The 57,671-nt window shown below is 56.5% G+C and carries 47 protein-coding genes, 2 tRNA genes and 1 other RNA gene (2 of these 50 cut by a window edge); 29 read left to right on the top strand and 21 right to left on the bottom strand.

Annotated elements, in window-relative coordinates; all coding sequences use genetic code 11:
• The 3 genes from VPX56_RS13210 to pth form a co-directional block, all read right to left on the bottom strand.
• Positions 1–647 carry the 5' portion of an FdhF/YdeP family oxidoreductase gene (locus tag VPX56_RS13210; protein WP_326466856.1) on the bottom strand. 1,642 nt of this gene lie to the left of the window's left edge, so only the first 647 of its 2,289 coding nucleotides appear in the window; it begins with the start codon at positions 645–647; its stop codon lies beyond the left edge, outside the window.
• Positions 648–802: 155 nt separating this feature from the next.
• Positions 803–1,897, bottom strand: coding sequence for a redox-regulated ATPase YchF (ychF, locus tag VPX56_RS13205; protein ID WP_326466854.1), 1,095 nt, complete (start codon positions 1,895–1,897; stop codon positions 803–805).
• 126 nt (positions 1,898–2,023) lie between these two features.
• On the bottom strand, positions 2,024–2,608 hold the full coding sequence (gene pth, locus VPX56_RS13200; RefSeq protein ID WP_326466852.1) for an aminoacyl-tRNA hydrolase: 585 nt from the start codon (positions 2,606–2,608) through the stop codon (positions 2,024–2,026).
• 272 nt (positions 2,609–2,880) lie between these two features.
• Between pth and ychH the strand changes: the two genes are divergently transcribed.
• Positions 2,881–3,156 carry a stress-induced protein YchH gene (ychH, locus tag VPX56_RS13195; RefSeq protein WP_131632354.1) on the top strand — a complete coding sequence of 92 codons (276 nt, stop codon included), beginning with the start codon at positions 2,881–2,883 and terminating at the stop codon, positions 3,154–3,156.
• Between the two features lie 75 nt (positions 3,157–3,231).
• On the opposite strand, the gene dauA is transcribed toward ychH, so the two are convergent.
• The 4 genes from dauA to lolB all read right to left on the bottom strand — a co-directional run bounded on the left by dauA (position 3,232) and on the right by lolB (position 7,586).
• On the bottom strand, positions 3,232–4,911 hold the full coding sequence (gene dauA / locus VPX56_RS13190; protein ID WP_326466848.1) for a C4-dicarboxylic acid transporter DauA: 1,680 nt from the start codon (positions 4,909–4,911) through the stop codon (positions 3,232–3,234).
• 124 nt (positions 4,912–5,035) lie between these two features.
• On the bottom strand, positions 5,036–5,983 hold the full coding sequence (gene prs, locus VPX56_RS13185) for a ribose-phosphate diphosphokinase (RefSeq protein WP_003856663.1): 948 nt from the start codon (positions 5,981–5,983) through the stop codon (positions 5,036–5,038).
• Between the two features lie 125 nt (positions 5,984–6,108).
• Entirely contained in the window at positions 6,109–6,978 is an 870-nt protein-coding gene (gene ispE, locus VPX56_RS13180; protein ID WP_326466846.1) for a 4-(cytidine 5'-diphospho)-2-C-methyl-D-erythritol kinase, read from the bottom strand.
• Positions 6,975–7,586: a lipoprotein insertase outer membrane protein LolB gene (gene lolB / locus VPX56_RS13175; protein ID WP_131632357.1), complete on the bottom strand. Its 612-nt coding sequence runs from the start codon at positions 7,584–7,586 to the stop codon at positions 6,975–6,977. The genes ispE and lolB overlap by 4 nt, the downstream gene beginning before the upstream one ends.
• Positions 7,587–7,787: 201 nt before the next feature.
• On the opposite strand from lolB, the gene hemA reads away from it, so the two are divergent.
• Genes hemA through kdsA form a run of 6 tightly spaced genes read left to right on the top strand, consistent with a single transcriptional unit; the run spans position 7,788 to position 13,091 of the window.
• Positions 7,788–9,044, top strand: a complete 1,257-nt coding sequence (hemA, locus tag VPX56_RS13170; protein WP_326466843.1) for a glutamyl-tRNA reductase — start codon at positions 7,788–7,790, stop codon at positions 9,042–9,044.
• Positions 9,045–9,085: 41 nt separating this feature from the next.
• The gene (prfA, locus tag VPX56_RS13165) at positions 9,086–10,168 is read left to right on the top strand and encodes a peptide chain release factor 1 (RefSeq protein ID WP_131632359.1); all 1,083 of its coding nucleotides are present in this window, start codon (positions 9,086–9,088) and stop codon (positions 10,166–10,168) included.
• On the top strand, positions 10,168–10,998 hold the full coding sequence (gene prmC, locus VPX56_RS13160; RefSeq protein WP_326466840.1) for a peptide chain release factor N(5)-glutamine methyltransferase: 831 nt from the start codon (positions 10,168–10,170) through the stop codon (positions 10,996–10,998). The genes prfA and prmC overlap by 1 nt, the downstream gene beginning before the upstream one ends.
• On the top strand, positions 10,995–11,387 hold the full coding sequence (gene sirB2 / locus VPX56_RS13155) for an invasion regulator SirB2 (protein ID WP_131632361.1): 393 nt from the start codon (positions 10,995–10,997) through the stop codon (positions 11,385–11,387). The genes prmC and sirB2 overlap by 4 nt, the downstream gene beginning before the upstream one ends.
• A gap of 3 nt (positions 11,388–11,390) precedes the next feature.
• The gene (sirB1, locus tag VPX56_RS13150) at positions 11,391–12,200 is read left to right on the top strand and encodes an invasion regulator SirB1 (RefSeq protein WP_131632362.1); all 810 of its coding nucleotides are present in this window, start codon (positions 11,391–11,393) and stop codon (positions 12,198–12,200) included.
• Between the two features lie 36 nt (positions 12,201–12,236).
• Positions 12,237–13,091, top strand: a complete 855-nt coding sequence (kdsA, locus tag VPX56_RS13145) for a 3-deoxy-8-phosphooctulonate synthase (protein ID WP_131632363.1) — start codon at positions 12,237–12,239, stop codon at positions 13,089–13,091.
• A gap of 115 nt (positions 13,092–13,206) precedes the next feature.
• Here the strand turns inward: kdsA and chaA are convergent, their stop codons facing one another.
• Positions 13,207–14,307, bottom strand: coding sequence for a sodium-potassium/proton antiporter ChaA (chaA, locus tag VPX56_RS13140; RefSeq protein ID WP_131632364.1), 1,101 nt, complete (start codon positions 14,305–14,307; stop codon positions 13,207–13,209).
• Positions 14,308–14,577: 270 nt separating this feature from the next.
• Here chaA and chaB point away from each other — a divergent pair, with 270 nt between their 5' ends.
• Positions 14,578–14,808 (top strand): putative cation transport regulator ChaB, encoded by a 231-nt coding sequence (chaB, locus tag VPX56_RS13135; protein WP_131632365.1) that lies wholly within the window; start codon positions 14,578–14,580, stop codon positions 14,806–14,808.
• A gap of 177 nt (positions 14,809–14,985) precedes the next feature.
• The gene (locus VPX56_RS13130; protein ID WP_131632366.1) at positions 14,986–15,669 is read left to right on the top strand and encodes a gamma-glutamylcyclotransferase; all 684 of its coding nucleotides are present in this window, start codon (positions 14,986–14,988) and stop codon (positions 15,667–15,669) included.
• A gap of 38 nt (positions 15,670–15,707) precedes the next feature.
• On the opposite strand, the gene VPX56_RS13125 is transcribed toward VPX56_RS13130, so the two are convergent.
• From VPX56_RS13125 to VPX56_RS13115, 3 genes are all read right to left on the bottom strand, one after another.
• Positions 15,708–15,947 carry a DUF1883 domain-containing protein gene (locus VPX56_RS13125; RefSeq protein WP_131632367.1) on the bottom strand — a complete coding sequence of 80 codons (240 nt, stop codon included), beginning with the start codon at positions 15,945–15,947 and terminating at the stop codon, positions 15,708–15,710.
• Between the two features lie 194 nt (positions 15,948–16,141).
• A complete protein-coding gene (locus tag VPX56_RS13120; protein WP_326466829.1) occupies positions 16,142–17,926 on the bottom strand; it encodes a methyl-accepting chemotaxis protein in 1,785 nt (594 codons plus the stop codon).
• A gap of 106 nt (positions 17,927–18,032) precedes the next feature.
• Positions 18,033–18,386: a DsrE/DsrF/TusD sulfur relay family protein gene (locus tag VPX56_RS13115; protein ID WP_326466827.1), complete on the bottom strand. Its 354-nt coding sequence runs from the start codon at positions 18,384–18,386 to the stop codon at positions 18,033–18,035.
• 71 nt (positions 18,387–18,457) lie between these two features.
• Between VPX56_RS13115 and nasR the strand changes: the two genes are divergently transcribed.
• The 7 genes from nasR to VPX56_RS13080 all read left to right on the top strand — a co-directional run bounded on the left by nasR (position 18,458) and on the right by VPX56_RS13080 (position 30,819).
• Positions 18,458–19,624, top strand: a complete 1,167-nt coding sequence (gene nasR, locus VPX56_RS13110) for a nitrate regulatory protein NasR (RefSeq protein ID WP_326466825.1) — start codon at positions 18,458–18,460, stop codon at positions 19,622–19,624.
• A 230-nt stretch (positions 19,625–19,854) separates the two neighbouring features.
• The gene (locus VPX56_RS13105; protein WP_326466823.1) at positions 19,855–21,102 is read left to right on the top strand and encodes a CmpA/NrtA family ABC transporter substrate-binding protein; all 1,248 of its coding nucleotides are present in this window, start codon (positions 19,855–19,857) and stop codon (positions 21,100–21,102) included.
• 2 nt (positions 21,103–21,104) lie between these two features.
• Positions 21,105–21,986: a nitrate ABC transporter permease gene (gene ntrB / locus VPX56_RS13100; protein ID WP_326466821.1), complete on the top strand. Its 882-nt coding sequence runs from the start codon at positions 21,105–21,107 to the stop codon at positions 21,984–21,986.
• Positions 21,987–21,995: 9 nt separating this feature from the next.
• Positions 21,996–22,784 carry an ABC transporter ATP-binding protein gene (locus VPX56_RS13095; protein ID WP_326466819.1) on the top strand — a complete coding sequence of 263 codons (789 nt, stop codon included), beginning with the start codon at positions 21,996–21,998 and terminating at the stop codon, positions 22,782–22,784.
• Between the two features lie 13 nt (positions 22,785–22,797).
• Positions 22,798–26,787: a nitrite reductase large subunit NirB gene (nirB, locus tag VPX56_RS13090; protein ID WP_326466817.1), complete on the top strand. Its 3,990-nt coding sequence runs from the start codon at positions 22,798–22,800 to the stop codon at positions 26,785–26,787.
• Positions 26,784–29,270: a nitrate reductase gene (locus tag VPX56_RS13085; protein ID WP_326466815.1), complete on the top strand. Its 2,487-nt coding sequence runs from the start codon at positions 26,784–26,786 to the stop codon at positions 29,268–29,270. The genes nirB and VPX56_RS13085 overlap by 4 nt, the downstream gene beginning before the upstream one ends.
• A gap of 130 nt (positions 29,271–29,400) precedes the next feature.
• Positions 29,401–30,819 (top strand): YchO/YchP family invasin, encoded by a 1,419-nt coding sequence (locus VPX56_RS13080; protein WP_326472054.1) that lies wholly within the window; start codon positions 29,401–29,403, stop codon positions 30,817–30,819.
• A gap of 2 nt (positions 30,820–30,821) precedes the next feature.
• Here the strand turns inward: VPX56_RS13080 and narL are convergent, their stop codons facing one another.
• Together narL and narX are read right to left on the bottom strand one after the other, a co-directional pair.
• Positions 30,822–31,472: a two-component system response regulator NarL gene (gene narL, locus VPX56_RS13075; RefSeq protein ID WP_003856701.1), complete on the bottom strand. Its 651-nt coding sequence runs from the start codon at positions 31,470–31,472 to the stop codon at positions 30,822–30,824.
• Entirely contained in the window at positions 31,465–33,261 is a 1,797-nt protein-coding gene (gene narX, locus VPX56_RS13070; RefSeq protein ID WP_326466813.1) for a nitrate/nitrite two-component system sensor histidine kinase NarX, read from the bottom strand. Before narX ends, narL begins: the two co-directional genes overlap by 8 nt.
• Positions 33,262–33,570: 309 nt before the next feature.
• On the opposite strand from narX, the gene VPX56_RS13065 reads away from it, so the two are divergent.
• The 5 genes from VPX56_RS13065 to narI all read left to right on the top strand — a co-directional run bounded on the left by VPX56_RS13065 (position 33,571) and on the right by narI (position 42,009).
• The gene (locus VPX56_RS13065; RefSeq protein ID WP_263611129.1) at positions 33,571–34,965 is read left to right on the top strand and encodes a NarK family nitrate/nitrite MFS transporter; all 1,395 of its coding nucleotides are present in this window, start codon (positions 33,571–33,573) and stop codon (positions 34,963–34,965) included.
• A 384-nt stretch (positions 34,966–35,349) separates the two neighbouring features.
• Positions 35,350–39,093 (top strand): nitrate reductase subunit alpha, encoded by a 3,744-nt coding sequence (locus VPX56_RS13060; protein WP_326466810.1) that lies wholly within the window; start codon positions 35,350–35,352, stop codon positions 39,091–39,093.
• Positions 39,090–40,625: a nitrate reductase subunit beta gene (gene narH / locus VPX56_RS13055; RefSeq protein ID WP_326466808.1), complete on the top strand. Its 1,536-nt coding sequence runs from the start codon at positions 39,090–39,092 to the stop codon at positions 40,623–40,625. The genes VPX56_RS13060 and narH overlap by 4 nt, the downstream gene beginning before the upstream one ends.
• Complete coding sequence (gene narJ / locus VPX56_RS13050) at positions 40,622–41,332, top strand: nitrate reductase molybdenum cofactor assembly chaperone (RefSeq protein ID WP_263611131.1); 711 nt, start codon at positions 40,622–40,624, stop codon at positions 41,330–41,332. Before narH ends, narJ begins: the two co-directional genes overlap by 4 nt.
• Positions 41,332–42,009, top strand: coding sequence for a respiratory nitrate reductase subunit gamma (narI, locus tag VPX56_RS13045; RefSeq protein WP_131632382.1), 678 nt, complete (start codon positions 41,332–41,334; stop codon positions 42,007–42,009). The genes narJ and narI overlap by 1 nt, the downstream gene beginning before the upstream one ends.
• Here the strand turns inward: narI and VPX56_RS13040 are convergent.
• On the bottom strand, positions 42,006–42,902 hold the full coding sequence (locus VPX56_RS13040; protein WP_326472052.1) for a DMT family transporter: 897 nt from the start codon (positions 42,900–42,902) through the stop codon (positions 42,006–42,008). The genes narI and VPX56_RS13040 overlap by 4 nt on opposite strands.
• Before the next feature lie 107 nt (positions 42,903–43,009).
• Here VPX56_RS13040 and VPX56_RS13035 point away from each other — a divergent pair, with 107 nt between their 5' ends.
• On the top strand, positions 43,010–43,453 hold the full coding sequence (locus VPX56_RS13035; RefSeq protein ID WP_131632383.1) for an Lrp/AsnC family transcriptional regulator: 444 nt from the start codon (positions 43,010–43,012) through the stop codon (positions 43,451–43,453).
• A 93-nt stretch (positions 43,454–43,546) separates the two neighbouring features.
• On the opposite strand, the gene VPX56_RS13030 is transcribed toward VPX56_RS13035, so the two are convergent.
• From VPX56_RS13030 to VPX56_RS13010, 5 genes are all read right to left on the bottom strand, one after another.
• Positions 43,547–43,677: non-coding RNA, RtT sRNA (locus VPX56_RS13030), on the bottom strand.
• A 45-nt stretch (positions 43,678–43,722) separates the two neighbouring features.
• Positions 43,723–43,807: transfer RNA gene (locus tag VPX56_RS13025), tRNA-Tyr, on the bottom strand.
• A 35-nt stretch (positions 43,808–43,842) separates the two neighbouring features.
• A tRNA-Tyr gene (locus tag VPX56_RS13020) sits at positions 43,843–43,927 on the bottom strand.
• A 157-nt stretch (positions 43,928–44,084) separates the two neighbouring features.
• Positions 44,085–44,927, bottom strand: coding sequence for a formyltetrahydrofolate deformylase (purU, locus tag VPX56_RS13015; protein ID WP_131632384.1), 843 nt, complete (start codon positions 44,925–44,927; stop codon positions 44,085–44,087).
• A 48-nt stretch (positions 44,928–44,975) separates the two neighbouring features.
• The gene (locus VPX56_RS13010; protein ID WP_326466800.1) at positions 44,976–45,434 is read right to left on the bottom strand and encodes a YchJ family protein; all 459 of its coding nucleotides are present in this window, start codon (positions 45,432–45,434) and stop codon (positions 44,976–44,978) included.
• A 114-nt stretch (positions 45,435–45,548) separates the two neighbouring features.
• Here VPX56_RS13010 and rssA point away from each other — a divergent pair, with 114 nt between their 5' ends.
• The 3 genes from rssA to galU all read left to right on the top strand — a co-directional run bounded on the left by rssA (position 45,549) and on the right by galU (position 48,664).
• On the top strand, positions 45,549–46,451 hold the full coding sequence (gene rssA, locus VPX56_RS13005) for a patatin-like phospholipase RssA (protein ID WP_131632386.1): 903 nt from the start codon (positions 45,549–45,551) through the stop codon (positions 46,449–46,451).
• A gap of 91 nt (positions 46,452–46,542) precedes the next feature.
• Entirely contained in the window at positions 46,543–47,556 is a 1,014-nt protein-coding gene (rssB, locus tag VPX56_RS13000) for a two-component system response regulator RssB (RefSeq protein ID WP_131632387.1), read from the top strand.
• Positions 47,557–47,755: 199 nt separating this feature from the next.
• Positions 47,756–48,664: a UTP--glucose-1-phosphate uridylyltransferase GalU gene (gene galU / locus VPX56_RS12995; RefSeq protein ID WP_131632388.1), complete on the top strand. Its 909-nt coding sequence runs from the start codon at positions 47,756–47,758 to the stop codon at positions 48,662–48,664.
• Between the two features lie 200 nt (positions 48,665–48,864).
• On the opposite strand, the gene hns is transcribed toward galU, so the two are convergent.
• Entirely contained in the window at positions 48,865–49,278 is a 414-nt protein-coding gene (gene hns, locus VPX56_RS12990; RefSeq protein ID WP_131632389.1) for a histone-like nucleoid-structuring protein H-NS, read from the bottom strand.
• A 548-nt stretch (positions 49,279–49,826) separates the two neighbouring features.
• On the opposite strand from hns, the gene tdk reads away from it, so the two are divergent.
• Positions 49,827–50,441, top strand: a complete 615-nt coding sequence (tdk, locus tag VPX56_RS12985) for a thymidine kinase (RefSeq protein WP_131632390.1) — start codon at positions 49,827–49,829, stop codon at positions 50,439–50,441.
• Positions 50,442–50,517: 76 nt separating this feature from the next.
• Here tdk and adhE read toward each other — a convergent pair whose 3' ends face one another.
• Positions 50,518–53,196, bottom strand: a complete 2,679-nt coding sequence (gene adhE / locus VPX56_RS12980; RefSeq protein ID WP_131632391.1) for a bifunctional acetaldehyde-CoA/alcohol dehydrogenase — start codon at positions 53,194–53,196, stop codon at positions 50,518–50,520.
• Between the two features lie 480 nt (positions 53,197–53,676).
• Here adhE and VPX56_RS12975 point away from each other — a divergent pair, with 480 nt between their 5' ends.
• From VPX56_RS12975 to oppB, 3 genes are all read left to right on the top strand, one after another.
• Positions 53,677–54,324: a YchE family NAAT transporter gene (locus tag VPX56_RS12975; RefSeq protein ID WP_326466793.1), complete on the top strand. Its 648-nt coding sequence runs from the start codon at positions 53,677–53,679 to the stop codon at positions 54,322–54,324.
• A 772-nt stretch (positions 54,325–55,096) separates the two neighbouring features.
• Positions 55,097–56,728, top strand: a complete 1,632-nt coding sequence (gene oppA, locus VPX56_RS12970) for an oligopeptide ABC transporter substrate-binding protein OppA (RefSeq protein ID WP_131632393.1) — start codon at positions 55,097–55,099, stop codon at positions 56,726–56,728.
• An 84-nt stretch (positions 56,729–56,812) separates the two neighbouring features.
• On the top strand, positions 56,813–57,671 hold the 5' portion of the coding sequence (oppB, locus tag VPX56_RS12965) for an oligopeptide ABC transporter permease OppB (protein ID WP_131632394.1). The gene runs 62 nt beyond the window's last position; only the first 859 of its 921 coding nucleotides appear in the window; it begins with the start codon at positions 56,813–56,815; its stop codon lies beyond the right edge, outside the window.

Raw genomic sequence — 57,671 nt, 5'->3', positions numbered from 1 at the left:
AGTTCGGTTTTGTCGAAATCATCAAGCGATACCGTGCCTTTACCGATGCCAATAGAGCGAGGCAGCCCGACGCTCGTGGCTTCGTGGCACATGTTGGAGCAGTCCGGGAAGTTATTGGTGCCAAATTCGCGGGCGAAAAGCTGAAACAGATAGGCCGCTTCGTTGGAGGCGCGACCGGAGGTGTAGAATTCAACACTGTCCGGCTCGAGTCCGCGCAGGATCTCCCCGATGCGCTCAAAGGCTTCATCCCATTCGACGGGGCGGAAAGTGTCGCTCGAGCGGTCATAGCGCAGGGGACGCGTCAGTCGACCATAGCCTTCCAGCTCAAAGTCAGATTTTGCCAGCAGGGAGGTGACGGTATTTTCCGCCAGAAACGCCGGCGTTACGCGTTTGCTGGTGGCCTCCCAGGTGACGGCCTTCGCGCCGTTCTCGCAGAACTGAAACGTCGATTTATGCTCTTTATCGGGCCACGCGCAGCCCGGGCAGTCAAAACCGTCGGGCTGGTTGGTGCGCAGCAGGGTGGCAGGGGCGTCCAGCGTGTCCATCTGGGTGCGTACCGCAATGGCCGTGGCCTTAAGCGCGCCCCAGCCGCCAGCAGGGCCGTCGTAGTGTCTGATTCCGGGAACGGCGCGTTTTTTGGTCTTCATCTGGACTCCTGCTGGATAGGTTATCAGATGAATTCTACACCGCTTTGTTTAACAAAATGACAACAAAAATGGATCGTGCCGGGCCGAAAAATGAAGCCTGCCGACAAATAAAAAGGCCTCGATAAAAATCGAGGCCTTTTAAAATCAAAATCGAATTAGACGTTGAACAGGAAGTTCATCACGTCGCCATCTTTGACGACGTAATCTTTCCCTTCTGCACGCATCTTGCCGGCTTCCTTCGCACCCTGTTCACCTTTATAGGTGATGAAGTCTTCGAAGGCGATAGTCTGCGCGCGGATGAAGCCCTTCTCGAAATCGGTGTGAATTTTACCCGCCGCCTGAGGCGCAGTTGCGCCGACAGGGATAGTCCATGCGCGCACTTCTTTCACGCCAGCGGTGAAGTAGGTTTGCAGGTTCAGCAGTTCGTAGCCTGCGCGGATTACGCGGTTCAGGCCCGGTTCTTCCAGACCCAGCTCGGCCATGAACTCTTCACGGTCGGCGTCGTCCAGCTCGGCGATGTCGGACTCAACCGCTGCGCATACCGCGACAACCACAGAGCCTTCACCCGCGGCGATTTCACGCACTTTGTCCAGGTATGGGTTGTTCTCGAAGCCGTCTTCGTTCACGTTGGCGATGTACATGGTTGGCTTCAGCGTCAGGAAGCTCAGGTATTTGATTGCCGCCTTGTCTTCTTCCGTCAGGTTTTTCAGCGCGCGCAGCATGCCCGCGTTTTCCAGCTGCGGCAGGCATTTTTCCAGGGCAGCCAGTTCCGCTTTAGCGTCTTTGTCGCCGCCTTTGGCTTTCTTCTGCACGCGGTGAATCGCACGTTCGCAGGTGTCGAGGTCAGACAGCGCCAGCTCGGTGTTGATGACGTCGATGTCGTCAGCCGGGTCCACTTTGTTATTTACGTGGATAATGTTGTCGTTTTCGAAGCAGCGCACCACGTGGCCGATGGCTTCGGTTTCACGGATGTTGGTCAGGAACTGGTTGCCCAGGCCTTCACCTTTGGACGCGCCTTTTACCAGGCCCGCGATGTCCACGAACTCCATGGTGGTTGGCAGAATGCGCTGCGGCTTTACGATTTCCGCGAGCTGATCCAGACGCGGATCGGGCATTGGAACAACGCCGGTGTTAGGTTCGATGGTACAGAACGGGAAGTTCGCCGCTTCAATACCCGCTTTGGTCAGGGCGTTAAAGAGGGTGGATTTGCCCACGTTTGGCAGACCGACGATACCGCATTTGAATCCCATTTCTAAATCACCTTAATATCTTGATAATCAATCCGTTAGATATAACCGATTGAAGAAAAGTAAATAACTTTGCCTATTATACACGTAACCTGCATGCCGCGCGGTAAAAAAGCCGCGCAGGGCGGATTATTGCGCTTTGAAGGCGTGTAAGCGGTTAGTCGCTTTTGTCAGGCCATCCTGAAGCCAAATTTCGGTGCAGCGCGCCGCTTCGTCTACCGCTTCGTCTATTAATTTCTGCTCAGAAACCGGTGGCTTACCCAGCACGAAACCGACAACTTTGTTTTTATCGCCCGGATGGCCGATTCCCACGCGCAAACGGTGGAAATTCGGGTTATTGCCCAGCTTGCTGATGATGTCTTTCAGACCGTTGTGTCCGCCATGACCGCCGCCAAGCTTGAACTTTGCCACGCCCGGGGGTAAATCAAGCTCATCGTGAGCCACCAGGATTTCGTCCGGGTTGATGCGATAAAACGTCGCCATTGCCGCCACGGCTTTGCCGCTCAGGTTCATAAAGGTCGTCGGCACCAGCAGGCGCACATCGGCACCGTCGAGACTGATGCGTGAGGTATACCCGTAGAATTTCGGTTCTTCACGCAGGGGAGCACGTAACCGCTCGGCCAGCAGATCGACGTACCAGGCACCGGCGTTGTGGCGGGTGGCTGCATACTCTGCGCCCGGGTTGGCGAGGCCGACAATCAGTTTAATCGTCACGATTTCATTCCTAATGGGTTCCAGATCTGGCGCGTAGTTTACTGTCTGAGGCGCCGCTTGACAAAGTTCTGCACCATGAATGCCAAATAGCGAATAATTACTCATTTGAACCATTAGAATTTCAAGCTGTTCAAGGCGTTATTTGTAAACTTTTGTCTTGGCGTTGTCCGTAAATGTGATCATTCACGCAACTCATATAAGCGGTGTTGTCTATACTTTACACACAAGGAATAGGGACTTATTCCCTACAACCCAGGTTCCGGAGGTGACATATGAAACGCAAAAACGCTTCGATACTCGGTAACGTGCTGATGGGGTTGGGACTGTTCGTGATGGTAGCCGGTGTGGGTTACTCTATTTTAAACCAATTGCCACAGCTTGACCTCCCGCAATACTTCGCGCACGGCGCGGTGCTGAGTATCTTCCTCGGTGCGGTATTGTGGCTCGCCGGAGCACGCGTGAGCGGTCACGAGCAGGTCAGTGACAGATACTGGTGGGTGCGCCATTACGATAAGCGTTGCCGCCGTGACCAGCATAAGCACGGCTAGTGCTTTTGAATAAAGAACATAAAAACGACTCTATTAAGAGTCGTTTTTTTATGCTTTGACTCTTCTCGTGGCGATCTAGAGATCGGCTAACGCGGCTTCGCGGTTTGGATAAAACGCGAGACGCCCTGGGATCGGCTGCACGCCAGCGCGGGCCATCGTGCGCAGCGGCTGGAACTCCAGGTTGCTCACCCGCAGCTCGCAGCCCTCCGGCAGGCGCGCAACAAAGCGCTGGAACGCATCCAGACCGCCAGCATCCAGCACCGGTACGGCATCCCACTTCAGCACCACAATCCGCTTGCCCTGAATGCGGGACTCAAGGTCGCTAAACAACCCCTCGGCGGCGGCGAAGAACAGCGGGCCAATCACGCGCAGCACCAGTACGTCATCCGGGACCTCAACGTTAACCGGTGAAAGCCGCGTCATCTGCGCGATGCGGCGCATAAACAGCAGTGAGGCCAGCACGATACCCACGCTGATGGCGATCACCATGTCAAACAGCACGGTCAGCGACATACAGATAAGCATCACGATGATGTCGTCTTTCGGCGCGCGACGCAGCAGGTTCACCACCTTATGGGCCTCGCTCATATTCCAGGCCACCATCAGCAGCAGCGCCGCCATTGCAGAGAGCGGGAGCCAGGAGAGGAGCGGAGCGAGGATCAGCAGCGCCATTATCACAAGTAAGGCGTGAATGACCGCCGAAATTGGTGATGTCGCTCCCGCGCGGACGTTGGCAGCGGAACGGGCAATGGCTGCCGTAGCCGTAATGCCGCCGAAGAATGGTGCGATGATGTTCCCCAGCCCCTGACCGACCAGCTCGCTGTTGGCCTTATGCCTGGTGCCGGTCATACCGTCCAGCACCACCGCGCAGAGCAGGGACTCAATCGCCCCCAGCATCGCCATTGAAAACGCGGCGGGCAGCAGGGCACGCAGCGAATCCCAGCTCAGCGTGAACGTCGAGCCCGGCATGTCCCACGGCAGTACCAGCTGCGGCAACAGCTGCGGAATACCGCTGCCCTGCGAGCCGTCAGCCAGAATATAGTGGAACTGTGAGCCAATGGTCGCCACATGGCAGCCAAGCATATTCACAATCGCCATCACCCCACAGCCGAGCAGCAGCGCAGGGAGGTGGCCCGGAAGGCGAATGCCCAAGCGAGGCCAGACGATCAGCGTGCCCAGGGTCACGATGCCGATAGCCGCATCGCCAAGGTTGGCCGTCGGCAGCGCCATGAACAGCGCCCCCACTTTTTGCAGATAATGTTCAGGCACGTGAGCCATCTGCAGCCCGAGGAAATCCTTGATCTGCATGGTACCGATGGTAATCCCAATCCCGGATGTGAACCCCAGCGTCACGGAAAGGGGAATATATTCAATCAGCCGGCCAAAGCGGGCGAGACCGAACAGGATCAAAATGACGCCGGACATCAGGGTGGCAACCAGCAGGCCTGCCAGACCAAACTGCTGCGAAACGGGGTAGAGGATCACCACAAAGGCGGCGGTCGGGCCGGAGACGCTGAAGCGGGACCCGCCCGTCAGGGCAATCACGATCCCGGCCACGGCGGACGTGTACAGGCCGTACTGCGGCGCAACGCCGCTGCCAATCGCGAGCGCCATCGCCAGCGGAATGGCGATAATCCCGACGGTAATCCCGGCAATCAGGTCACGCACAAAGCGTGACGAGGTGTATTTCTCTTTCCAGCAGGCGTCGATGAGGGCGCGAAAGGGCAGAACATGTGAGGAAGTTACGTTTTTCACAATTCTCTATCATCCGTGTGCGCATCATCTGTCATGTGAATGGCAGGTGAAGGAGGCATTGATCATACAAATAAAAACTATAAACAAAAAAACCCGCCGCAGCGGGTTTTTTAGCCGTGTTCGATCAGTGTTCGAACATTGCAGAGATCGATTCTTCGTTGCTGATACGACGAATCGCTTCGGCCAGCATCCCGGACAGGGTCAAAGTACGTACGTTTGGCAGCGCTTTGATTTCGTCGCTCAGTGGGATGGTATCGCACACCACAACTTCGTCGATAACGGAGTTGCGGAGATTATTCACTGCGTTACCGGAGAAGATCGGGTGAGTCGCATAAGCAAATACGCGCTTCGCACCACGTTCTTTCAGCGCTTCTGCTGCTTTGCACAGCGTACCGCCGGTATCGATCATGTCGTCAACCAGCACGCAATCACGGCCCGCCACGTCACCGATGATGTGCATCACCTGAGAAACGTTAGCGCGCGGACGACGCTTGTCGATGATCGCCATGTCGGTATCGTTCAGCAGCTTAGCGATAGCACGGGCACGTACCACGCCGCCGATGTCCGGAGAAACCACGATTGGGTTGTCCAGGTTCAGCTGCAGCATGTCTTCCAGCAGGATTGGGCTGCCGAATACGTTATCAACCGGAACGTCGAAGAAGCCCTGGATCTGCTCTGCGTGCAGGTCAACGGTCAGGACGCGGTCAACGCCAACGCTGGACAGGAAGTCAGCGACAACTTTGGCAGTGATTGGCACACGCGCGGAACGGACGCGACGGTCCTGGCGGGCATAGCCAAAGTAAGGGATTACGGCAGTGATACGACCTGCGGAAGCACGGCGCAGGGCGTCGACCATAACAACCAATTCCATCAGGTTGTCGTTCGTTGGAGCACAGGTGGACTGGATGATGAAAATATCACCACCGCGTACATTTTCGTTAATTTGTACGCTGACTTCGCCGTCGCTAAAGCGACCTACAGCGGCGTCGCCGAGGGAAGTGTACAGGCGGTTGGCAATACGTTGTGCTAGTTCCGGGGTGGCGTTACCAGCAAAAAGCTTCATATCAGGCACGAGAAGAACCTCAGGCATGCGTCCAGTGGTGGATAACCTTCGCCAAAAACTGTGCGGGCCAGGCGAATGCTATCCAGGCGGTGTATTAAAGAGCGCGATGCAACGTCTGGAACAGGGTGACGTTGTCACCGAAACTCAATCTGCGCCAGTATGGCCTGCTGTAGGGGGGAGGTGTTCATCCCGCGTGCTACAAAACCATGCAGCCAAACTGGCGCTTGCTCAAGCACCTGACGAGCGGCGGACTCGGTGTCAAATTCAGCAAAGACACAGGCCCCTGTACCAGTCAGGCGCGACGGCGCGTATTCTAACAGCCAGGAAAGCACCGCATCAACCTCGCGAAAACGTTTTCTTGCGATAACCTCGCAATCGTTGCTGAATTCACAATTTAATAACGTTTCTATTGACCGTACCGGGGTATCTCTTTTCAGGTCAGGATCTTTGAAGATCACCGGGGTCGGAATGCTCACGCCAGGGTGGGCAACCAGATACCATTTTTCCGGCGGCTCGACCGGCGTGAGGATCTCGCCCACGCCTTCGGCAAAAGCCGCATGGCCGCGAACAAAAACGGGTACATCTGCGCCTAACGTCAGGCCGAGTGTCGCCAGTTCGTCCGTCGATAGCCCGCAGCCCCAGAGATGATTCAGCGCAACCAGCACGGTAGCCGCATTGGAAGAACCTCCACCCAGACCGCCGCCCATCGGCAGGCGCTTCTCGATGCCGATATCCGCGCCGCTTCCCGCTGGCAGACGGCCAGAATCTGCCGCGGCTTTCATCAGCAGGCGCGCGGCGCGCACGATCAGGTTATCGTCGTGCTCCACGCCTTCAACCGGCGTCAGCAGGCAAATCTGCCCGTCATCGCGCAGCGACACCGAAAGGGTATCGCCATAGTCGATAAACTGAAACAGCGTCTGCAGGGTGTGATAGCCGTCAGCGCGCTGCCCGGTGATGTACAAAAACAGGTTCAGTTTTGCGGGAGAGGGCCACTGGGTCATCATTTAACGATCCAGTTGTCCATTTTCAGCTTGATTCGCTGGCTGCCCTGCGTCAGCTCCATATTGGACGGCAGCGCGGGTTGAGTGTTGCTGTCGTAGCCGCTGTATACCACTTTCCAGGTTTTGCCGTTCTGCGCGTAGTTGACCTGGCTCAGGCGGTACTGGTCGTCAAGCGTATAGTCGGTGGCGTCACCCGGCAGGCCGAGGATCCACTGGCGCAGGCTGTTCAGCGGAATCGGCATTCCGGTCAATTTGCCAATCATCTCTTCGGCATCGGTCGCGGTATAGTGCTGGCCTTTGTTATCGGTGATCTGCGCTTCACCCGGCCTGGCGAGAAGCTCAAGCTCGGTGCTGCCCAGCGGGTTGAGCAGCAGCAGACGATAGCGATCCTGCCCCGTTTGCTGCCAGAAGAAGCGGGCATAAACCTTCTGGTCGTCAGAGAGATAAGCAAACGCACCGCGCGTCTGGTACTGGCTTAATTTCAGCACGTCCTGCTGGTGCTGGCGCCACTGCGGCGAGTCAGGGCTTTTGCCTGGACCTTTAGGCTGAGTGACGGTACAGGCGGTCAGAACCAGGGCTGCCAGAGGCAGCAGGCGAATCAGTCGGGTCATAATGAAGGCAAATCCTTGAGATACGTTGCAGTTATAACCGTTAATGCTAGCGTTGAAGGATGCCACCGTCTACGTTCAAATTATCTCAAAGCGCTATCTAACCTATTACTCCGAAAGGGTGCAGTCTCTTTTATTGATCTCGCGCATCCTGTATGATGCGACCTGCTAACCTTATTAACGCTGGTACTACTCCCGCTCAACATGACCCTATTAGCACTCGGCATCAACCACAAAACGGCCCCGGTTTCACTGCGAGAACGCGTTACGTTTTCGCCGGATACGCTCGACCTGGCGCTGGACAGCCTGCTTGCACAGCCCATGGTGCAGGGTGGGGTGGTGCTCTCGACGTGCAACCGTACCGAACTGTATTTAAGTGTGGAAGAACAGGACAACCTGCACGAAGCGTTAATCCGCTGGCTATGCGACTACCACAACCTCAACGAAGAAGAGCTGCGCAACAGCCTGTACTGGCATCAGGATAACGACGCGGTCAGCCATCTGATGCGCGTGGCCAGCGGCCTCGATTCGCTGGTGCTCGGCGAGCCCCAAATTCTCGGTCAGGTGAAAAAAGCCTTTGCTGATTCGCAAAAAGGCCACCTGAAGGCCAGCGAGCTGGAACGTATGTTCCAGAAGTCTTTCTCCGTGGCGAAGCGTGTGCGAACCGAAACCGACATTGGTGCCAGTGCGGTTTCTGTTGCTTTCGCAGCCTGCACCCTTGCGCGTCAAATCTTTGAATCTCTGTCGACCGTCACCGTGCTGCTGGTGGGCGCGGGCGAAACCATCGAGCTTGTGGCGCGCCATCTGCGCGAACACAAGGTGAAAAAGATGGTTATCGCTAACCGTACCCGCGAACGTGCGCAGGTGCTGGCGGACGAGGTGGGCGCAGAGGTCATTGCGCTGAGCGACATTGATGAACGCCTGAAAGAGGCGGACATCATCATCAGCTCTACCGCCAGCCCGCTGCCGATTATCGGCAAAGGCATGGTGGAGCGCGCGTTAAAATCCCGTCGTAATCAGCCGATGCTGCTGGTCGATATCGCCGTCCCGCGCGATGTTGAACCGGAAGTGGGCAAGCTGGCTAACGCCTACCTTTACAGCGTGGACGACCTGCAAACCATCATTTCGCACAACCTTGCCCAGCGTAAAGCGGCAGCGGTGCGGGCGGAAACGATTGTCGAGCAGGAAACCAGCGAGTTTATGGCCTGGCTGCGCGCGCAAAGCGCCAGCGAGACTATCCGCGAGTATCGCGGACAGGCGGAGCAGGTGCGTGAAGAACTGACCGCCAAAGCGCTGGCTGCCCTCGATCAGGGCGGCGACGCACACGCGATTATGCAGGATCTGGCACGGAAACTGACCAATCGCCTGATCCATGCCCCAACCAAATCTCTTCAGCAGGCAGCCCGAGACGGGGATGATGAACGCCTGACTATTCTGCGCAACAGCCTCGGGCTGGAATAGCGCTCAATACCCATTTTCTATTACAAGGTGCCTTTACGCCCATGAAGCCTTCTATCGTCGCCAAACTGGAAGCTCTGCACGAGCGCCATGAAGAAGTCCAGGCGCTGCTCGGCGATGCCGGGACTATTGCGGACCAGGAACGTTTTCGCGCGCTGTCGCGTGAGTACGCGCAGTTAAGTGATGTTTCAAAATGCTTTACCGACTGGCGACAGGTCCAGGACGATATCGAAACCGCGCAGATGATGCTCGACGATCCTGAAATGCGCGAAATGGCGCAGGAAGAGCTGCAGGAAGCAAAAGCGCGCGCGGAAGAGATGGAGCAGCAGCTCCAGGTGCTTCTTCTGCCGAAAGATCCCGACGACGAACGTAACGCGTTTGTGGAAGTGCGCGCCGGGACGGGCGGTGACGAAGCCGCGCTCTTTGCCGGCGATCTGTTCCGCATGTACAGCCGCTACGCTGAAGCGCGCCGCTGGCGCGTGGAGATCATGAGCGCCAACGAAGGCGAGCACGGCGGCTTCAAAGAGGTTATCGCCAAGATCAGCGGCGACGGCGTGTATGGTCGCCTGAAGTTCGAATCCGGCGGTCACCGCGTGCAGCGCGTGCCTGCCACGGAATCACAGGGACGCATTCACACCTCGGCCTGTACGGTTGCGGTGATGCCTGAGCTGCCCGAAGCGGAACTGCCGGATATTAACCCGGCGGATCTGCGTATTGATACCTTCCGCTCCTCCGGCGCGGGCGGTCAGCACGTTAACACCACCGACTCCGCCATTCGTATTACGCACCTGCCAACCGGCATTGTGGTGGAGTGTCAGGACGAACGTTCCCAGCACAAAAACAAAGCCAAGGCGCTTTCCGTGCTCGGCGCGCGAATCCGTGCGGCAGAAGTGGCGAAGCGCCAGCAGGCGGAAGCCTCTACCCGCCGTAACCTGCTCGGCAGCGGCGATCGTAGCGACCGTAACCGTACCTATAACTTCCCGCAGGGCCGCGTAACCGACCACCGCATCAACCTGACGCTGTACCGTCTGGATGAAGCGATGGAGGGCAAGCTCGATATGCTGATTGAGCCTATCGTGCAGGAATACCAGGCCGACCAGCTGGCGGCGCTGTCCGAGCAGGAATAATGGATTTTCAACACTGGTTACGCCATGCCGCCAGTGCGCTTTCTGAGAGTGAGAGCCCGAAGCGCGACGCCGAAATTTTGCTGGAGTACGTCACGGGGAAAGCCCGTACGTACCTGCTGGCTTTCGGTGAAACCGAGCTGACCGCCGAACAGCAGGCCCAGCTTGACGCGTTGCTGCTCCGCCGTAAAACGGGCGAGCCGGTGGCGCATCTGGTCGGCGAGCGTGAGTTTTGGTCGCTTCCGCTGTACGTCTCGGCGGCGACGCTGATCCCACGCCCGGACACCGAGTGTCTGGTGGAGCAGGCGCTGGGGCGTCTGCCCGACGCGGGCTGCAGTATTCTCGATCTCGGGACCGGCACGGGGGCTATCGCGCTGGCGCTGGCCAGCGAGCGGCCAGACTGCACGGTGACGGCGGTGGACGTAATGCCCGACGCGGTGGCGCTCGCGCAGCGTAACGTGGAACGCCTCGGGCTTCGTAACGTGACGGTGATGCAAAGCAGCTGGTTTACCGCGCTTGAGAACCGCGCGTTTGCGATGATTGTTAGCAATCCGCCCTACATCGACGAAGATGACCCACACCTGGCGCAGGGGGATGTTCGTTTTGAGCCGCTCACCGCGCTGGTAGCCGCCAATGCGGGTTTGGCCGATCTTGACCATATTGTGACAATGTCACGTACCCATCTGCTTCCCGGCGGCTGGCTGCTGGTGGAACACGGCTGGACGCAGGGTGACGCCGTGCGCGCGCTGTTTACGAAGGCAGGTTACGCCGCGGTGGAAACCTGCCGCGATTACGGCGGCAACGAACGCCTGACGCTGGGGCAGTGGGCATGAGCCTGTTTAGCGTGCTGATTACGGTGCACCTGATCTCCGTTGCGCTGACCATCGGCTTTTTCATCGTCCGCTACGGGTGGCGTTACAGCAATAACCCGCTGATCGACGCCCGCTGGGTGCGCATAGCACCGCATTGTATCGACACGGTGCTGTTCCTTTCCGGCGCAGGGTTAATGTGGAAGACCGGCTATCTGCCATTTACTGATAAAGGCGCATGGCTGACTGAAAAGCTGTTTGGCGTTATCATCTACATCGTTTTGGGTTTTATCGCGCTTGGGCGTCGTCGTCCGCGCAGCCAGCAGACCGGTTTTATCGCCTTTCTGCTGGGTCTGGTGGTGCTGTACATCATCATTAAACTCGCCACCACAAGAATACCGTTACTGGGGTAAGTCATGAGGTCCTTAGCCGATTTCGAATTTAATAAAGTGCCGCTTTGCGATGGCATGATCCTGATTTCGGAGATGATCCGCGACGATTTTACGTCGCAGTACGTCTACGATGAGCTGGAAAGCCTGGTCAGCCTGGCGCGCGAAGAGATCAACGAGGCGCGTCCGCAGGACTGGCAGCTTGAAAAGCTGATTGAGCTTTTCTACGGCGAATGGGGTTTCTGCGATACGCGCGGCGTGTATCGCCTGTCAGACGCATTATGGCTGGACCAGGTCTTAAAAAATCGTCAGGGCAGCGCGGTTGCGCTGGGATCCATTTTGCTGTGGGTTGCGAACCGTTTGGATATTCCGCTGGTGCCGGTGATTTTCCCGACGCAGATGATCCTGCGCGCGGAGTGGCTGGACGGCGAAATGTGGTTAATCAACCCGTTTAACGGCGACACGCTGGATGAGCACACGCTGGACGTCTGGCTGAAAGGCAACATCAGCCCGGTGGCAGAGCTGTTTAACGAAGATCTCGACGAGGCGGATAACGCGGAAGTGATCCGCAAGCTGCTGGATACGCTGAAATCAGCGCTGATGGAAGAGCGTCAGATGGAGTTGGCGCTGCGGGCCAGTGAGGTGCTGCTGCAGTTTAATCCGGAAGATCCGTACGAAATTCGCGATCGCGGCCTGATCTATGCCCAGCTCGACTGCGAGCACGTGGCGCTGAATGATTTGAGCTATTTCGTCGAGCAGTGCCCGGAAGATCCGATCAGCGAAATGATCCGCGCGCAGATTACCGCTATCTCGCACAAACAAATTACACTGCATTAATCTTAATTCCGATTCACACCTGAATAAGGCGATCCTATGAAACAAAAAGTGGTTAGCATTGGTGATATCAAGGTAGCAAACGACCTGCCGTTCGTGCTGTTTGGCGGTATGAACGTGCTGGAATCCCGCGATCTCGCCATGCGTATCTGCGAGCACTACGTGACCGTGACCCAGAAGCTGGGCATCCCGTACGTGTTCAAAGCCTCTTTTGATAAAGCCAACCGCTCCTCCATCAACTCTTACCGCGGCCCGGGCCTGGAAGAGGGGATGAAGATTTTCCAGGAGCTGAAGCAGACCTTTGGCGTGAAGGTGATTACCGACGTACACGAAGCCTCCCAGGCGCAGCCGGTGGCCGACGTGGTTGACGTGATCCAGCTTCCGGCGTTCCTGGCTCGCCAGACCGACCTGGTTGCCGCGATGGCGAAAACCGGTGCCGTGATCAACGTGAAAAAACCGCAGTTCGTGAGCCCTGGCCAGATGGGTAACATCGTCGATAAGTTTATCGAAGGCGGCAACGACCAAATTATCCTCTGCGACCGCGGCGCTAACTTCGGTTACGACAACCTGGTTGTGGACATGCTGGGCTTCAGCGTGATGAAGAACGTCTCCGGCCAGTCTCCGGTGATTTTCGACGTGACCCACGCCCTGCAGTGCCGCGACCCGTTTGGCGCAGCCTCTGGCGGCCGTCGTGCGCAGGTGACCGAGCTGGCGCGCGCCGGTATGGCGACCGGCCTGGCAGGCCTGTTCATTGAAGCGCACCCGGACCCGGCTAACGCGAAATGCGACGGTCCGTCCGCGCTGCCGCTGGATAAGCTTGAGCCGTTCCTGAAGCAGATCAAAGCGATTGACGATCTGGTGAAGAGCTTCGACGAGCTGGATACCAGCAACTAATAAAAAAACCCGCTTCGGCGGGTTTTTTTATGGGGCTTATTGCCGGGTGGCGCTGCGCTTACCCGGCCTACAATACCCGTAGGCCCTGCAAGCGAAGCGCCGCTGGGCAAAAAGGCTACGCAAATATCGTCATCAGGTACGCAATAAACAAGGCCATATGCGCCGCGCCGTTCAGCACGTTGGTACGCCCGGTGGAGAACGAAATCTGGCACAGCAGCAGCGACGCCACCATCACAATCATCTCAGGCGCGCCCAGCGCAAACTGCAGGTCGTTGCCGGTCATAAAGGCAATCAGCGTCACCACCGGAACGGTCAGCGATATGGTTGCCAGTACGGAGCCGAAGAACAGGTTCATTGCGCGCTGCACCTGATTGTTCAGCACCGCTTTCAGTGCGCCCAGACCTTCAGGTGACAGGATAAGCAACGCAACCAGGAAGCCGGTAAACGCCACCGGCGCATTCAGCTCGGTTAACAGCGTCTCCAGCGGATTGGCGTTCATCTTGGTGACGGCGATAACCGCAACCAGATGCACGATCAGCCAGACGGTGTGCCACGCGCTGCTGTGGGCTGACGGCTTGCCGTGGTGCGGGTCATCGTCATCGCCGTCATCTTCATGCTCGTAAACAAACAGGCTCTGGTGCGTTTTGGTTTGAATCAGCAGGAACACGCCGTACATGGCGGCAGAAATCAGCGCGACCAGCAGGGCCTGACCGGTGGTGAAATTTGCGCCCGGCAGCGCCATGGGGAACACAAGCACGATAATAGCCAGCGGAAACAGGGCAATCAGGTACTGCTTAATACCAAACAGGTTCATGTACTGGGTCGCGAATTTGCGTCCGCCCAGTAAAAGAGAGAAGCCGACCAGACCGCCGGTGACGATCATAATGATGGAGTAGAGCGTGTCGCGCATCAGCGTCGGCGCGGCATCACCGGTGGCCATCAGGGCGGAAATCAGGCTGACTTCAAGAATAACAACGGAAAGGCTGAGAATTAACGATCCGTACGGTTCGCCCAGGCGGTGGGCCAGAACATCGGCATGGCGAACGACGCTAAAGGCGCTGGTTAAAATACCCACCAAAGCAAGAATATTGATACCGACCACCACTGGCAGTGACTGACTGCTTCCCCAGAAGACCAGCACAGCCAGTGCCAGAACCGGGAAAATGAGCGACGTCTCCTTGTGGCGGGTTTTTACCGCCTCATGTGCTGCTGTCATGTGCTTCTCCATCAATGCAGGTAATTGTAATTATAGATAGAATTTTGAGGTCATTAAACTAACAGATCTCTGTTTAATACCGTTGAATGTTTACTTAATTTTACCGTTAAGAAGATATTCTTATTCTAATAGTTATAAAAGTCATTTATTGATTAATAAACATTAAATAACAATCAATTATCTTATTGGTTTACGCATAATTCAAATCACCCTGGCACACTGCCGCATCGTCGACCACACTTATCTCTTTAGCAAAAAGAGAGGTTATCGATGCCCTACAAAACGAAACGTGAATTACCCGATAGCGTACAGCACGTGCTTCCCGCCCATGCGCAGGATATCTACAAAGAAGCCTTTAACAGCGCCTGGGATCAATACAAAGATAAGGACGACCGACGCGATGACGCCAGCCGCGAAGAGACCGCGCACAAAGTCGCCTGGGCCGCAGTTAAGCATGACTATGAAAAAGGAGACGACGATAAATGGCATAAAAAGAAATAGCCGCCACATAATGAGCTGCCTCAATTTTGACTTTTCAGGCGGTTGAACTTCCGCTGTATTGCAACTGGTCTGTGAATTGCTTATCGTTATTTCACTGCTGGGAAAATGACCAGCACATAATGTCGGGAAGGCGAATTACAGATGTCGCAAGGAAGCATGCAGTGGCGGAGGTGTAATGTGTTAACGCGTGATTTCTTAATGAAGGCAGATTGTAAGACGGCATTTGGTGCTATTGAGGAATCGCTCCTCTGGTCGGCTGAACAACGTGCGGCGTCGCTTGCCGCCACGCTTGCCTGCCGCCCGGACGCTGGTCCGGTATGGATTTTTGGCTACGGTTCGCTGATGTGGAACCCGGCCCTCGAATTTGTTGAATCGGCAACGGGCACGCTCCCTGGCTGGCATCGCGCATTTTGCCTGCGCCTGACCGCCGGACGCGGCAGCGCGTGTCAGCCGGGACGCATGCTTGCACTGAAAGAGGGCGGACGCACCACGGGCGTCGCTTACCGTCTGCCGGATGCGACGCTGGAAGACGAGCTAACGCTGCTCTGGAAGCGCGAAATGATCACCGGCTGCTATATGCCGACCTGGTGCAAGCTGGAGCTGGACGACGGTCGCACCGTGAATGCGCTGGTGTTCATTATGGACCCGCGCCATCCGCTGTACGAAGCGGATACCCGCACGCAGGTGATTGCTCCCCTCATTGCCGCCGCAAGCGGGCCGCTCGGCACCAACGCGCAGTATCTTTTCTCCCTCGATCAGGAGCTGACGCGCCTCGGCATGAAGGACGATTGTCTGAATGAGCTGGTGACGAAGGTGAAGGCCCTGCTGGAAGGAAACCTGATGCGTCCAGGCTTTGCCTGACGCGACGCCCGGCTGCGTTACCAGACCGGGCGTGAGTTTTATGCCGCAACGTAGCTGACGGAATGTTCGAGTGACTGGCTGTGGCTGTCGATCAGAACGTCCCACGTGCCGGTATAGGGCACGGTCAGCCACGCCTTATCGTCCTGCACGGTCAGAATATCCGCCTGCGTATGCTTCTGCGCTTTCGAACTCATCAGATGAATGCGGCAGCGCTCTGAGCAACGTACTACCACCGTATCCCCGCCAAACAGCTTCAAACTTGTTTTAACCAGTGCCATATTTTACCCCGTAGTTTTTGCCCATCCCGAGCGTGATATTGTTCACAATTCGCTCATGGCATAACACCAAAGGGGAGAGGGTGGGATGCTGATTTTGATCAAAAAATGGCATAACGTTTAAACAAAAATGACAAAATGCCTGAAAGCATTCAGCTGACGCGCGTTTACCCTGCTAAACGCGCGCCGGAAGAAAATTAAATGCGGAAATGACCGGCGGTCTCAGCAAGGTCGCCCGCCTGACTCTGCAGCGCGCTGGCCGCGGCAGCGGACTGCACCACCAGCTCGGCGTTCTGCTGCACCATGCGGTCAAGGTGCGTTACCGCGTGGTTAATTTCATGAATGCCTTTCATCTGCTCGCGGGTGGCAATCGAGATTTCACGCATAATCCCCGAGACGCTACCGATGCTGGAGCGGATCTCATCCATGCTTTCTCCGGCCAGGTGCACGTAGCGCGAACCGGTTGCCACGCTGTCGGTTGTGGAATCGATAAGGGATTTGATCTCTTTCGCCGCCTGAGCGCTGCGGCTGGCGAGGTTTCGCACTTCGCCAGCCACCACCGCAAATCCGCGCCCCTGCTCGCCCGCCCGCGCGGCTTCCACCGAGGCGTTCAGCGCCAGGATATTGGTCTGGAAGGCAATGCCGTCAATCACGCTGGTAATATCGCCGATTTTCGCCGACGCCACCTCAATCGACTGCATGGTGCTGATGGCCTGAGAAACAACCTCTCCCCCGCGCGAGGCTGCCGCAGAGGCTTTGCTTGCCTGATCGTTGGCTTGCGCCGCAGACTCGTTTGACTGGGTAACGGAGGCGGTGATCTCCTCCACGGCACTGGCCGTTTCACGCAGGCTGGAAGCCGCCTGTTCCGTACGTCCCGAGAGATCCTGGTTCCCGGCGGCAATCTCACGCGCGGCATTTTTCACCGAGGCGCTGGCATAGCGCAGCTGCACCATCACCACCGACAGCTTGTCGCTGAAGGCGTTGAAGGCCTGCGCAATCTGCGCCACCTCGTCATCGCCGTGGTCAGGTAGACGCTGCGACAGATCGTTGGTGCCGTTGGCAATATTGTTCATTGCGTCGCGGATTTCGGATAAACGCTTCAGCAGGCGGGCGATCAGAACGTGAACAACAGCACCGCTTAGCAGAGCGAGGATCGCCAGCGACAGCGCGGAGGCTTTCAGCAGCGAGCGCATGCCGGACGTCGCGTCATTACTGTCGAGCGCAACCACCAGCAGCCAGTGCGTGCCCGGCACGGCGGTGGCAATGAAGGTTTTCTCCGCCCCGCTGAACGTCCCGTCGACCGGATGACCGCTTTTCAGCGCGGCAAAGTCCGTACCCCTGAGGGTTTCAGAGAAGGGTTTCAGCGTCAGCGCCGGATCGCTGGCGGCAATCACGGTGCCGTCGCTGTCGAGGAGCAGCCCGCTGCTTGCCGGCGTCGGGTGAATCCCGCGCACGTTAGCCACCACGCTATCCATCGCGACATCACCAGCGACGACCGCCTTCAGCGAACCGTTCTCTTTTACCGGTACGGCAAAGGTCACCACCAGCTTACCGGTTCCGGCATCGACGTAGGGCGCGGTCACCACCGGACCATCGCTGCTCACCGCCTGCTGATACCAGGGGCGGATGGTGGGATCGTAATCTGCAGGCACACCGGCAGGATCGGAAAATTTCGCCGTTTTGCCGGCATAGCCGACGTAGACGTTGGTAAATCCTCCCGCCTGGGCAAGCTGCTTAAACACCGGAACCGGATCGTCGCCCAGCGCAACGCTCTGCGCGGAGGCAATCACGGTCATTTTAGCGTTTACCCAGTCCGCAATCGCCATGTTATGGCTTGCGCTGGTGCTGGTCAGAATATCGCGCTGCGACTGCTGGTTGTCCTGGCGTGTGACCTGGAAGTTTATAACGGTGTTAAGAAGAAGGGCGACGATCAGGCAGCCTGTCGTCGCAGCAATGATACGAGCACGAATCGATCTGAACATAAGTGAAATACCTGCGGTGTTGTTTCCATGCCTATCGGCACGCGCGCAGGTAAACTTGATGCTGAAACCGCGTCCATAAGAAAATAATATTTTTACGGGTTTACTATTAAAAAGTTAATACTTTATCTGCGGTCAGAGTCCATTCGGCCAGCTCAACGAGGGTGCCAATTTCCACTCCGTCAATCAGCGGCAGCGCGGTGATGCCGCGTCCGTCTGTGCAGGTCTTGCACAGCTTCACGGGAACATGCTGCGCGGTCAGGATCTCCAGCATCTGCTGAATATTGTAACCCTCTGCGGGTTTTTGCCCCTTTAATCCTGCCGTGACGGCGTCCGACATTAAAAAGAGGCGTAGATCGAGCTCTACGTCCTTATCGCGCAGCGCGATGGCAAGACGCAGGCTGTTAAAAAGGGATTCGCTGCCGTATGCCGCACCGTTGGCGACGATCACAATCTTTTGCATGTTGACTCCTGTTCTGTAAAAGGCACGAATATTGCTTTCTCTTCTGAGCATATCGATTCAGGAGAGTAAGCATGACACGAATAGCTGACGATTGGCTCCTGCGCGCAGGCGTGCTTCGCCGGGAACAGCTCAGCAGGCTGGCGCAGCTGGGCGTGCTGGTGAGCGGCATCAGCCGGCTGGTGCACATGCTCCAGTGCGAGCGCGGGGCGTCTAACGTCTGGCTCTGCTCACAGGGTAAGCTTTACGCCCTCGAATGCAAAGCCAGTCGGGCTCTGGTAGATGAAAATCTCGCGGCGCTGTACGCCATTCTGAACACCCAGGTTCCGATGCCGGGCAGTATCGTCTGCGAACGTATCGCCAGCGCGCTGCTTTGCCTTGAGACGCTTGCCGTCCTGCGTGACGGAGTCAATGCGCAAAGCGTGACTGCGCCGCAGGCGATGGAGCATTACTGCCGCATGCTTCGCCACCTGCTCGGTATTGTGCCACAGCTCAATGACAGCATTGACGATCCGCACATTGCCGGACGGTTCGTCGCGCTTTACAGCCTGATGCAGGGGAAGGAGCTGGCAGGACAAGAGCGGGCGCTGGGGGCCATCGGCTTTACGCAGGAATTTTTCAACGATGAAACCCGCCAGCGCCTGGTCGATCGTATCGACGGGCAGCAGGCCTGCTTTGAGATTTTTTTATCCCACAGCGATGCAGAGATTCAGAACGCTTTTTACCTGAACTGCCAGCCCGATCGTGATACCGAACGGCTCAGGCGCGTGGCCTGCACCCGCCAGCCTGCTGCGGACAACGGCGATACCGCCCTGAACTGGTTTGCCCTGCAAACCGCCCGTCTTGAGCATCTGCGCACGCTGGAAGAGAACGTCATTGCCGATCTGATGCTTGAGGTGGATAAGCGCCTCCATTGTGACGATGGGCGCACCGCCGCGGCGGAGATGGTTGACGATCCCCTGGCGCATTTCCCGGATAAACCCTTGCTGCCGCTGGTTCGCCAGCAGGCGCGTGAGATTGACCAGCTTTCACGCCAGCTGGCGTCGCTGCGCGACACGCTGGAAGAGCGCAAGATCATCGACAAGGCCAAAAGCGTGCTGATGACGCATCAGAATATGAGTGAGGAACAGGCGTGGACGGCGCTGCGAAAGATGGCGATGGACAAAAATCAGCGCATGGTGGATATCGCCCGCGCGCTGCTCACCGTAAAGCGCTTATGGCAGATAACACCAAAGGAGTAATTGCACAATCAGCGGGCATTTTCTGCCTGATTGAGGTGCGTAAAGACGACTAGCCCCGCCTGCAAACGTCACAAATACAAGGAATTAAAAGCTGGCATCCCCCTTGCATTAAGAGATTAACCATTTTCGACAATGCGCCAACGGCGGTGCATGTGTCTTCGGGATAAAGGCGTCCAGCGGTGCTTCGGCATCGTCGGGCGCTTTTTTTTGTCTTTTTTTCAGGAGCGGTTATGGCGGAGTGGTCGAGAAGACGGTTTTTGCAGGCCAGCATGCTGGCCGGTGGCGCCATGCTGTTACCGGGCGCCATGCAGGCGGCCTGGGCGGCAGGATCGGATAAACCCGAGCAGGAGACGGTGCGCGTTGGGTTCATCCCGCTGACCGACTGCGCGCCGGTGGTTATCGCGGCGCTGAAGGGCTTTGATAAAAAATACGGCATCACGATTGTGCCTACCAAAGAGGCGAGCTGGGCGGCGGTGCGCGACAAGCTGGTGGCCGGTGAGCTGGACGCCGCACATATCCTCTACGGCCTGCTCTACGGGCTGGAGTTGGGCATCGCGGGCAAGCCGCAGCGGATGGCGAACCTGATGACCCTCAACCAGAACGGCCAGGCCATAACGCTCTCCAGCGATCTGGCGGAGAAGGGCGTGCGCGATCTCGACGGCCTGAAGACGCTGATCGGAGGGCAGGCGCCGGGCACCTACACCTTTGCGCATACCTTTCCGACCGGGACGCACGCCATGTGGCTTTACTACTGGCTGGCCAGCGCCGGGATCAATCCGTTCGACGACGTCCGTACCGTGGTCGTGCCACCGCCTCAGATGGTCATGAACATGCGCATCGGCAATATGGTCGGCTTTTGCGTCGGCGAGCCGTGGAACGCGCGCGCCATTAACGACCGCATCGGCTTTACCGCCGCCACGTCGCAGTCCATCTGGGCCGACCATCCGGAGAAAATCCTCGGCACGCGCCGCGACTGGGTAGAGAAAAACCCGCACACCGCGCGGGCGCTGGTGAGCGCGGTGATGGAGGCGGCGCGCTGGATCGATGCCTCCCCGGAAAACAAGCGCGAGACCGCGCGGATCCTCTCCCGCCGCGCATGGCTCAACTGCAAAGAGCAGTACCTCACCGGACGCATGCTGGGCGAATACGACAACGGCATTGGCAGGCGCTGGCAGGATGCCCATCCGATCCGCTTCTTCAATGACGGTGCCGTGAGCTACCCGTATCAGTCCGACGGCATGTGGTTCCTGACCCAGTTCCGCCGCTGGGGCTTGCTCAAAGCGGCGCCGGACTATGCCGCCATCGCGCAGCGAATTAACCAGACCGCGGTATGGCAGGATGCCGCGGCGGCGGTAGGCGGGATTTCGGCCCCGTCGTCACCGTATCGCAGCAGCACATTGATGGACGGCACCGTCTGGAACGGCACCGATCCGGAAGGCTACGCCAACCGATTCACCATTCACCGTAAAGGGGCCTGATTATGCAGCATCTGCAAAGTACGAAATCGATACAAGAGACGCCGGTGAGTGGGGAAGTGATTACCCTACCTCCCGTGCAGGTGCGCCGTCGCGCCCCGGCGCTTGCGCGGCGCATGAACGACCTTTTACAGCGTATCATTCCGGCGCTGCTTGGGCTCGGGCTGCTGGTGCTGCTCTGGGAGCTGGCGGCGATGAATAGCAAAGGCTTCCCGACGCCGCTCAGTACCCTGGATTCCGCCATTACCCTGTTCGCCGATCCATTTTATCGCGACGGGCCAAACGACATGGGCATCGGCTGGAACGTGCTTGCCTCGCTGCAGCGCGTGGCGGTGGGCTTTGGCCTGGCTGCCGTGGCCGGTATTCCGCTCGGTTTTCTCATCGGCCGCTTCACCTTTTTCTCGCGCATGTTCAATCCGCTGATTGCGCTGCTGCGCCCGGTCAGCCCGCTGGCCTGGCTGCCAATCGGCCTGCTGCTGTTCCAGAAAGCGGAACCCGCCTCGAGCTGGACCATTTTCATCTGCTCCATCTGGCCGATGGTGATCAACACGGCTGAAGGCGTGCGCCGCATTCCGCAGGACTACCTCAACGTCGCCCGCGTGCTGCAGCTTTCCGAGTGGACCATCCTGCGCCGCATCCTCTTCCCGGCGGTGCTGCCTGCGGTGCTGACCGGGGTGCGTCTCTCCATCGGCATTGCCTGGCTGGTGATTGTCGCCGCCGAAATGCTGACCGGCGGGCTGGGCATCGGCTTCTGGATCTGGAACGAGTGGAACAACCTCAACGTTGAAAACATTCTCATCGCCATCGTCATTATCGGCGTGGTCGGGCTACTGCTGGAGCAGGGGCTGATGCTCATCGCCCGCCGCTTTAGCTGGCAGGAAAAATAAGGAGCGAACATGAAACCATTAATTCAGGTCCAGGCCGTGAGCCAGCGTTTTTCCACCGCCAGCGGCGAGTTTCTGGCGCTGCAAAACGTCTCTTTTGATATCCACGAAGGGGAAACCGTGAGCCTGATTGGCCACTCCGGCTGCGGCAAATCGACGCTGCTGAACCTCATCGCCGGTATTACGCTGACGACGGAGGGCGGGCTGATTTGCGACAACCGCGAAATCGCCGGGCCGGGGCCGGAGCGTGCGGTGGTGTTCCAGAACCACTCCCTGCTGCCGTGGTTGACCTGCTTCGACAACGTGGCGCTGGCGGTGGATCAGGTGTTCCGCAAGACCATGAGCAGGGCCGAGCGCAAGGCGTGGATTGAGCACAACCTCGACCGCGTGCAGATGGGGCATGCCCTGCACAAGCGTCCGGGGGAGATCTCCGGCGGCATGAAGCAGCGCGTCGGGATTGCCCGCGCGCTGGCGATGAAGCCGAAGGTATTGCTCATGGACGAACCGTTCGGCGCGCTGGATGCGCTCACGCGAGCGCACCTGCAGGACTCGGTGATGCAAATTCAGCAGGCGCTGAACACGACGATTGTGCTTATCACCCACGACGTGGACGAGGCGGTGCTGCTTTCTGACCGCGTGCTGATGATGACCAACGGCCCGGCGGCCACGGTAGGCGAGATCCTGCATGTTGACCTGCCGCGTCCGCGCAGCCGGGTGCAGCTGGCGGACGACAGCCGCTACCACGCGATGCGCCAGCAGATCCTCCATTTCCTTTATGAAAAACAGCCCAAAGCGGCGTGATGAGGGAACCCCGATGCGACTGGTCATTATCGGTAATGGGATGGCAGCAACGCGGCTGATAGCCTCGCTCACCGGGCGTGCTCCCGGTCGCTTCGCAATCACCGTAATCGGCGACGAACCTGAACACGCCTATAACCGCATCCAGCTTTCGCCGGTGCTGGGTGGCGAAAAGCGGGCGGAGAATATTTATCTGCACGATGAAGGCTGGTACCAGGCTCAGGGCGTGACGGTGCTTCGCGGCGAGAAAGCGATCGTTGTCGACGTGAATAAGCACGAAGTGGATACCACCGTTCGCACGCTGGGCTGGGATGCGCTGGTTTTCGCCACCGGGTCAACGCCGTTTGTGCCGCCGATCCCCGGCGTCGATGCGCCCCATGTGTTCAGGTTCCGTACCCTGAAGGATACCCACGCCATCCATAGGAACGCCGGTCCGGCGGTGGTGCTGGGAGGCGGGGTGCTTGGCGTGGAGGCGGCAGCGGCGCTTGCACGGTCGGGTGACAACGTCACGCTCGTTCATCGCGGCTCCTGGCTGATGGAACAGCAGCTGGATCGGCAGGCGGGCGTACTGCTGGAGGAGGCCCTGGCGGAGCGTGGCGTTCGCTGTGAGCTTGCATCCGGCATCAATACGATTACCGACGCGTCCGTAACGTTGCTCAGCGGACGCAGCGTCCCGGCCACGCGCGTGGTGCTGGCGACCGGCGTGCAGCCTAACGTCACGCTGGCAAAAGCCAGCGGCATACGCTGCGCGCGCGGTATCGTGGTGGATCACCAGATGCAGACCTCCGCACCGAACGTCTACGCCATCGGCGAGTGCTGCGAAATTGACGGCCAGACGTTTGGCCTGATCGCCCCCTGTCTGGCGCAGGCGGAGATCCTCGCCGCGCGGCTGGCCGGGGACGTCACCGCGCCCTTTGCCCTGACCGACAGCGGCGTGCGTCTCAAGGTAACAGGCATTGAGCTGTTCAGCCTCGGGCGTGCGGCAGAGCAGGAGGGCGACGTAGTCTGGAGCTCATGGGACCCGCTCACCCGTCACTACCGCCGCTTGCTGATCCATCGGGGGGCGCTGGCAGGCGTGCTGCTGATGGGCGACTGCCGCAGCGCGGCAACATTCACCGATTTACTGGCAACGGCTGCTCCCGCGCATGCGGACTGGCTGTTCGATCGCTTCACGACGACGCAACCGCAGGTTGCAGGACAGAACGCTATGACAAAACCTACGCTGGCGGTGGTTGGACACGGTATGGTCGGCCATCATTTTCTCGAAGAGTGCGTGAACCGCAATTTACACAGGCAGTACCAGATTGTCGTCTTTGGCGAAGAGCGTTACGCCGCCTACGATCGCGTGCATCTGTCAGAGTATTTTGGCGGGCGCAGTGCGGCATCGCTCTCGCTGGTGGCGGGGGATTTCTTTGCCGACAACGGCATTGAGCTGCGCCTGTCGCAGCAGGTGGTCGCCATAGATCGGGACGCGCGCGTCGTGCGTACCGCCAGCGGGCACGAAACCCACTGGGATAAACTGGTGCTGGCGACCGGATCGTTTCCGTTTGTTCCCTCGGTGCCGGGCAACGACCTGCCCGGCTGCTTTGTCTACCGTACGCTCGACGATCTGGACCGCATTGCCGCCCATGCCGAGGGTGCCCGTCGCGGGGTGGTGATTGGTGGGGGACTGCTGGGGCTGGAAGCCGCAAACGCCCTGAAGCAGCTGGGACTAGAAACGCACGTGGTGGAATTTGCGCCCAACCTGATGGCGGTCCAGCTGGACGGCGACGGCGCGACAATGCTGCGTAAAAAAATTGAGGCGCTTGGCGTCGGTGTTCACACCAGTAAAGCCACCACGGAAATCGCTCCAGCGGATGGCGGGCTGGTTCTTAGCTTTGCCGACGGTGAACGGCTGGAAACGGACATGGTGGTCTTCTCTGCCGGGATACGCCCGCAGGATGCGCTGGCGCGCAGCAGCGGGTTAACCATCGGCGAACGCGGCGGGATCTGTATTGACGATCGCTGCCAGACCTCCGACGGGGACGTTTTTGCCATCGGCGAATGCGCGCAGTGGGAAGGCAAAATGTATGGGCTGGTCGCGCCAGGCTACCAGATGGCGCGCGTTGCCGCGGCCGCTCTGGCGGGCGAGGATAGCGCATTCGCCGGCGCGGACATGAGCACGAAGCTTAAGCTTCTCGGCGTGGACGTGGCTTCATTTGGCGACGCGCACGGCAGAGCGCCGGGGGCGTTGAGCTATCAGTGGACCCACGGTCCGCAGCAAATCTACAAAAAGATTGTGGTCAGCCCTGACGGTAAACGCCTGCTCGGCGGCGTGCTGGTGGGCGACGCCAGCGAATACGCGACGCTGATGCAGATGATGCTTAACGGCATCAGCCTGCCGAAAGAGCCGGAAACCCTGATCTTACCCGCATTGTCAGGCAGCGCGCCGAAAGCGCTCGGCGTGGCGGCGCTGCCGGAAAGCGCGCAGATATGTTCCTGCCACAACGTCAGCAAAGGCGATATCTGCCGGGCGGTGGGCGCGGGCGCGGCGGATATCGGCGCCGTCAAGCAGTGTACGAAAGCGGCCACCGGCTGCGGGGGCTGCAGCGCGCTGGTGAAGCAGGTGATGGAGTATCAGCTTGCCGCGCAGGGCGTGGAGGTGAAAAAGGACATTTGCGAGCACTTCCCGTACTCGCGTCAGGAGATTTACCACCTGGTGCGCGTCAACCATATCCGCACCTTCGACCAGCTTATCAGCCGCTACGGTCAGGGGCACGGGTGCGAAATCTGTAAGCCGCTGGTGGGGTCGGTGCTGGCCTCCTGCTGGAACGAGTATCTGCTGAAGCCGGCGCACCTGCCGCTGCAGGACACAAACGACCGCTACTTCGCCAATATTCAGAAGGACGGAACGTATTCCATCGTGCCGCGCATGCCCGCGGGGGAAGTGTCCGCCGACGGGCTTATCGCCATCGGCCAGATTGCGAAACGCTATCGTCTGTACAGCAAGATCACGGGCGGGCAGCGTATCGATCTGTTTGGCGCCACGCTCGAACAACTGCCGGAAATCTGGCAGGCGCTGGTGGAGGCGGGCTTCGAGACCGGGCACGCGTACGGTAAATCGCTCCGCACGGTGAAATCCTGCGTCGGGTCGACCTGGTGCCGCTACGGCGTTCAGGATTCCACCGGGCTGGCGGTGAAGCTGGAGCACCGCTATAAGGGGCTGCGCGCGCCGCACAAAATCAAAATGGCGGTATCCGGCTGCACCCGCGAGTGCGCCGAGGCGCAGAGCAAAGACGTGGGGGTTATCGCGACGGATAAGGGCTGGAACCTCTACCTGTGCGGTAACGGCGGGATGAAGCCGCGTCACGCGGATCTCTTTGCCAGCGATCTGGACGATGACGCGCTGATCCGCACCGTCGACCGTTTCCTGATGTTCTATATCCGCACCGCGGATCGCCTGCAGCGCACCAGCACCTGGATGGACAACCTTGAAGGCGGCATTGACTATCTGCGCGAGGTGATTCTCGACGACAGCCTGGGAATTGCCCACGAACTGGAGCAGGAGATGGCGCGCGTGGTGGAAACCTACCGGTGCGAATGGCAAACCACGCTTAACGATCCTGACCGGCTGGCCCTGTTCCGCACGGAGGTTAACCGTCAGCCGACCGAGGGCAACAAGCGGTGGCAGGAGATGTGCGCTATCGACGAAATCCCGGAGCAGGCGGGCATCGGCGCTCGCCTGGGACGCAAGCACATTGCGCTGTTCCGCTTTGGTGAATCGGTCTATGCCCTGGACGATCTGGAGCCCGGCAGCGGGGCGAACGTGCTCTCGCGCGGGATCCTCGGCGATGCGGGCGGCGAGCCGGTGGTGATTTCGCCGCTTTACAAGCAGCGCATTCGCCTGCGCGACGGATGCCAGGTCGACAGCGGCGAGCCTGCCGTGCGCGCCTGGCCGGTGAAAATTGAAAACGGCAGGGTGTGGGTCGGCAACGATGCGCTGGTGATGCGCGCGGAGGCCTCATGAATGAAACCCGGACGACGTGCCCGTACTGCGGGGTAGGCTGCGGCGTGATTGCTAGCGTAGCGGGCGAAGAGGTCAGCGTGCGGGGAGATGAACGCCACCCGGCAAACTTCGGACGGCTTTGCGTAAAAGGGTCGGCGCTGGGGGAGACCACGGGACTGCACGGGCGCCTGCTGCGCCCCGTGCTGGATGGTCAGGAGGTTGAGTGGGGGCGGGCGCTGGAGGCGGCGGGGGAGCGGCTACGGCACGTTATCGATACCTGGGGGCCGCAGGCCGTGGCGTTTTATGCCTCCGGCCAGCTGTTAACCGAGGACTATTACGCCGCCAACAAGCTGATGAAAGGGTTTATCGGCGCGGCGAACATTGATACTAACTCGCGCCTCTGCATGTCCTCGGTGGTGGTGGGCTACAAGCGCGCCTTTGGTGAAGACGTGGTGCCGTGCAGCTATCACGACGTTGAAAACAGCGATCTGGTGGTGCTGGCCGGGTCAAACGCCGCCTGGACACATCCGGTGCTGTACCAGCGGCTGGTGCAGGCCAAACGGGCTAATCCGGCAATGAAGGTGGTCGTCATCGACCCGCGAAAAACCGCCACCTGCGATATTGCCGACCTGCACCTGGCGCTCGCGCCCGGCAGCGACGCCGCGCTGTTTGTCGGGCTGCTCAACCTGATTCAGGGAACGGACGACTGGCCGATCGCCCGCGTTGCGGCGTTTTGCGGCCTCGCGGCGAAGGAGGTCGGCACGTTTTACGACTGGTTTATGACCGCCCCCCGCGCTGTCACGCTCTACACCATGGGGATCAACCAGTCGACGAGCGGCAGCGACAAGTGTAACGCCATCATCAACGTCCATCTCGCCAGCGGAAAATTCAACCGTCAGGGCTGCGGCCCGTTTTCGCTGACCGGACAGCCAAACGCGATGGGCGGGAGAGAGGTAGGCGGGCTGGCGAATCAGCTCGCCGCGCACATGGGCTTTGAGCCGGACGATCTTTCCCGCGTCGCCCGCTTCTGGGGTACCGAGAGGCTGGCGCAAACACCGGGCCTCATGGCGGTCGAGCTGTTTGATGCCATCGCCCGCGGTGAAGTGAAAGCCGTGTGGATCATGGGCACCAATCCTGCGGTATCCCTGCCGGACAGCCATGCCGTGTGTCAGGCGCTGGCCGGCTGCCCGCTGGTGATTGTCTCAGAGGTGATGCAGGAGACGGATACCAGCCGCTTCGCCCATATCCGTTTTCCGGCGCTGGGCTGGGGCGAGAAGAACGGTACGGTGACGAATTCAGAACGGCGTATCTCGCGCCAGCGCGCCTTCCTGCCCGCCCCCGGGGACGCAAAACCCGACTGGTGGATAATCGCGCAGGTTGCGCAGCAGCTGGGCTTTCGCGAGGCGTTCGCCTGGCAGCATCCTCAGGAGATCTTCTTCGAACATGCGGCGCTCTCGGCCTTTGAGAATGACGGCGCGCGGGCGTTTAACCTGCGCGATCTTGCCGCATTAACCCGCGAGGAATGGGATGCGCTTGCGCCTTACCAGTGGGCGGCAGGGGATTTTCCGCACAGGCGGATTGTGCCCGTAGAGCCCCGGCTTCATGAAGCGAGCGTGGATGCGCTCTATCCGCTGATGCTCAATAGCGGGCGTATCCGCGATCAGTGGCACACCATGACCCGCACGGGCTATGTGCCGCGGCTGATGCAGCATATCGCTGAACCGCGCCTTGAGATCTGTTCTGCCGATGCGAGGCGTTTCGCACTTGGCGACGGGGCGCTGGCGCGGATAAGCTCCCCGCGCGGGGTGATGGTCGCCAGGGTCCATATCAACGACGGACAGCGGCCGGGGGAGATATTTGTGCCGATGCACTGGAACGGGCAGTTTGCGCGTCAGGGAAAGGTGAACGCGCTGGTGGAGGGGCGCTGCGATCCGCTTTCAGGCCAGCCGGAAAGTAAACAAACTGCCGTCAGGATCGCGCCCTGGCACCCCGGCTGGCAGGGGGAGCTGTACGCTCGCGCGTTGCCCGAGCTGCCGCCTGCCGTCTACTGGTGGCGTAAAGCGTCGCATCTGACGGTGGCGAGCGATAGCCCCCTTCTGGAGTGGGTTCTGGCACACTGCGGGAAGCAGGGCTGGCAGCTGCAAATCGCGCAAACCGGCGAACGCTGCAGCGTGCTGGCCTGGCATAACGGCGAACTGATGCTCGGCTTTTGGGAAGCAACCGCGCGACCCGAGCTGGCGCATGCGTTTATTGAAGAGGCATTTCGTCATCCCCCCGCCGATCTTGCCGGGCGGCATGCGCTGCTGCACGGGCAGCGTCCCGGCGAGCGTGTCGATCCCGGGCGCATTGTCTGTAGCTGCTTTAGCGTGGGGGAAAATACGATTCGCGAGGCGATTGCCGGCGGCTGTGATTCTGCGGCGGCGCTCGGGGCAGCCTTGCGGTGTGGAACCCACTGCGGTTCGTGCGTGCCGGAGCTGAAGGCGTTGTTAGGGGCGAAGAGGTAAAGGCGTCGGGTGGCGCTCGCGCTGACCCGACGGACGGTTTCAGGTTATTCCTGAAATTTCCATTAAGACTGTAATTCACTCCTGAAGGCGTTAACATGATAAGACTATCTTTGAAAAACACAGGCACGTAATTCCGACGTTGAGAGCTGTATCGTCCCACATTCGTTCGCTGTTTTTACTCCTCCTGATTACGGCCGGAGCCGTTCACGGTGCGCCCAATTCCTTTGTGCAGCAGGCGCAAAACCCCTTTGATAACAATGGCGATGGCCTGCCGGATCTGGGTCTGGCACAACCTTCGTCGCAGGGTGAAAAGCATCTGGCGGAGATGGCTAAAGCCTTTGGTGAAGCCAGCATGACCGATAACGGCCTTACTACCGGCGAGCAGGCCCGGCAGTTTGCCTTTGGCAAGGTGCGCGATGCCGTAAGCGGTGAGGTGAACCAGCAGATAGAATCCTGGCTTTCGCCGTGGGGGAACGCCAGCGTCAACCTGCTGGTGGATGACGAGGGTAAATTCAACGGCAGCAGCGGAAGCTGGTTCATCCCGTGGAACGATAACAATCGTTACCTGAGCTGGAGCCAGCTCGGGCTGACGCAGCAAACCGACGGTCTGGTCAGCAATGCCGGCGTCGGGCAGCGCTGGGTCGCCGGACGCTGGCTGCTGGGCTATAACACCTTTTACGACAATCTGCTGGACGAAAACCTGCAGCGCGCCGGGCTGGGGGCTGAAGCGTGGGGAGAAAACCTGCGCCTGTCGGCTAACTATTATCAACCCTTTGCCGGCTGGCGCGACAGCTCCGACGTGCAGGAGCAGCGCATGGCGCGCGGGTACGACATCACCGCCAAGGCCTGGCTGCCGTGGTTTCACCACCTGAACACCAGCGTCAGCTTTGAACAATATTTTGGTGATAACGTCGATTTGTTCGATAGCGGAACCGGCTATCACAACCCGATGGCGGTCAATCTTGGGCTGAACTACACCCCCGTCCCGCTGGTGACGCTGACGGCGGCGCATAAGCAAGGGGAGAGCGGGGTGAGTCAGAACCACCTTGGGCTAAAGCTCAACTATCGTTTCGGCGTGCCGCTGGTGAAGCAGCTTTCTGCGGGGGAAGTGGCCGCCACGCGCTCGCTGCGCGGCAGTCGCTACGATTCACCGGAAAGGGACAGCCTGCCGGTGATGGAGTTCCGCCAGCGCAAAACGCTGTCGGTCTATCTTGCTACGCCGCCTTGGGATCTGAAAGGAGGCGAAACCGTCATGCTGAAGCTACAGATACGCAGCACCCACGGGGTCCGTCAGCTGCACTGGCAGGGGGATACGCAGGCGCTGAGCCTGACCGCACCGTCGAACAGCACCAGCAGCGACGGCTGGAGCGTGATTATGCCAGCCTGGGACGAACGCGAAGGCGCGAGTAACCGCTGGCGGCTGTCGGTGGTGGTGGAAGATAAGGATGGGCAGCGCGTCTCATCCAATGAGATCACGCTAGCTGTGGTGCAACCGCTGGTAGCATTACCGGATGACGATCCACGGTGGAAGCTGCTGCCGGACGAATAACGTTAGAAAATACGTTCCTGATGGACCCACACGGCGGCTTCAACGCGGGATTTCAACTTCATTTTCTTCAGCATGTGCTTCACATGCACCTTAACCGTGCTTTCGGTGATATCAAGACGGCGGGCGATCATTTTGTTCGGCAGGCCCTGGGCAATCAGCTTCAGAATATCGCGCTCGCGCGGGGTCAGCTGGCTGACGTCACGGTCTGAGGTGGCACGGTTCGCGCGCAGGCTGGCGGCCAGCACCGGCGTTAACGCTTCGCTCAGGACCATCTCACCGGCGGCGGCCTGCTGCAGCGCCTTGAGCAGATCTTCCGGTTCCATATCCTTGAGCAGATAGCCGTCCGCGCCGCGCTTCAACGCCGTGACCACATCCTCTTCGTGATTTGAAACGCTAAAGACCACTACGCGGCCTGAAAGGGATTTTTCGCGCAGCTTGTCGAGCGTTTCCAGCCCGTTCATGCCCGGCATATTGAGATCGAGCAGGATCAAATCAGGATCGAGCGATTCGGCAAGCTCAATACCCTGTTCGCCGTTGCTGGCTTCGCCAACGACGGTGATATCTGGCGCCATGCTGACCAGCTGTTTTACGCCGGTGCGCAGCATCGGATGGTCGTCGATCAGCAGGATTGAGGCCGGTTCCTGATTAGTCATGGTTTTCTCCTTGAGAAGTTATAAGCGGTTTTTCGGGGATAAAGGTGACCACAACTTCTGTGCCTCCCGTCTCTCTCCGGCGAACCTGGCAATCACCGCGCAGGCTTTGCGCGCGGTCACGCATGATGATTAAACCATAGTGGTTAGTTCGTTCGGCATTTTCCGGCACGCCGTAGCCGTTGTCCTGAACCGCGAGCTTCACCTGATTATCGTGCTGGCTAACGGTTACCGTTACCGCCGTCGCGCCGGAATGTTTGAGCACGTTGCTCAGGGCTTCACGGGCAATCTGCAGTACGTGAATGGCCTGATGAGAGGGGACAAAACGCGGCGGCAGCTGGTAGTCGAGCTTCACCGGGAATCCCAGTCGGGCGCTAAATTCGTGGCAGCTGGATTCGAGCGCAGGGCGCAGGCCCGGCTCCGTCAGCTGCAGCCGGAAGGTCGTCAGCAGCTCGCGCAGCTGCACCCAGGAGGTGTTCAGCTCGTTGCGGATTTGGCTGAGCAGCTGCTTATTGCTCTCAGGCATATCGGCATCCTGCATTTGCAGGCAGCTCACCTGCATTTTCATACACGAGAGCGACTGCGCGATCGAGTCGTGAAGCTCGCGGGCGATGGTGGCACGCTCCTCCATCACGATCAGCTGCTGCTGTTTTTCCTGATGCCTGTCGAGTGCCAGCGTCGCCGTCAGCTGTTCAACCAGGGTATCCACAAGCTGCTGCTGGTCGTGGCTGAGGTGACGTCCCGTGGGCAGCGTCGCCAGCAGTATGCCGTACTGAGTGTGGCTGTCGGTGAGGCGCCATTTGAGCGTGGTGCCGCCGGTGGTCAGCTGCGGTAGCCCGCGCGGGCACAGGTGACAGCCCTTGTCATCGCAGGACATATCCGACTGGCAGGTAAATTCCTGGTGGTTCTCTTCGTCTTCAATATCGTAGACCCGCAGTTCGAGGTCGTGCAGAAGCGTCAGGTTTTGCAGGCCGTTGAGTACCGGCGAGAGACGCTCGCACAGCGGCACCTGCATATGCAGACGACGGTTGGCCTGCCACAGGAAAGAGAGTATTTCGTTTTTCTGCTCAAGCCCGGCGGTTTTTTCCTGCACCCGTTTTTCCAGCACCGCGTAGCTTTCAGACAGTTCTTGAGACATGGTATTGAGCGCCTGACCCAGCATGGCCATTTCGTTACGGCCGCTGATGTGGGCCCGCTGGGTGAAGTCACGGTCCGTTACGGCGCGGGCCATCGCCAGCAGCTGTTTCCACGGGTTTAACAGGCGGGCGCGCAGCCAGACGATGGTAAAAATTAACAGCAGCCCCATAAACAGGGCCATAGCGCGGTGAACCATGACCACGCGGTCGATGCGCAGCTCGGTCGTTTGGTCGAAAGAGGAGACCAGAGCATCAATACGGGAAACAAAACCGGCAACGTCCTTCGCCACCGTTTCGGCCTGCTGCGCCTGCTGTAGCCCCGGCCTGAGCTGGGTGTGCCAGTAATTTTGGAGTGATTTGAGCTGAGGCTCCTGACCGTCGCGCATGGCGGCTCTTTCCAGCTCGGCGCTGAATGCCGTCCGCTCCATTTCGTCGATCAGTACCCGATCGTCCGGCGTTAAGGGAACCGACGCCAGCAGCCGGTAACTCTGCATACGCAGCGATCCTGCCTCGTTAATGGCATGTGCATTACCCTGCACGCCCTGTACCAGCCAGCCAGAAATAGCCATGCCGGTCACACCGATAGCGGTAGACAGCAAGACGATAAGCGCCAGCTGGTTCACTAGCGTCAACGGTGATAAACATCTTCTTAACATAGCGTTGCCGGGCTCCTGACGTGGCCTGCTTGCAGGAATGGCGTTATTCTCATGCATACCCTGGAGTATACCCATACCAATAAAGGATTACCTCTAAATTGCCAGTGGGGTAGTGGTTGGGGGGAGGGAACGGCAGGGGGGCTTCATAGCCGTGAAAAACCACATCTTTTTTACCGGATCATCCTACTCACTAAGGAGCATGACTTTTTTTTCGCCGCAAAACCACCCACTTTTCCTTTGATTTATATCAACTTACCGCCGCTCTAAAACCCTAATGTTTGCAGCATCTTTCAAGAATCAGAGGTGTCTATGAGTCACTCATCCGCTCCCGAAAGGGAAAGTGGTTCCGTTATTACCGACTGGCGTCCGGAGGACCCGGCATTCTGGCAACAGCGTGGCCATCGTGTAGCAAGCCGTAACCTGTGGATTTCCGTTCCCTGCCTGCTGTTAGCCTTTTGCGTATGGATGTTGTTCAGTGCTGTTGCGGTAAACCTGCCCAAAGTTGGCTTTACCTTTACCACCGATCAGCTGTTTATGTTAACCGCGCTGCCGTCGCTGTCGGGAGCGCTTTTGCGCGTGCCTTACGCCTTTATGGTGCCGGTCTTTGGCGGTCGCCGCTGGACGGCGTTCAGCACCGGGATCATGATCGTTCCTTGCGTATGGTTAGGGTTTGCGGTGCAGGATACCTCTACGCCGTTTAGCGTGTTCGTGATCATCTCTCTGCTGTGCGGCTTTGCGGGTGCAAACTTTGCGTCGAGCATGGCGAACATCAGCTTCTTCTTCCCGAAAGCGAAGCAGGGCGGTGCGCTGGGTATTAACGGCGGCCTGGGCAACATGGGCGTGAGCGTGATGCAGCTGATTGCGCCGCTGGCGATCTCTGTCTCCATCTTCGCGGCCTTTGGCGGCGGTGGCGTGACGCAGCCGGACGGTTCATCTCTGTTCCTTGAGAATGCGGCCTGGATTTGGGTTCCGTTCCTGGTGGTCTTTACGCTGGCATCCTGGTTCTTTATGAACGATTTGTCAGCGTCGAAGGCCTCCCTGAGCGAGCAGCTTCCGGTACTGAAACGTGGTCACCTGTGGGTGATGGCGCTGCTCTATCTGGCAACCTTTGGCTCGTTCATCGGCTTCTCCGCCGGTTTCGCCATGCTGTCGAAAACCCAGTTCCCGGAAATTCAGATCCTGCACTTTGCGTTCTTTGGTCCGTTTATCGGCGCGCTGGCGCGTTCTCTTGGCGGGATGATTTCTGACCGTCTGGGCGGCACCCGCGTGACCCTCGTGAACTTCGTGGTGATGGCTGTCTTCTGCGCGCTGCTGTTCCTGACGCTGCCGGTCGACGGGCAGGGCGGTAACTTCCTCGCCTTCTTCGGCGTGTTTATGGTGCTGTTCCTGACGGCCGGGCTGGGAAGTGCGTCTACCTTCCAGATGATCTCCGTCATCTTCCGTAAGCTGACCATGGACCGCGTTAAGGCGCAGGGCGGCAGTGAAGAGCAGGCGATGCGTGAAGCAGCGACCGACACGGCCGCAGCCCTGGGCTTTATCTCTGCGATTGGCGCCATTGGCGGCTTCTTTATCCCGAAAGCGTTCGGTATTTCGCTTGACCTGACCGGATCTCCGGCAGGGGCAATGAAAGTATTCCTCGTCTTCTACATCGCCTGCGTAGTGATTACGTGGCTGGTGTATGGCCGTAATACCAAGAAAAAATAAGTAAGATTGATTATCCGTTTGCGCGGCCTCAGTGCCGCGCTTTTTTTATTACGTACTTAGTTACAACATACTTATCTGTTTTCACAGGCGCGCCGCGGGTAACACTGCGATCGCCATCGCATTACAGGCGTCTCTACCCCTTAATACCTAAGATGTTAAATTTTGCCCCGCTTTTTGTACGATAAATAGAGAATATCCTTATAAATCATTAATATAAAAAATCGAAAAATATACCGCTTTGGTGGTATTCGACGTAATACCTCCCTTAACAGACCCCGTCCGCCTTGATCGTTATCAATTCTCACCATCTTTCATAGCGTTACCTTCGCTGCAAATCAGCAATGTCGATTTAGAGAGCCACAGGCTCCACACAGGAGATACCCGATGAGCAAATTTTTGGACCGGTTTCGCTACTTCAAACAGAAGGGTGAAACTTTTGCCGATGGGCACGGCCAGGTTCTGGAGACTAACCGGGACTGGGAAGACGGTTACCGCCAGCGCTGGCAGCATGACAAAGTCGTCCGTTCTACCCACGGCGTAAACTGCACTGGCTCATGCAGCTGGAAGATTTTCGTCAAAAACGGGCTGGTGACCTGGGAAGTGCAGCAGACGGACTATCCGCGCACGCGCCCGGACCTGCCAAACCACGAACCGCGCGGCTGTCCGCGCGGCGCGAGCTACTCCTGGTATCTCTACAGCGCTAACCGCCTGAAATACCCGTTGATGCGCAAGCGCCTGATGAAAATCTGGCGTGAAGCGAAAGCCCAGCACAGCGATCCGGTTGATGCCTGGGCATCGATTATCGAAGACGCCGACAAAGCGAAAAGCTTTAAGCAGGCGCGCGGTCGCGGCGGCTTCGTGCGTTCCTCATGGAAAGAAGTCAACGAGCTGATTGCCGCCTCTAACGTCTATACCGTAAAAACCTACGGTCCTGACCGCGTAGCGGGCTTCTCGCCAATCCCGGCGATGTCGATGGTCTCTTATGCCTCCGGCGCGCGCTACCTCTCCCTGATTGGCGGGACCTGCCTGAGCTTCTATGACTGGTACTGTGACCTGCCGCCTGCGTCTCCGCAGACCTGGGGCGAGCAGACCGACGTGCCTGAATCCGCCGACTGGTATAACTCCAGCTACATCCTGGCCTGGGGCTCTAACGTTCCTCAGACCCGTACCCCGGACGCACACTTCTTTACCGAAGTACGCTACAAAGGCACCAAGACCGTTGCGATTACCCCTGACTACGCCGAAATCGCGAAGCTGTGCGACCTGTGGTTAGCACCGAAGCAGGGTACCGATGCGGCAATGGCGCTGGCGATGGGCCACGTGATGCTGCGCGAGTTCCACCTGGACAAGCCTAGCCAGTACTTTACCGACTACGTGCGTCGCTACACCGACATGCCGATGCTGGTGATGCTGGAAGAACGTGACGGCTACTATGCCGCGGGCCGTATGCTGCGCGCCGCTGATCTGGTAGATGCGCTGGGTCAGGAAAACAATCCACAGTGGAAAACCGTTGCCTGCAACAGCAGCGGTGAGCTGATTGCGCCAAACGGCTCTATCGGCTTCCGCTGGGGCGAAAAAGGCAAGTGGAACCTGGAGCAGCGTGACGGCTCGTCCGGTGAAGAGACCGACCTGCGCCTGAGCATGCTGGGCAGCCAGGACGAGATCGCGGACGTGGGCTTCCCGTACTTCGGCGGGGAAGGGACCGAGCACGTTAACAAAGTGGAACTGCAAAACGTCCTGATGCATAAGCTGCCGGTGAAACGCCTGCAACTGGCCGACGGCTCAACCGCGCTGGTCACCACCGTGTACGATCTGACCATGGCTAACTACGGCCTCGATCGCGGCCTGAACGACGAAAACTGCGCAACCGGCTACGACGAGGTGAAAGCGTACACCCCGGCGTGGGCTGAGCAGATCACCGGCGTTCCGGCGGCGCAGATCACCCGCATCGCGCGTGAATTTGCAGAGAACGCCGACAAAACCCACGGTCGTTCGATGATTATCGTCGGTGCCGGTCTGAACCACTGGTATCACCTCGATATGAACTATCGCGGCCTGATCAACATGCTGATCTTCTGCGGCTGCGTTGGCCAGAGCGGCGGCGGCTGGGCGCACTATGTGGGCCAGGAAAAACTGCGTCCGCAGACCGGCTGGCAGCCGCTGGCGTTTGCCCTCGACTGGCAGCGTCCGGCACGCCACATGAATAGCACCTCCTACTTCTATAACCACTCCAGCCAGTGGCGCTACGAGACGGTTACCGCGCAGGAGCTGCTGTCGCCGATGGCGGATAAATCCCGCTACAGCGGCCACCTGATTGACTTCAACGTTCGCGCTGAACGCATGGGCTGGCTGCCGTCTGCACCGCAGCTGGGGACCAACCCGCTGCGCATAGCGGAAGAGGCGAAGAAAGCAGGCATGACGCCGGTGGATTACACCGTTAAATCCTTGAAGGAAGGCTCCATTCGCTTCGCGGCGGAACAGCCTGAAAACGGTAAAAACCATCCGCGCAACCTGTTCATCTGGCGCTCCAACCTGCTCGGATCTTCCGGTAAGGGCCACGAGTTTATGCTGAAGTATCTGCTCGGAACCGACCACGGTATTCAGGGTAAAGATCTCGGCAAGCAGGGCGGCGTGAAGCCTGAAGAAGTGGAATGGCAGGACAACGGCCTGGACGGCAAGCTGGATCTGGTGGTGACGCTGGACTTCCGTCTGTCCAGCACCTGCCTGTACTCCGATATCGTTCTGCCGACGGCAACCTGGTATGAAAAAGACGACATGAATACCTCGGATATGCATCCGTTTATTCATCCACTGTCTGCTGCCGTTGACCCGGCGTGGGAATCCAAAAGCGACTGGGAAATCTACAAAGGCATCGCCGAGAAATTCTCCGAAGTCTGCGTGGGTCACCTGGGCAAAGAAACCGACGTGGTGACGCTGCCGATCCAGCACGACTCCGCCGCCGAACTGGCGCAGCCGCTGGACGTGAAGGACTGGAAAAAAGGCGAGTGCGACCTGATCCCGGGCGTGACCGCGCCGCACATCATTCCGGTTGAGCGTGACTACCCGGCGACCTACGAGCGCTTTACCTCTATCGGCCCGCTGATGGAGAAAATCGGCAACGGCGGTAAAGGGATTGCCTGGAATACCCAGAGCGAAATGGATCTGCTGCGCAAGCTCAATTACACCAAGGCAGACGGCCCGGCCAAAGGCCAGCCGATGCTGAATACCGCGATTGATGCTGCGGAGATGATCCTGACTCTGGCTCCGGAAACCAACGGCCAGGTGGCCGTGAAGGCCTGGGCCGCGCTGAGTGAATTTACAGGGCGCGACCACAAGCATCTGGCCCTGAATAAAGAAGACGAGAAAATCCGCTTCCGCGATATCCAGGCCCAGCCGCGCAAAATTATCTCCAGCCCGACCTGGTCAGGCCTGGAAGATGAGCACGTTTCCTATAACGCAGGCTATACCAACGTTCACGAGCTGATCCCGTGGCGCACCCTGACCGGTCGTCAGTCTCTGTATCAGGATCACCAGTGGATGCGTGATTTCGGTGAGAGCCTGCTGGTGTACCGTCCGCCAATCGACACCCGCTCGGTGAAGGCGGTGATGGGCGAGAAGTCTAACGGAAACCCTGAAAAAGCGCTGAACTTCCTCACGCCGCACCAGAAGTGGGGTATCCACTCCACCTACAGCGACAACCTGCTGATGCTGACGCTGGGTCGCGGTGGTCCGATTGTGTGGATGAGCGAAGCCGATGCCAAAGATCTGGGCATTGTGGATAACGACTGGATTGAGGTGTTCAACACCAACGGTTCGTTAACCGCGCGTGCGGTGGTGAGCCAGCGCGTTCCGGCGGGAATGACCATGATGTACCACGCGCAGGAACGTATCGTGAACATTCCTGGCTCAGAAATTACCGAGCAGCGCGGCGGTATTCACAACTCGGTCACCCGTATTACGCCGAAGCCAACCCATATGATCGGTGGCTATGCGCAGCTGGCCTACGGCTTTAACTACTACGGCACCGTAGGATCTAACCGCGATGAGTTCGTTGTGGTACGTAAGATGAAGAATATTAACTGGTTAGACGGCGAAGGTAATGACCAGGTACAGGAGAGCGTAAAATGAAAATTCGTTCACAAGTCGGCATGGTGCTGAATCTGGATAAATGCATCGGTTGTCACACCTGCTCGGTCACCTGTAAAAACGTCTGGACCAGCCGCGAAGGCACCGAATACGCCTGGTTCAACAACGTGGAAACCAAGCCGGGCACCGGCTTCCCGACCAACTGGGAAGACCAGGAGAAATACAAGGGCGGCTGGATCCGCAAAATCAACGGCAAAATTCAGCCGCGCATGGGTAACCGCGCGATGCTGCTGGGTAAAATCTTCGCTAACCCGCATCTGCCGGGCATCGACGATTACTACGAGCCGTTTGATTTTGACTACCAGAACCTGCATAACGCAGCGGAAGGTAAACATCAGCCGATTGCCCGTCCTCGCTCGCTGATTACCGGTCAGCGCATGAACAAGATCGAAAAAGGCCCGAACTGGGAAGACGATCTGGGCGGCGAGTTTGAGAAGCTGTCGAAAGACAAAAACTTCGAGAACATGCAGAAGGCGATGTACGGCCAGTTCGAAAACACCTTCATGATGTACCTGCCGCGCCTGTGCGAGCACTGCCTCAACCCGGCGTGCGTGGCGACCTGCCCGAGCGGCGCCATCTACAAGCGTGAAGAGGACGGCATCGTCCTGATCGACCAGGATAAGTGCCGCGGCTGGCGTATGTGCATCACCGGCTGCCCGTACAAAAAAATCTACTTCAACTGGAAGAGCGGCAAGTCAGAGAAGTGCATCTTCTGCTATCCGCGCATTGAAGCCGGTATGCCAACCGTCTGTTCAGAAAGCTGCGTAGGCCGTATTCGCTACCTCGGCGTGCTGCTGTACGACGCGGACGCGATTGAAACGGCAGCGAGCACCGAGCACGAGAAAGACCTCTATCAGCGTCAGCTGGACGTGTTCCTCGATCCGAACGATCCGAAGGTGATCGAGCAGGCGCTGAAGGACGGCGTGCCGCAGAGCGTGATTGACGCCGCGCAGCAGTCTCCGGTGTACAAAATGGCGATGGACTGGAAGCTGGCCCTGCCGCTGCATCCGGAATACCGCACGCTGCCGATGGTCTGGTACGTGCCGCCTCTGTCACCGATTCAGTCTGCCGCCGACGCGGGCGAACTGGGCCGCAACGGCATTCTGCCGGACGTCGAAAGCCTGCGTATCCCGGTTCAGTACCTGGCGAACCTTCTGACCGCAGGCGATACCCAGCCGGTACTGCTGGCGCTGAAGCGTATGCTGGCGATGCGTCACTTCAAGCGCGCTGAGACCGTTGACGGCGTTATCGACACGCGTGCGCTGGAAGAGGTGGGTCTGACCGAAGCGCAGGCGCAGGAGATGTACCGCTACCTGGCGATTGCCAACTACGAAGACCGTTTCGTGGTGCCGAGCAGCCACCGCGAACAGGCTCGCGAAGCCTTCCCGGAAAAAAGCGGGTGTGGCTTTACCTTCGGTGACGGTTGCCACGGTTCAGACAGTAAATTCAACCTGTTCAACAGCCGCCGCATCGACGCGATGGATGTGACCAGCAAAACGGAGCCGCACCAATGATTGAACTCGTCATTGTTTCGCGTCTGCTCGAGTACCCGGATGCTGCGCTTGCGCAGCATCAGCAGGAACTCTTTGATGCACTCGCGTCATCTGAAAACCTGGACAAAGAGGATGCTCAGAAGCTGGGCGTTTTCCTCCGCGATCTGTTAGCCCGCGATCTCCTGGACGCGCAGGCGGACTACAGCCAGCTGTTCGATCGCGGTCGCGCCACCTCGCTGCTGCTGTTTGAACACGTTCACGGTGAGTCCCGCGATCGCGGTCAGGCGATGGTGGATCTGATGTCCCAGTACGAGCAGCACGGCCTGCAGCTCGACAGCCGCGAGCTGCCTGACCACCTGCCGCTGTACCTGGAATATCTGGCGCAGCTGCCTAAAGAAGAGGCGCTTGGCGGCCTGCAGGACATCGCACCGATTCTGGCGCTGCTCGGCGCGCGTCTTCAGCAGCGTGAAAGCCGCTACGCCGTGCTGTTCGACCTGCTGGTGAAGCTGGCAAACGCATCGGTCGACGGTGAAAAAGTGGCGGAGAAAATTGCGGATGAAGCCCGCGACGACACCCCGCAGGCGCTGGACGCGGTCTGGGAGGAAGAGCAGGTGAAATTCTTTGCTGACCAGAACTGCGGCGAGTCTGAAATCTCTGCTCACCAGCGTCGTTTTGCCGGGGCCGTTGCTCCGCAATATTTGAATATCTCTAACGGAGGACGGCAATAATGCACTTCCTGAATATGTTCTTCTTTGACATCTACCCGTATATCGCGGGCACCGTGTTCCTGGTGGGAAGCTGGCTGCGTTATGACTATGGCCAGTACACCTGGCGTGCTGCCTCCAGCCAGATGCTGGACCGCAAGGGGATGAACCTGGCGTCTAACCTGTTCCACATCGGGATCCTGGGCGTGATTGCAGGCCATGCATTCGGAATGTTGACGCCGCATTGGATGTATGAAGCGTGGTTGCCGCTGGAAGTGAAACAGAAGATGGCAATGTTCGGTGGCGGTGCTGCGGGTCTTATGTGTCTGGTTGGCGGCCTGTTGCTACTTAAACGCCGCCTCTTCAGCCCTCGCATTCGCGCTACGACAACCCCAGCAGATATTCTGGTGATGTCGGTACTGGTTATCCAGTGTGCGCTGGGTCTGCTGACCATTCCATTCTCTGCGCAGCATATGGACGGCAGCGAAATGATGAAGCTGGTCGGCTGGGCGCAGTCCGTCGTGACCTTCCACGGCGGTGCGTCTGAACACCTGGACGGCGTGGCGTTTATTTTCCGCATGCACCTGGTGCTCGGCATGACCCTGTTTGTGCTGTTCCCGTTCTCTCGTCTAGTACACATCTGGAGCGTGCCGGTGGAATACCTGACGCGCAAATACCAGATTGTGCGTGCCCGTCGCTAATTTGCCGTTTTGACCCTAACCCCGCGCTCGCGGGGTTTTTTTTCGCCCCAGCCAAGATTATTTCCCGCCGCCGCAAACAGGATCAGCGCGCCGCCGGCCAGCTGCGTGAGGTTTAGCGAATGTCCAAACACCAGGTTGTCGACCACAAGTGCCACCACCGGATAGATAAACGATAGCGAGCCGATAATGGGCGTCGGCAGTTTCTGAATGGCGCTATAGAGCAGCTGGTACATGATGCCGGTATGGACAATGCCTAACGTCAGCAACATTGGCCAGGGGAAGTCACCGGATAATGTTGGCATACTCGCAAACGGCAAAAGCATCGCTACGCCCGTCAGCACCTGAATAAAAGCGATGTGCTGCGGTGCGATGGACCTGAGCTGTCGGGCAATGATTGCCGTCAGCGCATAGAAGAAGGCTGCACCCAGGGCCAGGCCGATCCCGACAAGCCATTCCTTGCTGTGCGCGCCGCTCAGCTCGCTGGAGAGCAATATCACCACGCCGCCAAAGGCGAGGAACAGCCAACCCCACTTCACCAGACTCACGCGCTCGCCTAAAAGCATGCCCATCATGACCAGCATGAACGGCTGGGTGTTATAGACCACGGTAGAAAGCCCAATAGAGATCCGTTCGTAGGCGGCGAACAGTAACAGCCAGTTCACCACCAATGCCACGCCGCCCAGAATGGCCAGCAGCAGCGTGGTGCGGGTAAGGGGACTAAAGGGCTTTTGACTTACCCGGATAAAAATAAAAAGCGCGACTGCCCCGATAAGACAGCGCCAGAACACCACTTCCGTCACCGGCAGGCCGCTGAGTAAAACAAACGCGCCGATAGAGCCGGAAATCAACATCGCCAGGCCCATTTGCCAGACGCCTTTTTGGAAATCGCCCATCATTCACCTCCTGATTAATGACGTTATTGTCGAAAATCGCTGTCCGGTTTTACAGGGGTGAGATAAGGTGAAATGCAGTAATGCCTTTTTTTAATTAGGAGAAAACGATGGAATGCCTTCTCGATGATATCGACCGACAAATTTTAGCCTGTCTGGTCGAGGATGCGCGCATGTCCCTAAAGGTGCTCAGTGGTCGCGTTGGCCTGACCTCGCCCAGCACGGCAGAGCGTCTGAAACGGCTTGAAGAGCGGGGCGTGATTCAGGGGTATGGTGCGCGGGTGAATCTGGCTGCGCTGGGGTATACGTTGCAGGCGCTGGTGCGCGTGCGGCCATTGCCGGGGTTGCTCCAAAAGGTGGATAAATACATTCAGGCGATGCCAGAGTGTATTGAGAGCGACAAGGTGACGGGGGAGGATTGCTTTGTGATCAGGCTGGTGGTGCGATCCATAGAGCAACTCGACGCGTTGCTGGACGGCCTGGCGGAGCATGCACAGTGTAATACGTCGATTGTGAAGAGTTCGCCGGTGAAACGTCGTTTGCCGCCGATGTAGGTTTCCGTCGCCGGGTGGCGGCTGCGCCTTACCCGGCCTACGAAGGCGGACGCGTTTCGAGTTTATTATGATTTTAGGTTTTACTGGCAGTGATGGTGGTGGGGGAAGGATTACTCGGCGCGTTGCGCCTCGCCCTTCGGGTCGTTGCCTGCGGCAACGCTTTCTCGCTGCGCTCGAATCGAACCTTAGTCGAAGCTTCTCATCCTTTCCCGTTACGGAAAAGCATGATGCCTGGTGCGAATAGAAGGTTTAGAGCGATCTGGAAGCGATGGTGGTGGGGGAAGGATTCGAACCTTCGAAGTCGATGACGGCAGATTTACAGTCTGCTCCCTTTGGCCGCTCGGGAACCCCACCAGGGGTAATTCATATTTTGAGGTCGTGCTGAGAGATGGTGGTGGGGGAAGGATTCGAACCTTCGAAGTCGATGACGGCAGATTTACAGTCTGCTCCCTTTGGCCGCTCGGGAACCCCACCACGGGGTAATGCTTATACTGGCCTGCTTCCTGTTGGGAAGCGGGGCGCATCATATCAAATGAGACGCCCCTGTAAAGCATTCCTTTAGGAAAAAGAGGCCGTTTGCCTGCTTTTTATCCGTAAAGGTGCAAAGCTAATCAATTCATTTTCCGAAGGATTAAAGAATAATCGTTCTGTTGCCGTACACAAAGACCCGCTGACCCAGCACCTGGTAGAGCGCGCGGCTCAGCACGTTTTTCTCAACGTCACGTCCGGCGCGCATCATATCTTCAGCCGTGTAGGTGTGATCCACGTGAATTACGTCCTGCATGATGATGGGACCTTCATCCAGATTATCATTCACGTAGTGCGCGGTCGCACCGATAATCTTCACGCCGCGCTCATACGCCTGGTGATACGGGCGTGCGCCAATAAAGGCCGGCAGGAACGAGTGGTGAATGTTGATGATCTTGTTCGGGAAACGTGCCACGAAGGACGGCGTCAGTACGCGCATGTATTTTGCCAGCACCACGTAGTCGGGATTATGCGCTTCAATAGCCTGCGCCATCAGATCGTCGTGCTCTTCACGAGTATGGCCTTCATGGCTCACCAGTTCGAACGGAATATCAAAACGCTCAACCAGCGTGCGCAGCGTCTCATGGTTGCCAATAACGGCAGCAATTTCAACGTCCAGCCCGCCGTAGTTGGCTTTCATCAGCAGGTCGCCAAGACAGTGTGCTTCTTTGGTGACCAGAATCACGATACGGCGGCGACCAGCCGGGGTGAGTTCGCGCACGGAGCCTTCCGGCAGGGCACTGTCCAGGTCGGCAAGCAGGGTGGTGTCGTTGAAAATCCCTTCCAGCTCGGTACGCATAAAGAAGCGGCCGGTACGGTGGTCAACGAACTCGTTGTTCTGCACGATATTCAGTTCATGCTTGTAGCAAATGTTGGTAATTCGTGCGATCAGCCCCTTTTGGTCGGGACAGATGGTGCGCAGAACTTTACGTTGTAGTGATTGCATCGCCGGGAAATCCTGTTTGTGTATTTGCGAAGTCTGGGTTGTCAGGCGTTACTGCCCGCAACACTTTTTGAATTTTTTACCTGAACCACATGGGCAGGGATCGTTACGACCAAACTGTGGGCGCGTTCCGTCAATATAATACCATTGCCCGCTTTCCTTTAAGAACCGGGAACGCTCGATAATGGCGCCTGGCTTATTTTGCTCGATGAAACGGGCAACGAAGCTGACGAAACCTTCGCCTTCACGATCGCCCGGGGCGAACTCATAGACCGTGAGGCCAAGCCATTGGGTATTGGCGAACCCGGTTTCGATATCCTGCCTGAAATCGCCTGCATGGCAGGACGGATGCCAGGTTTTAATCAGGTAGTCTGCGTCTTTGATCACAAAAGCAGTATACCGTGAACGCATAAGGTGTGACGGGTCTGGTGCAACCTGTTCGCCGGAAAGATATCGCTGGCAACATAGGCTATACTCCAGAGCGCTACCACAGGGGCAGAGTTGAGACACGATTCTCTTCCTGGAACAAAAAATAAAGGCGTTAAACGCTTCGGGTAGCACCATGTTAACCGAGCAGTTGCGTTGACGCTATGTCGGGAATCCAGGGGAAGTAAAACAGGGCTAATGAGAAAAGTTAAAGTTGGACTGGCGCTGGGCTCAGGTGCAGCCCGGGGATGGTCGCATATCGGGGTGATCAACGCCCTGAAGCAGATGGGCGTTGAGATTGATATTGTTGCCGGGTGTTCTATAGGGTCGCTGGTTGGGGCTGCCTACGCCTGCGGTAAACTCCCTGAACTGGAAGGCTGGGTCCGTTCCTTCAGCTATTGGGATGTACTCCGCCTGATGGATCTCTCCTGGCAACGGGGTGGGCTGCTGCGCGGTGAACGCGTGTTTAACCAGTTCCGCCAGATTATGCCTCTCGAAGATTTCACTCATTGTCAGATGCCTTTCGGCGCCGTTGCGACGAACCTCAGTACGGGACGTGAGCTTTGGCTTACCGAAGGCGATCTTCACCTTGCCGTTCGCGCGTCCTGCAGCATACCTGGACTGATGGCACCTGTTCCGCATAATGGCTACTGGCTGGTCGATGGTGGGGTCGTGAACCCGGTTCCCATCTCCCTGACGCGCGCAATGGGGGCCGACATCGTGATCGCCGTAGACCTCCAGCATGATGCGCATCTGATGCAGCAAGACCTGATGCCCGTAAATTTGCACAGCGATGAGTCCGAGGTTGAAAAATTGGCCTGGCACGAACGCCTGCGCGGGCGGATTGGCCGCATGGCTGCGCGACGCGCAGTTACCGCCCCTACGGCAATGGAAATTATGACAACATCAATCCAGGTGCTTGAGAATCGCCTAAAACGAAATCGTATGGCAGGCGACCCTCCAGATATTCTGATTCAGCCGTTTTGTCCGCAAATCTCGACCCTTGATTTCCATCGGGCTGAGGCCGCCATCGCAGCGGGCTCCGTAGCCGTCGAAAAGAAAATGGACGAATTGTTGCCATTTGTGCGAACCGCACTTTAAGCATCTATTTTTGATTACTTCAGCAAAATCTGACAGGCGATAGTGCCGATACCATGCCACTATTTAGTAACTGTCAGCCAGGGGAGGATTCATGACGCAGCCATTGGCCGGAAAACATATATTGATTGTTGAAGACGAACCCGTTTTCCGCTCGCTGCTGGATTCATGGTTGTCATCATTGGGGGCTATAACCCTTCTTGCTGAGGACGGGATCGACGCGCTGGAAAAAATGGCGAATGCTACCGCCGATCTGATGATTTGCGATATTGATATGCCGCGGATGAATGGGCTCAAGCTGGTCGAACACTTACGTAATGAAGGTGATACGACGCCTATCCTCGTGATTTCCGCCACAGAAAATATGGCCGATATCGCCAAAGCATTACGTCTTGGCGTTCAGGATATTCTGCTGAAACCCGTAAAGGATTTGAACCGTCTACGTGAAACGGTTTTAGCCTGTCTTTATCCAAATATGTTTAATTCCCGCGTGGAGGAAGAGGAACGCCTCTTCCAGGACTGGGACGCACTGGTCAGTAACCCACTTGCCGCCGCAAAATTATTGCAGGAGCTTCAGCCGCCGGTTCAACAAAACCTCTCACACTGTCGAGTCAATTATCGACAGCTGGTGGCTGCCGATCAGCCTGGTCTTGTGCTTGATATTGCCCCGCTGTCCGATTCCGACCTGGCATTTTATTGTCTGGACGTCACGCGGGCAGGGGATAACGGGGTATTAGCAGCCCTGTTGCTTCGTGCACTATTTAATGGACTGCTCCAGGAGCAGCTGTCACATCAGGGACAACGGCTTCCTGAGTTAGGCAGTTTGCTTAAACAAGTTAATCATCTTTTCCGGCAGGCCAATTTACCAGGGCAATTTCCACTGTTGGTGGGGTATTACCATAGTGGGCTGAAAAATCTGATCCTGGTGTCTGCCGGACTAAACGCGTCACTGAATACCGGAGAGCATCATATTCAGGTAAGCAACGGCGTACCGCTGGGGACATTAGAGACGGCTTATCTTAATCAGATTAGCCATCGCTGTTCATCCTGGCAGTGCCAAATTTGGGGGGCTGGAGGACGGCTTCGCTTAATGTTGTCCACGGAATAAGCAGTTGGATATTGTTCGTGAGAATGCTTTACCTCTGTTTTCTCCGGGGTGCTACTATCACCGCCCAGATTCATGCGTATTTGTCTTAATTGATCGGCAACGCGTTCTTTTCAGACCCGGACTGTAGGGTAAGACTGATATACTCAACGCGTTATTTAATGCATAAAGTTCAAAAGTTGAACAGCTCAGGAGAATTTCAATGGCTGCCCTTAATTCGAAAGTCAGAAAGGCCGTTATCCCGGTAGCGGGATTGGGGACCAGGATGTTACCAGCAACTAAGGCGATTCCTAAAGAGATGCTGCCTTTGGTTGATAAGCCATTAATCCAGTATGTCGTGAATGAATGTATCGCTGCAGGTATTACTGAAATTGTGCTGGTTACGCATTCATCCAAAAACTCTATCGAAAACCATTTTGATACAAGTTTTGAACTTGAAGCAATGCTGGAAAAACGTGTTAAACGTCAGCTGTTGGCTGAAGTTCAATCTATTTGTCCGCCTCACGTCACCATTATGCAGGTTCGTCAGGGGCTGGCTAAAGGGCTGGGCCATGCCGTATTGTGCGCACACCCTGTAGTGGGCGACGAGCCTGTTGCCGTTATTCTGCCAGACGTTATTCTGGATGAATTCGAATCTGACCTGTCCCAGGACAACCTGGCAGAGATGATTAAACGCTTCGACGAAACGGGCAGCAGCCAGATTATGGTTGAGCCGGTGGATGACGTTACCGCTTACGGTGTCGTTGACTGTAAGGGTGTGAACCTGGAACCCGGTGAAAGTGTTCCGATGGTAGGTGTGGTTGAGAAGCCAAAAGCTGACGTAGCGCCTTCAAATCTGGCCGTGGTTGGCCGTTATGTCCTGAGCGCAGAAATCTGGCCACTGCTGGCGAAAACCCCTCCTGGAGCGGGTGATGAGATCCAGCTGACCGACGGTATCGATATGCTGATCGAGAAAGAAACCGTTGAAGCTTACCATATGAAAGGTAAGAGCCATGACTGCGGCAATAAGCTCGGTTATATGCAGGCGTTTGTCGAATATGGTATCCGCCACAATACCCTGGGTGAAGAATTTAAAGCCTGGCTGAAAGATACCATGGGTATTAAAAAATAATCCTGGCTGGCAATGAACAAAACCGGTGTGGCGATGCCCACCGGTTTTTTTATGCCCATAACACCCTGTTGAAGGTATGGACTGTAAAAGTGCTTAAATAGCCGCTTGTCGCTATATGACAGAGTGTAAGGGGATGTTCCCGGTAAATTGCAGACACAAAAAATCCCGCATTAAGCGGGATTTTTAAGAATCAGTCCTGATTAATCCTTGATCAGGAAGTCATCCAGTTGTTTACCCTGCTCGTCCATCGCTTTCTTGATAACAGCTGGAGTACGGCCCTGGCCTGTCCAGGTTTTCTCTTCGCCGTTCTCATCGATGTAGCTATATTTAGCCGGGCGAGCAGCGCGTTTAGCTTTGGTGCCGGTTTTAGCCGCAGCCATGCTGTTCAGCAATTCGTTTGGATCGATACCATCAGCAATCAGCATTTCGCGATATTGCTGCAGTTTACGCGTACGCTCTTCAACTTCCGCTGCAGCTGCGCTTTCTTCTTCGCGACGTTCATTAACGACAACTTCTAATTTTTCCAGCATTTCTTCAAGCGTTTCGAGGGTGCATTCTCTTGCCTGCGCACGAAGAGTACGGATGTTGTTCAGAATTTTAAGTGCTTCGCTCATTGTAGTAATCTCAAACTTATAATGGGGGTGGTTTGTTGTCCTAATAATAGAGCCATACATTCAGTTGTGCAATAGCCTGGAATGTAAGGAATTCAAAAAATACTAAATTATCGCCGCTATTATTAATTACGCTAACTTAAATTTCATCCGCAGTATGGCCGCTTGTTATCATCCAGGCCGCCTCAACCCGGATGTTTGCATGTTTTTTTTGTGACATTTACCGCAGGAATTATAGTTGCGGCGGATAAATATCAGCCTTTTGTATTACTTCGGTATAGCCGTGTCCGGGTAGAAATAGTTAATAAATAGTGAATTTTAAGGAACGTGGATTCCAGTATAAAAAGAAGTGTTATGTTTCCCCGAATGCATAACTTAATGACCAGGGTTAATGCCATTACTGCATGTTTTAACGCATTATTTTCTTAATCTGCTGCAGGTTATCTCTCCTCAAAGCCGCATACTCTGTGCGGTCTGTCGCTGATGGCGAGACAAAATATGGTACAATGAACCATCGGGAATATTACACATTGATTAGGGTTTTACGACCAATGGCACAACTTTATTTCTACTATTCGGCAATGAATGCAGGGAAATCTACGGCGCTACTGCAATCCTCATACAATTATCAGGAACGGGGCATGCGTACCGTTGTTTACACCGCTGAAATCGACGACCGCTTTGGTGCGGGGAAGGTGAGCTCACGGATTGGGCTCTCTTCTCCTGCGCGGCTTTATAATCCGCAGACCGACCTGCTGCAGGATATCCGCGCGGAAAATGCGTCACAGCCTATTCACTGCGTGTTAGTTGATGAAAGCCAGTTCCTGACGCGAGAGCAGGTTCATGCGCTTTCTGAGGTCGTTGACGAGCTTGATATTCCCGTTCTTTGCTATGGGCTGCGCACAGATTTCAGGGGCGAGTTATTTCCCGGTAGCCAGTATTTGCTTGCCTGGTCAGATAAGCTTGTTGAACTGAAAACGATCTGTTTCTGCGGGCGTAAAGCCAGCATGGTGCTGCGTCTGGACCAGTCGGGAAAACCCTATGCAGACGGCGAGCAGGTGGTGATAGGAGGCAATGAACGCTATGTATCGGTCTGCCGTAAGCACTATAAAGAAGCGCTGGCCGTAGGCTCTCTGACAGCGCTTCAACACGACAACCGCCGGTGATGCGTTATTGAAATTATTTGCAAGAATTGAGATATAAAAAAACCCGCCAGTGGCGGGTTTTTTATCGGGCTGTCAATCAGGCGCTTTTCTTCGCTTTTTTGTCAGCTTTTACGACAGGTGCTTCTACCTTCACACCCGCAGTTTCACCTTCTTTGAACTCACGACCGTAGTAGGTATCCAGCAGGATCTGTTTCAGCTCGGAGATCAGTGGGTAGCGCGGGTTCGCACCGGTACACTGGTCATCGAAGGCATCTTCAGACAGCTTATCTACGTGAGCAAGGAAGTCAGCTTCCTGAACGCCTGCTTCGCGGATAGATTTAGGAATACCCAGCTCGGCTTTGATGCTGTCGAGCCATGCCAGCAGTTTCTCAATCTTCGCCGCAGTACGGTCGCCCGGTGCGCTCAGACCGAGGTGGTCAGCGATTTCAGCGTAGCGACGACGTGCCTGAGGACGGTCGTACTGGCTGAATGCAGTCTGCTTGGTTGGGTTGTCGTTAGCGTTATAACGGATAACGTTGCTGATCAACAGGGCGTTCGCCAGACCGTGAGGAATGTGGAACTGGGAACCCAGCTTGTGTGCCATTGAGTGGCAAACACCCAGGAAGGCGTTCGCAAACGCAATACCGGCGATGGTTGCGGCACTGTGTACACGCTCACGCGCTACTGGGTTTTTAGACCCTTCGTTGTAAGACGCCGGCAGGTTTTCTTTCAGCAGTTTCAGAGCCTGCAGTGCCTGACCGTCAGAGAATTCAGAAGCCAGTACGGAGACATATGCTTCCAGCGCGTGAGTCACGGCATCAAGACCACCGAACGCACACAGTGACTTAGGCATATCCATGACCAGGTTGGCATCAACGATAGCCATATCTGGAGTCAGGGCGTAGTCAGCCAGCGGGTATTTCTGGCCTGTCGCATCGTCAGTCACAACTGCAAACGGCGTAACTTCTGAACCGGTACCGGAAGTGGTGGTTACGGCGATCATTTTCGCTTTTACGCCCATTTTCGGGAACTTGTAGATACGTTTACGGATGTCCATAAAGCGCAGCGCCAGTTCTTCGAAGTGCGTTTCTGGATGCTCGTACATAACCCACATGATCTTCGCGGCATCCATTGGGGAACCGCCGCCCAGAGCGATAATCACATCTGGTTTGAAGGAGTTCGCCAGTTCAGCACCTTTACGCACAACGCTCAGGGTTGGGTCAGCTTCAACTTCAAAGAAGACTTCAGTTTCAACGCCGGACGCTTTCAGAACAGAGGTAATCTGGTCCGCGTAGCCGTTGTTGAACAGGAAGCGGTCGGTCACGATCAGCGCACGTTTGTGGCCATCGGTAATCACTTCATCCAGCGCGATTGGCAGAGAGCCACGGCGGAAGTAGATAGATTTCGGAAGTTTGTGCCACAACATGTTTTCAGCTCGCTTAGCAACGGTTTTCTTGTTGATCAGGTGTTTTGGACCAACGTTTTCAGAGATGGAGTTACCACCCCAGGAACCACAACCCAGAGTCAGGGAAGGTGCGAGTTTAAAGTTGTACAGGTCACCGATACCACCCTGTGACGCAGGGGTGTTGATCAGGATACGTGCCGTTTTCATCATCTGGCCGAAGTGAGCAACGCGTTCTGGTTGGTTATCCTGGTCAGTGTACAGGCAGGATGTGTGACCGATACCGCCCATGGCAACCAGCTTCTCAGCTTTCTCTACCGCATCGTCGAAATCTTTCGCGCGGTACATCGCCAGAGTAGGGGACAGTTTTTCGTGAGCAAACGGCTCGCTTTCATCAACAACAGTGACTTCACCAATCAGAATCTTGGTGGTCGCCGGTACGGTAAAGCCTGCGAGCTCAGCAATTTTGTATGCTGGCTGGCCAACGATAGCGGCGTTCAGCGCGCCGTTTTTCAGGATGATGTCCTGGACCGCTTTCAGCTCTTTGCCCTGCAGCATATAGCCGCCGTGGCTGGCGAAACGTTCGCGAACAGCATCGTATACGGAATCAACAACGACAACAGACTGCTCGGATGCACAGATGACGCCATTGTCGAAGGTTTTGGACATCAGAACAGAAGCAACGGCACGTTTAATGTCTGCGGTTTCGTCGATGACGACAGGGGTGTTACCTGCGCCAACGCCAATGGCTGGCTTACCGGAGCTGTATGCAGCTTTAACCATACCAGGACCACCGGTCGCCAGGATCAGGTTAATGTCCGGGTGATGCATCAGCGCGTTGGACAGTTCAACGGAAGGTTGGTCGATCCAGCCAATCAAATCTTTTGGCGCGCCAGCGGCAATTGCAGCCTGCAGAACGATATCCGCGGCTTTATTCGTGGCGTCTTTCGCACGCGGGTGCGGGGAGAAAATGATTGCGTTGCGGGTCTTCAGGCTGATCAGCGATTTGAAGATGGCAGTAGACGTCGGGTTAGTGGTTGGAACGATACCGCAGATGATGCCGATAGGTTCAGCAATGGTGATGGTACCGAAAGTGTCGTCTTCAGACAGTACGCCACAGGTTTTCTCATCTTTATAGGCGTTGTAGATATACTCAGAAGCGAAGTGGTTTTTAATCACTTTGTCTTCTACGATACCCATACCGGATTCAGCAACGGCCATTTTAGCGAGAGGGATTCGAGCATCTGCAGCAGCCAGAGCGGCAGCGCGGAAGATTTTATCAACCTGTTCTTGGGTGAAATTGGCATATTCACGCTGGGCTTTTTTCACGCGCTCGACGAGTGCGTTCAGTTCAGCGATATTGGTAACAGCCATAATGCTCTCCTGATAATGTTTAAACTCTATTAGTAAACCAGCGCTCGATACGTCAGACAGTATAGTCAGAGCCGATACCACTTGCGTAACACACAGTAAAACAACGGGTTACTTTACACTCCAGCGCACTAATTTACTAAAAGAGCCTTACCTTAGCATCATCCCTTTTTGATAGGTTTCCCCTTCTGGGGTGTAATCAAGATTACTCACTTCTGAGTACGAAAATCATGATCTACGTCAATTTTCTACCAAGCTGATACCTTTCAGCAGGGTTATTTTGAAGAGATTATTCCACTGTTAAATAATTACGTAACTATTGGAAGTGACGCTATCATTGATTCTACAAATGTTTAACATCATGAAATGATAACGTTTTGGAACAGATTTCTGGTGAAGTGTGCTGATAAAAAGCGTATCTTCACGGCGGTTTTACTCTTACACCACCTCAGCCTCTGGACATGCTCATTAGCGGAGCTAAATGTGATTCAAACGCTTTTTGATTTCCCTACATATTTTAAGTTTTTTATCGGATTGTTTGCGCTGGTTAACCCGGTAGGGATCATTCCTGTCTTCATTAGTATGACCAGCTACCAGACGGCAGCCGCCAGGAACAAAACCAACCTGACGGCAAACCTGTCCGTGGCTATCATTTTGCTTACGTCGCTTTATCTGGGGGATGGCATTCTGCAGGTGTTCGGGATTTCTATCGACTCTTTCCGTATCGCGGGCGGGATCCTGGTTGTCACCATTGCCATGTCGATGATCAGCGGTAAGCTTGGCGAAGATAAACAGAACAAGCAGGAAAAATCAGAAACCGCCGTTCGAGAAAGTATCGGCGTTGTGCCGCTGGCGTTGCCGCTCATGGCCGGCCCGGGGGCAATTAGCTCCACCATCGTGTGGGGGACTCGCTACCACAACCTCATGCACCTGATTGGGTTCTCCGTTGCGATTGCGCTTTTTGCGCTCTGCTGCTGGGGCGTTTTTCGCATGGCACCCTGGCTGGTGCGTTTGCTGGGGCAGACGGGGATCAACGTTATTACCCGTATAATGGGGCTGCTGCTGATGGCGCTTGGTATTGAATTCATTGTCACCGGCATAAAAAGCATCTTCCCCGGATTATTGCACTAGAGATTTCATATGAAACAACGGAGCCAGCGGCTCCGTTTTTTTACGTCATTATCAGCAAATCATATAAATAAAGTTGAATTGTGCGTAAGCCATAATTAATTCTACTAATAATAGCCTTTTGTTTAATATCAGAAGGTTACATATTACGTCGCCCCTTGCCTGCGCATAAATCCTTCGATCGCTCTGTTATTTTAGTCACATGATACTCTGGGGCTTGCTGAGAGATAACCGAAATGATATTAGTAATTTCAACGTTCCCTTAGATGAATGTGCTAAATAATAACCAGTTGTTAAGTTTTCGTACAATTCGAATCGATGATAGCGCAGCGACGCGCTTGTAGAGATGATTTTCTCTATCTAATTGAATACCAAGATTTTTGTCTGGTGTTTGATGTCTGGCAGGGCTGCCCCCAAAGAATCGGCAATCGCCGTAAAAGAGAATTGCTTAACAAATTTGCAAAATGTATTGGCGCGAGATTAAGCCATTTGGTACTTTCCGGCCTTATATTTTGTAACCTGAAAAAAGAAGATGAGAATTATTTTCATATAGCCATCTTCTCCAGTATCAAACGCACGGCTTAGATAGGGTAGGCGTGTGAAGAATCGACGCAAGACAGCCGAACGAGCCGTCAGTAATAAAGAAGTCGGTGATAGCAAGAAGTAAAAAAAGAACCTGACAGTAGCAAAAAAAACTCCTGCGCTGTACAGGCCCCAAAAGGGGATTACACAGCTGGCGAAGGCCAGTAATTATAATGAGTGGAGTATCAACACAATGTCCATCATCACAAAAAAAAGTCTGTTAGCAGCGGGAATTTTTACTGCGCTAATCGCGGGCAACGTTGCAATGGCTGCAGACGTTCCGGCAGGGGTACAGCTGGCTGAAAAACAGACGCTGGTACGTAATAACGGTGCGGAAGTTCAGTCTCTTGACCCGCACAAAATTGAAGGTGTTCCTGAGTCTAACGTTAACCGCGATCTGTTCGAAGGTCTGCTGGTCACTGACGTTGACGGCCATCCGGCTCCGGGCGTGGCAGAAAAATGGGAAAACAAAGATTTCAAAGTCTGGACCTTCCATCTGCGTAAAGATGCGAAATGGTCCGATGGTACGCCGGTTACCGCCGAAGATTTCGTTTATAGCTGGCAGCGCCTGGCGAATCCAAACACCGCCTCTCCTTATGCGAGCTATCTGCAGTACGGCCACATTGCCAATATCGATGACATCATCACCGGCAAAAAGCCTGTTACCGATCTGGGCGTAAAAGCCATTGACGCTAACACCTTCGAAGTCACGTTGAGCGAACCTGTTCCGTACTTCTATAAGCTGCTGGTTCACCCGTCTGTCTCTCCAGTGCCAAAAGCGGCCGTAGAAAAATTCGGTGAGAAATGGACCCAGCCTGCAAACATCGTCACTAACGGTGCCTACAAACTGAAGGCCTGGGTTGTGAACGAACGTATCGATCTGGAGCGTAATACCAATTACTGGGATAACGCCAAAACGGTCATTAACCAGGTGACCTACCTGCCAATCTCTTCTGAAGTGACCGACGTTAACCGCTACCGCAGCGGCGAAATCGACATGACCTATAACAACATGCCGATTGAACTGTTCCAGAAGCTGAAAAAAGAGATCCCGAAAGAAGTGCATGTTGATCCGTACCTGTGTACGTACTACTACGAAATCAACAACCAGAAAGCGCCATTCACCGACGTGCGCGTGCGTACCGCACTTAAGCTGGCATTGGATCGCGACATCATCGTTAACAAGGTGAAGAACCAGGGCGATCTGCCAGCATACAGCTACACGCCTCCGTACACCGACGGAGCTAAACTGACCGAGCCAGACTGGTTCAAAATGACCCAGGAACAGCGTAACGCCGAAGCGAAAAAACTGCTGGCTGAAGCGGGTTACACCGCCGATAAGCCGCTGACCTTCAGCCTGCTATATAACACCTCTGACCTGCATAAAAAGCTGGCTATCGCCGTTGCGTCCATCTGGAAAAAGAACCTGGGTGCGAACGTGAAGCTGGAAAACCAGGAGTGGAAAACCTTCCTGGATAGCCGTCATCAGGGCACCTTTGATGTGGCGCGTGCGGGCTGGTGTGCGGATTATAACGAACCGACATCCTTCCTGAACACCATGCTGAGCGACAGCTCAAACAACACCGCGCACTATAAGAGCCCGGCGTTTGACAAGCTGATTGGCGACACGCTGAAAGCGACCGACGAGGCGCAGCGTACCGAGCTGTACTCGAAAGCCGAGCAGCAGCTGGATAAAGACTCCGCGATCGTTCCGGTTTACTACTACGTTAACGCCCGTCTGGTTAAGCCGTGGGTAGGGGGTTACACCGGTAAAGACCCGATGGATAATATCTACGTTAAAAACTTGTATATTATCAAGCATTAATGGCAATGAGTGGGGCGGGCATGCTCGCCCCACGGTGTCTAACCAACGTCACATTATATAGGCACACGCCAGAAGGTACGGGCAATGTTGAAATTTATCCTACGTCGCTGTCTTGAAGCGATTCCAACGCTATTTATTCTCATCACGATTTCATTCTTTATGATGCGTCTCGCGCCGGGAAGTCCATTTACCGGCGAACGTACGCTGCCGCCAGAGGTTATGGCGAATATCGAAGCGAAATACCATTTAAACGATCCTATCTCCACCCAGTACTTCAATTATCTGAAGCAGCTGGCGCACGGTGATTTTGGCCCGTCATTTAAATATAAAGACTATTCCGTTAATGACCTGGTGGCGTCCAGCTTCCCGGTATCGGCTAAATTAGGTGCTGCGGCATTCTTCCTGGCCGTCATTCTCGGCGTCACTGCCGGCGTTATCGCCGCATTAAAACAAAATACCAAATGGGATTATGCCGTAATGGGGGTCGCAATGACCGGGGTGGTTATCCCCAGCTTCGTTGTCGCGCCGTTACTGGTGATGATATTTGCCATCACGCTGAAATGGCTGCCCGGAGGCGGCTGGAACGGCGGGGCGCTGAAGTTTATGATTTTGCCGATGGTGGCATTATCTCTGGCATACATAGCCAGTATTGCGCGTATCACCCGTGGGTCGATGATTGAGGTTCTGCACTCCAACTTCATTCGCACCGCGCGCGCTAAAGGGCTGCCGATGCGTCGAATTATCTTCCGTCATGCGCTCAAGCCTGCGCTGCTCCCCGTGCTCTCCTACATGGGGCCGGCGTTCGTGGGTATTATTACGGGTTCAATGGTCATCGAAACCATCTACGGCCTGCCGGGTATTGGCCAGCTGTTCGTTAACGGTGCGCTTAACCGCGACTACTCGCTGGTATTGAGTCTGACGATCCTCGTCGGTGCATTAACCA

Source organism: Enterobacter wuhouensis (genome assembly GCF_035835995.1).
Classification (GTDB): Bacteria; Pseudomonadota; Gammaproteobacteria; order Enterobacterales; family Enterobacteriaceae; genus Enterobacter; species Enterobacter wuhouensis.
This window is presented reverse-complemented; position numbering and strand designations above follow the sequence as displayed.

Bases quoted from the DNA above. Each gene is read 5' to 3' on its own strand.
- ychF (WP_326466854.1), bottom strand. From the start codon at position 1,897: ATGGGATTCAAATGCGGTATCGTCGGTCTGCCAAACGTGGGCAAATCC.
- ychH (WP_131632354.1), top strand. From the start codon at position 2,881: ATGAAACGCAAAAACGCTTCGATACTCGGTAACGTGCTGATGGGGTTG.
- ispE (WP_326466846.1), bottom strand. From the start codon at position 6,978: ATGATGACCCAGTGGCCCTCTCCCGCAAAACTGAACCTGTTTTTGTAC.
- lolB (WP_131632357.1), bottom strand. From the start codon at position 7,586: ATGACCCGACTGATTCGCCTGCTGCCTCTGGCAGCCCTGGTTCTGACC.
- hemA (WP_326466843.1), top strand. From the start codon at position 7,788: ATGACCCTATTAGCACTCGGCATCAACCACAAAACGGCCCCGGTTTCA.
- prfA (WP_131632359.1), top strand. From the start codon at position 9,086: ATGAAGCCTTCTATCGTCGCCAAACTGGAAGCTCTGCACGAGCGCCAT.
- prmC (WP_326466840.1), top strand. From the start codon at position 10,168: ATGGATTTTCAACACTGGTTACGCCATGCCGCCAGTGCGCTTTCTGAG.
- sirB2 (WP_131632361.1), top strand. From the start codon at position 10,995: ATGAGCCTGTTTAGCGTGCTGATTACGGTGCACCTGATCTCCGTTGCG.
- sirB1 (WP_131632362.1), top strand. From the start codon at position 11,391: ATGAGGTCCTTAGCCGATTTCGAATTTAATAAAGTGCCGCTTTGCGAT.
- kdsA (WP_131632363.1), top strand. From the start codon at position 12,237: ATGAAACAAAAAGTGGTTAGCATTGGTGATATCAAGGTAGCAAACGAC.
- chaA (WP_131632364.1), bottom strand. From the start codon at position 14,307: ATGACAGCAGCACATGAGGCGGTAAAAACCCGCCACAAGGAGACGTCG.
- chaB (WP_131632365.1), top strand. From the start codon at position 14,578: ATGCCCTACAAAACGAAACGTGAATTACCCGATAGCGTACAGCACGTG.
- VPX56_RS13125 (WP_131632367.1), bottom strand. From the start codon at position 15,947: ATGGCACTGGTTAAAACAAGTTTGAAGCTGTTTGGCGGGGATACGGTG.
- VPX56_RS13120 (WP_326466829.1), bottom strand. From the start codon at position 17,926: ATGTTCAGATCGATTCGTGCTCGTATCATTGCTGCGACGACAGGCTGC.
- VPX56_RS13115 (WP_326466827.1), bottom strand. From the start codon at position 18,386: ATGCAAAAGATTGTGATCGTCGCCAACGGTGCGGCATACGGCAGCGAA.
- nasR (WP_326466825.1), top strand. From the start codon at position 18,458: ATGACACGAATAGCTGACGATTGGCTCCTGCGCGCAGGCGTGCTTCGC.
- VPX56_RS13105 (WP_326466823.1), top strand. From the start codon at position 19,855: ATGGCGGAGTGGTCGAGAAGACGGTTTTTGCAGGCCAGCATGCTGGCC.
- ntrB (WP_326466821.1), top strand. From the start codon at position 21,105: ATGCAGCATCTGCAAAGTACGAAATCGATACAAGAGACGCCGGTGAGT.
- VPX56_RS13095 (WP_326466819.1), top strand. From the start codon at position 21,996: ATGAAACCATTAATTCAGGTCCAGGCCGTGAGCCAGCGTTTTTCCACC.
- nirB (WP_326466817.1), top strand. From the start codon at position 22,798: ATGCGACTGGTCATTATCGGTAATGGGATGGCAGCAACGCGGCTGATA.
- VPX56_RS13085 (WP_326466815.1), top strand. From the start codon at position 26,784: ATGAATGAAACCCGGACGACGTGCCCGTACTGCGGGGTAGGCTGCGGC.
- narL (WP_003856701.1), bottom strand. From the start codon at position 31,472: ATGACTAATCAGGAACCGGCCTCAATCCTGCTGATCGACGACCATCCG.
- narX (WP_326466813.1), bottom strand. From the start codon at position 33,261: ATGTTAAGAAGATGTTTATCACCGTTGACGCTAGTGAACCAGCTGGCG.
- VPX56_RS13065 (WP_263611129.1), top strand. From the start codon at position 33,571: ATGAGTCACTCATCCGCTCCCGAAAGGGAAAGTGGTTCCGTTATTACC.
- VPX56_RS13060 (WP_326466810.1), top strand. From the start codon at position 35,350: ATGAGCAAATTTTTGGACCGGTTTCGCTACTTCAAACAGAAGGGTGAA.
- narH (WP_326466808.1), top strand. From the start codon at position 39,090: ATGAAAATTCGTTCACAAGTCGGCATGGTGCTGAATCTGGATAAATGC.
- narJ (WP_263611131.1), top strand. From the start codon at position 40,622: ATGATTGAACTCGTCATTGTTTCGCGTCTGCTCGAGTACCCGGATGCT.
- narI (WP_131632382.1), top strand. From the start codon at position 41,332: ATGCACTTCCTGAATATGTTCTTCTTTGACATCTACCCGTATATCGCG.
- VPX56_RS13040 (WP_326472052.1), bottom strand. From the start codon at position 42,902: ATGGGCGATTTCCAAAAAGGCGTCTGGCAAATGGGCCTGGCGATGTTG.
- VPX56_RS13035 (WP_131632383.1), top strand. From the start codon at position 43,010: ATGGAATGCCTTCTCGATGATATCGACCGACAAATTTTAGCCTGTCTG.
- purU (WP_131632384.1), bottom strand. From the start codon at position 44,927: ATGCAATCACTACAACGTAAAGTTCTGCGCACCATCTGTCCCGACCAA.
- rssA (WP_131632386.1), top strand. From the start codon at position 45,549: ATGAGAAAAGTTAAAGTTGGACTGGCGCTGGGCTCAGGTGCAGCCCGG.
- rssB (WP_131632387.1), top strand. From the start codon at position 46,543: ATGACGCAGCCATTGGCCGGAAAACATATATTGATTGTTGAAGACGAA.
- galU (WP_131632388.1), top strand. From the start codon at position 47,756: ATGGCTGCCCTTAATTCGAAAGTCAGAAAGGCCGTTATCCCGGTAGCG.
- hns (WP_131632389.1), bottom strand. From the start codon at position 49,278: ATGAGCGAAGCACTTAAAATTCTGAACAACATCCGTACTCTTCGTGCG.
- tdk (WP_131632390.1), top strand. From the start codon at position 49,827: ATGGCACAACTTTATTTCTACTATTCGGCAATGAATGCAGGGAAATCT.
- adhE (WP_131632391.1), bottom strand. From the start codon at position 53,196: ATGGCTGTTACCAATATCGCTGAACTGAACGCACTCGTCGAGCGCGTG.
- oppA (WP_131632393.1), top strand. From the start codon at position 55,097: ATGTCCATCATCACAAAAAAAAGTCTGTTAGCAGCGGGAATTTTTACT.